Genomic DNA, 52694 nt, shown 5'->3' with positions numbered 1-52694 from the left:
ACCTGGACTCGAATAGAAAAATAAGTACCTGTTTTCCAATAAAATTGTGCTGATCTCCAAAATCTTTACCCCTACTATTATCCTAATTAAGCCCGGATTTTATACAAACTCTTTGGATCCCCATGAGCACGGCAATCCGAACTGTTGAGTTGTGACAGGAAACCAATCGGCCAGAAGGACAGTTGAGATTTACCCCGATAAGAACAATTGTTCAATTTGTGCTCGGTTTCAGCATCGATGGACATGGCGATTGGGTCAGGACCTCTCTCCGCGAGCTCCCTTCGACCACAACGCCGCCACCAGGCAGCCGATGCCAGCCCCACCCATCACCAGCGCCATGCCCTTCGGCGTTCCATCCGCCAACCAGCTGACTAATGCTGCGCTGAAAATGCCGCTGCCGTAGTGCATGGCCCCGACGAGCGACGAAGCAGAACCCGCTCTGTGGGGAAAGAAGGCCAACGCGCCCGCGACGGAATTGGCGACGATAAGCCCGTTCATGGACATGTAGAAAAATATGGGGATGACCAAGCCCCAAATCCCACCCCAACCAAACAACACGCAAACACTGAGCACCACACCGAAAAAAGCCAACGTCCATGCGCCGCGATAGAAAAGCTGCTCGCTACTCATGCGGCTCAGCAATCGGCCATTGATGAAATTGGCGATCATCATGCCGACGATATTTACCCCGAACAGCCACCCGTAGGCCTGAGGTGACACCTGGTAGAAGTCGATGTAGGCGAACGGTGTTCCGACGATAAACGCGTAGGCACCGCCGTAAAAAAATCCGCCCGACAACGCGTAGCCGATCAGCCGAGGATCGCGGATTAGCTGCAGATAAGTGGCAAACGTATGCCGCAGTGGCTCACGCGTTCTGTGCTTGGGAGGGAGACTCTCTGGCAGCCTGCCGAACGAAAAGAGCGTCACCAGCCCGACGATAGCCAGTGCCCAAAAGATTGCCGGCCACGACCACAGCAACAGGATCTGGCCGCCAACCAGCGGGCCGGCAATCGGAGCTACGCCCATGATCAAAATCAGCGTCGACAGCATCTTCGCCGACTGTTCCCTGCCGTACAGGTCGCGCACCATTGCCCGCGAGAGCACCGGCCCCACACAGGCGCCCAGTGCCTGAACCACCCGCCACACCATCATTTCAGTGACTGTCGTCGACAGCGCACAGCCAACCGAGCCGATGATGAAAAGGACCATCCCAATAAGGATCGGAAACTTGCGTCCAAACCGGTCGCTGATTGGCCCCCATATCAACTGGCCAAGGCTGAACCCGATCAGGAAGGCGGAAAACGTCAGCTCAACGCCCGCTGAATCGGTATGCAACGCGCGACTAATGGCGGGCAGGGCAGGCAGATACATATCAGTAGAAATCGAGGCGAACGACATCAACGCACTCAGGTTAAGCATCAACCACACGTTGTTGGTTGTGCGCGGCACGTCCGATGGGCTGCCAGCGTTGCGTTCTGTCTCGGCAGGGCCAAGAGATGACATGGAATTCGCCTATAGCCGGTAAGTAGCTCGCCAGCGTAAGTGTTACTGAATGTTCGATTAACCCCTTAATCCCGCAAGGGGAAATGAGCACTGCTCATGAATGCCCCGGTGCATCAGCGCTTGCAGCGACGGAGCTTCGGATTGATTAGTTCTCTTCATATGTCCTTGCCGTTTTACCCGGGTAGTCCAATCGCAGGTCATCACTTAACGTCCTCCCATCGAGGTCGCAGCCGAGTGACTGAAACCCTCCCCCACCTTGGCTCAAGGGCCAGGCGGGTTTGCTTACGCCGGGAGAGAACGCAATGCAAAAGCGCTATTTGGGCAACAGTTCGTTAGAAGTCTCGGCCCTTGGCCTGGGCTGCATGGGCCTGAGCCACGGCTATGGTCCGGCCACGGACACCCAGGATGCCGTGTCCCTGATCCGCGCCGCCGTGGACCTGGGCGTTACCTTCTTTGACACCGCAGAGGTGTACGGCCCCTACTTGAACGAAGACGTGGTGGGGCAGGCCTTGGCGCCCGTGCGCGATCAAGTGGTGATCGCCACCAAGTTTGGTTTCACCTTTGGCGCGGACAACAAACAGCAGAGTCTCAACAGCCGCCCGGAGCATATTCGCGAGGCCGTTGAGGGCTCGCTGCGGCGGCTCAGGACCGATTACATCGATCTTCTTTACCAGCATCGGGTCGATCCGGATGTGCCCATCGAAGACGTTGCCGGCACCGTCAAAGCCCTGATCGCCGAAGGCAAAGTGAAGCACTTCGGCCTCTCGGAAGCAGGCGCACAGACCATCCGCCGAGCTCACGCCGTGCAACCGGTCACGGCGCTGCAAAGTGAATATTCGATGTGGTGGCGAGAGCCCGAGTTGGAGATTTTCCCAACCCTCTCCGAGCTGGGCATCGGCTTCGTACCGTTTAGCCCGTTGGGCAAAGGTTTTCTCACCGGTGCTATTTCAGCCGACGCATCGTTTGGCAGCGATGACTTTCGCAGCGTCGTTCCACGCTTTGGCCAGGAGGCGCTGCAGGCCAATCAGAACCTGGTCATCCGACTGCGCGAGATCGCCGCGCAAAAAGGGGTAACCCCTGCGCAGATCGCCCTCGCCTGGCTGCTCGCCCAGGCGCCGTGCATCGTACCGATTCCGGGGACGACCAAGCTGCATCGCCTTCAAGAAAACATCGGCAGTGCGTCGGTCAACCTTACCGAAGGGGAGCTGGAAGCCATCGCCTGCGCCTTATCGCAGATCAGCATTCAAGGTGACCGCTACCCCGAGGCGCTTAAAGCGCGTGTCGGACGCTAAGGGAGGCTGAATGAACGACCACGACTCGCTACGCCGCACGGTAGTTTTTGCGTTGGCCAGCTCGCCGTTTCTGGCGCGGGCCAGCACGGACGCCAGCGACGAGCGCTCTGCACCTTCCGGCTCTCGCACCTTGGTGGCGTACTTCTCTCGTTCCGGCAACACGCGGGTCGTGGCCGGGCTTATCCAGCGCGGCCTGGGTGCTGACCTGCACGAAATTCGCCCTGCCACCGCCTACCCTGAGGACTACCTGCAAACGGTGGAACAGGCGCGCCGGGAGCGCGATAGCGGCTTCGAGCCGGCACTGGAAAGCAGGGTCCACAACTTGGACGCGTACGACACCCTGTTTCTCGGCTTTCCCATCTGGGGTGAAACCATGCCCCCAGTGGTGCGCGCGTTTCTTTCGGCACATGACCTTGCGGGCAAGACCATCATTCCATTCAACACCCATGGCGGCTATGGCTTAGGCAACAGCCGTGCCGTGCTCGACCGTCACGCACCCAAGGCCAAGTTGCTGGTGGGGTTCGTGATGGAGGGCGAGCAAGAGCGCAAAACCATGGAGTGCGTGAACGAATGGATAAGCGACAGCAACTTCAAACGTTAAACGTGCGACGCAAGTCATCGACCCGCTGCGCCCCCCCATTTCCAACTAGGAGACACCAATGAAAACCCGCATTTTGGGCAATGGCCTGGAAGTGTCCGCACTCGGTCTTGGCTGCATGAACATGACTCAGGTCTACGGCCCGGCCGCCGACAAGCAGGACATGATCAAACTGATCCGCACCGCCCACGAACGTGGCGTGAACCTGTTCGACACCGCCGAGGCCTACGGACCGTTCAGCAATGAAGAGCTGCTCGGCGAGGCCCTGCAGCCAATCCGCGACCAGGTGGTGATCGCCACCAAATTCGGTTTCGACATCGACTTGATTTCTGGCGCCCGAGGGGCTGGCCTCAACAGTCGACCGGAGCATATCCGCGCAGTGGCTGACGCCGCGTTGAAGCGCCTGCGCACCGACCGTATCGATCTGTTCTACCAGCACCGTGTCGATCCTGCGGTGCCCATCGAAGAGGTCGCGGGCACAATCAAAGACCTGATCGCTGAAGGCAAGGTAAAACACTTTGGCCTCTCTGAAGCCGGTGTCGAGACTATCCGCCGCGCACACGCGGTGCAGCCGCTGTCTGCGGTGCAGAGCGAGTACTCGTTGTTCTGGCGTGGCCCTGAGCAAGAGCTGCTGCCCGTGCTGGAGGAGTTGGGCATCGGCTTCGTGCCGTTCAGCCCACTTGGCGCCGGTTTTCTCACCGGCAAGATCGATGAGAACACCCAGTTTGATGCATCGGACTTCCGTAACTTCGTACCGCGCTTCTCCGTAGAGGCACGCAAGGCCAACCTGGCGTTGGTCGAGGTGGTGAAAGCAGTCGCACAGCGCAAAAATGCCACGCCTGCCCAAGTGGCCTTGGCTTGGCTGCTGGCACAGAAGCCTTGGATCGTGCCAATCCCCGGCACCACGAAACAGCATCGCCTTGATGAAAACCTTGGCGCTATCGAGCTGGAATTGAGCCGCGATGAGCAGCGTGCGATCCGTGAGCAGATCTCGCAGGTCCAGGTCCTCGGCGAACGCCTGCCTGAGGCCGTACTGAAGATGACTGGGCTTTGATCCCTTCCCTGCCAGGAGTTACGGCTATGAACCCCCTGATCGCCCCACTGGTTGCCCTTTCGCTTATGGCTGGCGAAGCCACAGCCGAGGACACCAAGGAAGTTCGCGTCACCCGTGTTGGCACTCAGCCTTCCGTTCAAGGCCCTGCTGACAACTTCACCGGCACCGTGCGGGTTGATGGCCTATTCAAGGGCGATGCTCCCGCACGCATTGGCGGCGGTACAGTGACCTTCGAGCCTGGAGCACGCACGGCTTGGCATACCCATCCGCTGGGTCAAACGCTCATCGTCACCGTTGGCGTGGGCTATGTGCAGCAGGCAGGCGGCCCCCGCCAGGAAATTCGCCCAGGCGACACCGTATGGATTCCGGCCAACGTGCGTCACTGGCATGGGGCTACCGCTACCACAGCTATGACCCATATCGCGTTGGCAGAATCCCTGGATGGCAGCGCCGTGACCTGGGGCGACAAGGTCTCCGATGCCGAGTACGGAGGCGCGCCAAAATGACTGCATCGATCTTGCGTGCCCTGACATATCGCGAAACCCGCTCCATTGCCGCTTTCCTGGCATTGTGCCTTGGCTTGGGGGACGTTCCCGGCGTTGTCGCCCAAGAAAGCGTGGCACCGTCTACCCCAGCCAATACAGCACCGCCCTCCGAAGCATTGTCGAGCAGACAACAGGCCATTCCATTGATCGCTGCGTTTATGGCATCCAGCGACATTCCCCGCCTCAACCAGGCGTTGAATCAAGGATTGGATGCGGGCCTGACCATCAGTGAGGCCAAGGAAATTCTGGTGCAGCTCTATGCGTACGCGGGCTTCCCACGCAGCCTGAATGCGCTGGGCGAACTGATGAAGGTCGTTGATGCGCGCAAAGCGCGAGGTATTCAGGATGTAACAGGACGCGAACCCAGTCGGCCCGCCCCAACGGGCCAGGAATTGGTTGAGGTCGGTACTGTTAACCAGACCCGCATATCCGGTGGAGCGGTGAAAAGTCCGGTGTTCGACTTTGCGCCGGTCATCAACCAGTACCTGCAGGCCCATCTGTTCGGCGACATCTTCGAGCGTGACAACCTGGACTGGCAAAGCCGTGAACTGGCCACCGTCGGCGCTTTGGCTGCAACGCCGGGTGCCGAGCCACAGCTGCGCTCCCATATGCTGGCGAGCATGCGGGTCGGCCTGAGTGCTGGCCAACTGCGCCAGGTGACCGAAATACTCGCCAAACACGCAGACGAAGCAGTCGCCACGCGTGCGAGTGCGGCGCTGACTCAAGCCCTTGCGGCGTCGGGTAGTTGAACATGAAGAGCACAAGGAACGTTCTGACCCTCGCTATCACGTGCCTACTTGCCGCCTGTGCGGCGCCTATCAGCAGCCCTGGCAACACCGCCGCGCCGTTGCAGATTCAGGAGCAAGGCAGCTTCGCCGCCGGCGGCACCCTGATCACTGCACCGGGTACGTTCGACCCGCGCAAACCCATGGCGCCCGATGGCCAGACCTACCATGGCGATCACGCCTATGTGTTTTACCAATTGCCGGTCAACGCGCGAAAACTGCCGATCGTCATGTGGCACGGTGCCGGCCAGTTTTCCAAAACCTGGGAAACCACAGCCGATGGCCGCGAAGGCTTCCAGAACATTTTTCTGCGCCGTCAGTTTAGCGTGTACCTGATCGACCAACCCCGCCGCGGTAACGCCGGTCGCAGCATGGTAGAGGCAACGCTCAAGCCCACGCCGGACGAACAGCTGTGGTTTAACCAGTTCCGCATCGGTTTGTGGCCCAACTACTTTGATGGCGTGCAGGTCGCGCGCGATGAGCAAACACGCGACCAGTTCTTTCGCGCCATGACCCCCAACACAGGTCCGTTCGATATGGACGTGGTTTCCGATGGAGTATCCGCTGCGTTCAACCGGATCGGCCCCGGCATTTTATTCACTCACTCCCAGGGCGGCGGCCCCGGCTGGCTCACCGCGATCAAGAACGACAAGGTGAAAGCCATCGTCGCGTTCGAGCCGGGTAGCAGCTTTGTCTTTCCTTCAGGAGAGGTTCCGGCACCGATACCCAGCGCTTTCGACACGGTGCAAGGCGCTGAGGTGCCGATGAGCCAGTTCATGGCATTGACGCGGATTCCGATCCTGATCCTCTACGGTGACAACATTCCTGATCACGCCATCGACCTACCGGCCCAAGACAGCTGGCGGGCCCGACTCGCGATGGCGCGGCTGTGGCGCGACAGCGTTAACAAACATGGCGGTGACGTGAAGCTAATTCATCTTCCGGAAATTGGCATCAAGGGCAACACGCACTTTCCTATGTCAGACCTGAACAACATTCAGATCGCGGACTTGGTGGCCAAGTTCCTTGCCGAGAAACATCTGAATTGATCTGGAATGCAGGCCTGCCGAATCAGAAAAAAACCTGCTACTTCACACTTTAATCGTTTGGAGAAATCGTATGAGAAACACTGTTCTCAAAGCCACTTTTATGGCCGCGATGATCGGCATTTCGGCCGGCAAGAGCATGGCGGCTGACTACAAGAAGAACCCGTTCACGCTGGTCTATGACGGTGCGATTACCAAGAATGAGCCGGGCAAGGTCAACATCCATCCGGTGACCTACAAGCTCAACGGCCTGGACATCGTCGCCAACGTTTACACCCCGGCCAGCTACGACCCGAAAAAGGCCTACCCCACCGTTGTGGTGGCGCACCCTAACGGCGGTGTGAAAGAGCAAGTCGCGGGGCTGTACGCGCAGCGCCTGGCCGAACAGGGCTACATCACTATTACCGCCGATGCGGCCTATCAAGGTGGCAGCGGCGGCCAACCGCGCAGCGTCGACAAACCAGCCAACCGTATCGAAGATATCCACGGCATGGCGGACTTCATTACCCAGTACGCCGGAGTTGATGCTCAGCGTCTGGGCCTGCTCGGCATCTGCGGCGGGGGCGGTTACTCCCTGGCCGCTGCCGAGACCGACAAGCGCTTCAAATCGATTGCCACAATCAGCATGTTCAACTCAGGCCGTGTGCGCCGTAACGGCTACGTCGACTCCCAACTGGACACCATACAGGATCGCCTCAAGCAAGCGTCTGAGGCACGCGCCCTGGAAGCTGCCGGTGGCGAGGTTCGTTACTCGGGCGATGCCAACCTGACCGATGAGCAGATTGCCAAATTGCCGTTTGATCTCTACCGCCAAGGTTACGAGTACTACTGGAAAACCCACGCGCACCCGAACTCGACCTTCAAGTACACCACCAGCAGCTTGCTCGACCTGATGCGCTTCGACGCTACCAACCAAATCGAACTGATTGGCCAGCCATTGTTGATGATCGCCGGCACCAAGGCCGATAGCCTGTACATGACTGAGGATGCATTCGCCAAAGCCACTGGCACCAAGGACAAAGAGTTCTTCAAGATTGAAGGCGCAACCCATATCGAAACCTACTGGGTACCCAAATACGTCGACGCCGCACTGAGCAAACTCACGCCGTTTTACGCAAGAACCCTCGCGAAGTAATCATTGATACATGTTGAGAGGATTGCAACTGTCTCGAAGCACTCGAGACATGGTTAGATAGGACAATTCAGCGCACCTTTATGAAGGGTCCTCATCAATGTCCCGCGCCAATCTCAACGATCTGCAAGCCTTCGTGATCATCGCTCGCGAAGGCAGCTTTACCCGCGCTGCTGCTCAGCTAGGCGTTTCGCAATCTGCAATTAGCCACACCATGCGCGCCCTTGAATCGCGCCTTGGTGTGCGCCTGCTGACTCGGACAACGCGCAGTGTATCGCCCACTGAAGCGGGTTTGCGCTTGTACAAGTCCATGGCTCCACGGTTCGAAGAGATCGAATTGGAATTGGCGGCAGTCAGCGAGTTTCGCGATACCCCGTCGGGCACCGTACGCATTTCAGCGTCCGAACATGCAGCCAACAACATTCTCTGGCCAAAGCTGTTGAAGGTGCTTCCTGGCTATCCGGATATCCACGTGGAAATCACCGTGGACTACGCCCTCTCCGACATCGTCGCCCAGCGCTACGATGCTGGCGTACGACTGGGCGACCAAGTGGCAAAGGATATGATCGCCGTACCTATCGGCCCTCGGCTGCACATGGCGGTAGTGGCATCACCCGAATACTTCCGCAAGTACACCCCACCTGAAGCCCCTGCAGATTTAGCGGCACACAACTGCATCAACCTGCGCTTGCCAACCCACGGTAGCCTGCTGCAATGGGACTTTGAAAAGGGCGGCCACGAGCTCAAAGCACGTGTCGAAGGTCAATGGACATTCAATAGCAGCGTGCCGATTTTGCGCGCGGCGGTAGCTGGCTGTGGTTTGGCTTTTTTGCCGGAAGACATGGTAGCGAAGGAAATTGCCGAGGGAGCGTTGGTTCGGGTGATGGAGGATTGGTGTCAGCCATTTCCTGGCTACCATCTCTACTACCCCAACCGGCGTGAGCAGTCGTCAGCGTTCGGCGTCGTGGTTGATGCGCTGCGGCATGAACGCTGAGTTTTCCATTCGTATAGCGATCGGCGGCAGATCGAAAATGTCTGCTTTTGGTGATTTATGACCTTCGCCTAGCGGTTGAACTGCCAGGATTTTCCTAGGCGATAAGTGAGTAATTGCATGGTCAGCAAATAGTAATAGAGCGTCGATTCAGTGCGCTGGTTTAGGTGGTGAGTCAAAAACCACGCAAGGTGTTTTCTCTGCCAAGTCCATGGATTGTCGCGTTGCCAGCGCTCAGCGACTGCTGTTTGGATAGTCTTCGCCTGACGCAGGTGGCGTTGGCGTGTGGTATGTGACCCAGTCAAGACGCTCGCCAGGAAGAGTTCCATATCGAATGCCGTGCTCATGCTCGACCACCAATATACGCCGATACCACGCCGATGCGGCCGTGCCCCAGCTCATAGCTGATTTGTAAACGTGCCTCTCGATCAAGGCGCGGATCGAGGTGCCTGCACCTGCCACCGTTGATGGGCGCTAGGTAATGGGTGATCTGCTCATAGCGTTCGCACGCATAGGCCGCCCGTAATTCGTGGAAGCCATTGAGGTTGTGCTGATGGAGGATGTCCCGGGCAGGGCGGACGATTTCCCGTTGAAAATCGAGGTAGCTCTCGTTTTGTGCAAGCAGGTTGTGGCTACCGCCAGGCGAGACCTGTTCGGCAAATCTCAGCGCATCACGAATATGATCATCTACTGTGATCCAGCGGGGTGCCGACGCACCTGAACGGCCACCCTTAGTGCCATTCTGGATGTTGATTTTTCCGTATTGTTCGGCCTCACGTTTGAGGCGCGGAAGGTCGGCCAAGATGGTCTCGCGCAAGCGCATACCGGTTGCTCGCGCCAACTGAGCGATGGCCGCGGCGCGCGGCATTTGGTGTTCGCAGAGCACGTCGACGATCCGCTTCACGTGTTCGCGGTCTTGGCCTTGCGGCACCGAACGACGAACACTGGTGCGCCGCATTCCCAGGGCCTTGCTCGGACTCGGCACCTTCACATACTGATCACCGCGAAGCGCGGCCATGGTTCGGTTCACGCTGGACAACCGATTTTGCGCGGTGGCGATGCAGATAGCCCCTTGTTCAACTTGCTGCCGCAGATGTCCGGCGTAGTTTAGCAAGGTCTGCCGATCAATTTTTCGCGCATCGTTAAACCCGGGACCATCCTCCGACCGACACCAGCGTACAAACGCCTGCCACCGATCACTGTGCGCTTTGACCGTGCCATAATGACCGCCGCCAAAAAGATCACGCAGTGCCTGCGGCCCGGCATAGCTCAGCTGCCGGCCATAGCCGAAATTGCGCCCATCCCGTCTACCGACCAATGCCATGATCAAACTCCTCTCGAAGCCAAACCCTTAAAACCTTCCCCACGTCATCCCGCCACGGAAGTTGAGTGTTATCAGGGATCAAGGCCCCTGCGACCTGTGAGGGTTGTCCACTAACGCGGGACTGGCGGCTCCTTACGACCGGGAGCATGGGCATCTCATGATCTGGCCTCCTGAGCACTTCCGAAGAAGTGGGCGGGTGGAGGCTGCACTGACTGACGAGACCAAGCGCCGCGAGATCCTGAGTCGGGTGAAGGCAGTGATGCGATGACCGGGGCATGCCTGACTGTCAGTCAGGTGCAGTCCATTCCGTGGGCTGCGGCACCATCATCTGCATCGCTGTTGCTGGTGACTTCGGTGTTTGTCACGCCGATTGTCACGAGGGGGAATGCCGCAAAGCCTTGTACGAGTTGGGCTGCAGCAGCGGTAGGAGCGTTCGTCTCTTCCAGGAAGTAAGAGACGAACGCAGGTTGGCGCAGTGAAATGGCCAAGCGGATAGGTTGCTGCAGGGCAGGAATGTAGAGGTATGAGTTGCCGCAGTGGGCACTCTGGTAGAAGTAGGCATCCATCACATCGCTGTGACTGTGCGAGCCGCCGGACGCTAATCGCACTTGGGGGAGAACCACCACTGAGTGGCGTAGCCTCAAAGGTTCTGGCTACCTGGGTTGCTGTCAACGACAGCACTTGTACGATCTTTTCTACGCCCACGGATAGACAGGGTCAAGGCTCGATTTTCCGAGAACTCTGCGGCTGAAAATGGCATTAGCCGTCTATGGAAGTTCGTGGTTTCCAAAAGACGATTGCGGGAGTTTTAAGATTTTTTAAGTGAGGTCCATCCAAAGAGGGCGGCTTTGCAGCCCTCTTTGGATGGACCTGCGTGGACAAGCGGATCACCGAGATATGAAGACCGATCGCTTACTCGGTTGCGCCATGTTTTGCTTTTAGTCGAGTGACGTTCACACCCGTCTGATTGGCGAATTCGCGTGGGCTGACATGCTCCTGCTGATTAGCCTCAAGGTAGCGACTCCACCAGTTCATGATCAGCCTGCGCTCCTCGATGAACTCGGCCTTGTGGATGTAGGCCGCTCGGACGTTGTTGCGCTCCTTGTGGCTCATCTGCCGCTCGATGGCTGTATCCGTCCACAAACCCGACTCGATCAGTGCGCTGCAGGCCATCGAACGAAAGCCATGGCCGCAGATCTCAGTTTTGGTGTCGTAACCCATCTTCCGAAGCGCGCTGTTCACAGTGTTTTCGGACATCGGTTTCCAAGACTTGGTATCGCCTGCGAACACCAAGTCAAATTTGCCTGTGATTGCGTGGATCTGCTCGAGTAGGGCGACCGCTTGCGGTGATAAGGGTACAAGGTGGATGTCCCCGGCCATCTTCGTACCCCTTGTGGAAAAGGGTACGCCTTCCAACGCTGGTCGCGTGTCGGGTATTTCCCAGACGCCACGCTTGAGGTCGAACTCGCTCCAGCGGGCGAAGCGCAGCTCGCTGGAGCGTACAAACACGTGCAGCGAGAGTAAGACCGTCAGCCGGGTAAGTGCGCGGCCTTTATAGGTGTCGATCCGTTCCTGCAATTCAGGCAAGCGCGATAAGGATAAAGCGGGGCGGTGGACGACTCGCGAGGCTTTGATCGAGCCTACGAGGTCATACGCAGGGTTCACGGTGATAAGCCGGAGGCGCTTTGCTTCGCGCATGATGCTCTGCAGGTAGTTTTGTACCCTTAAAGCAATGTCTATCGTTCCGCGCTTCTTGATCGCTTCCAAGGGCTGCATAAGGTCGTGGGTGTCTAGGTCGACAATGGCGCGGGCGCCGATTAGCGGGAAGAGATGGGTTTTGAGGCGGCTCATCACTGTCTTGGAATAGTCTGGTGCCCACTTGGCTGACATTTCCGTGTGCCAGCCGAGGGCAACGCTTTCAAAGGTGCGGCCTTTGATCAGGGCTTGCGTCTTGGCTTGGTTCTTGGCTCCTATGGGATCAATGCCATCCGCCAGCATTCGCTTGACCTCCAAGCGCTTGCGGCGCGCATCTGCGAGGCTAACGATGGGATAGTTGCCGAATGAGGTCAGTCCTTCCCGGCCATCAGGTTTAACGTATCTGAGACGCCAGCCTTTGCGGCCATTGGGTTGGACGAGAAGGTAAAGGCCGTCGCCGTCGAAAAGCTTGTAGGCGCGGTCTGTGGGCTTGGCCGAACGGCAAGCGGAATCGGAGAGTGGAGCAGTGGTGCGCGACATAAGGGTACTCCCTATTATCGAACTGACCTTTATCCCAAACTCTACCCTTAAAACGGCTGGTACCCACCGGAATCCGACGGAACGCCAAAACGAAAAAACCCGCCAGAGGGCGGGTTTTTCGGGTGGTTCAGAGATTTTGAAAGCCTTCTCTGGAACCTTGTCTGGCTCCACGACCTGGACTCGAACCAGGGACCCAATGATTAACAGTCATTTGCTCTACCAACTGAGCTATCGCGGAATTCACCGTATGTTACTGATTAAAAAGGACAAGTCAAGCACTACCTGGCATTGCCGAACGCAATCGGATAACCCGTTCGGCTTTTACCCTGCGTGGGCCATTTCCTTGGCCAGGTCCAGCCAGGCGCGCGCTGCAGGTGGCAGGTGAGCGCTGGCGCGCCAGGCCAGGGCGATGTGCCAGTCGGTGTGGGGTTCGTCCAAGGGGATCAGGGCGATGCCGGCGTGCTGGTGCTTGTGCGCGAGCATGCGTGGCAGGAAGGCGACGCCCAGCCCTGCCGCCACCAGGTCGACGATGAAGTCGATCTGCCCACTACGGGCGGTGACGCGGGGCGTCACGCCCTTGCGTTCGCAGGCGGCGAGGATTAATGCGTTCAGGGCAAAACCGGCTTCGAACAGAATGAACGGTGAATCCGCGAGGTCGGTGAAGTCGATGCGCTTGCGCCGCGCGAGCGCATGGCTCATGGGCAGCACGGCCATCAGCGGCTCATTGCGCACGGGCTGGTAGTCGAAGCCATCGTCTACCGGCAGCAACAGGGCCGCCAGGTCGACCTCCCCGGCTTCCAGACATTCATGCAGTTTTTTGCTGCCGTGCTCGGTGAGTTCGATATCGATGTCCGGGTAGCGGTTGCGGTAGGTGGCGAACATAGACGCGAACAACACGCCGCATCCCACCGGCGGCAGGCCGATGCGCAGCACGCCGCGCTTGAGGTCGCGCAGGTCGTTGATCTCGGCGACCAGATCGCTGCGTTCGGCGAGCAGCACCAGGGCGCGGCGGTAGGCAATTTCGCCTGCGGCGGTAAGTTCGTTCTTATGCCCAAGACGATTAAGCAGCGGCGCGCCCAGTTCTTCTTCCAGGGTCTTGACGGCCTTGCTCACCGTGGACTGGGTCAGCGACACCACCTGCGCCGCCTGGGAAAACCCGCCCTGGCGCACCACCTCGACGAAGACACGCAGTGTTCTCAGGTTCATCGGTATTCCTTTTGCGACTGGGCATTAGCGATAAAAGTTGTTTTTATCATGCCAGAAGTTTGCTTACCGTAACCCCCCTTTGCCCTGTGGAGTCACTGCTCATGATCATTTCGTCGGCATCCGATTACCGTGCCGCCGCCAAGCGCAAGCTGCCGCGCTTCCTGTTCGACTACATCGACGGTGGCGCCTACGCCGAACACACGATGCGTGCCAACAGTTCGGACCTGGCCGAGATCAGCCTGCGCCAACGCATTCTGCGCAACGTGGATAGCCTGAGTTTGAAGACCACGCTGTTCAGTCAGGAACATGCCATGCCGATCATCCTCAGCCCCGTTGGCTTGACCGGTATGTACGCACGGCGCGGCGAGGTGCAGGCGGCCAAGGCGGCGGCCAACAAGGGGATTCCCTTCTGTCTGTCGACGGTGTCGGTGTGTTCGATCGAGGAAGTGGCGTCGCAAAGCGCGCAGTCGATCTGGTTCCAGCTCTATGTGCTCAAGGACCGCGGCTTTATGCGTAACGCGCTGGAACGGGCGCAGGCCGCCGGGGTGACGACGCTGGTGTTCACCGTCGATATGCCGACGCCGGGCGCGCGTTACCGCGACGCACACTCGGGCATGTCCGGGCCGTATGCCTCGGCGCGCCGGATGCTGCAAGCCGTCACCAAGCCACAATGGGCCTGGGATGTCGGCGTGCTGGGCCGCCCGCACGACCTGGGCAATATCTCCAAGTACCTGGGCAAGCCCACCACCCTCGAAGATTACGTCGGTTGGCTGGCCAACAACTTCGACCCGTCGATCAGTTGGAAAGACTTGGAGTGGATACGCGAGTTCTGGAAAGGCCCGATGATCATCAAGGGCATCCTCGACCCGCAGGACGCCAAGGACGCAGTGAGCTTCGGCGCCGATGGTATCGTGGTCTCCAACCATGGCGGCCGCCAGTTGGACGGCGTGCTCTCCACCGCCAAGGCACTGCCGCCCATTGCCCAGGCAGTCGGCGATGACCTGACGGTGCTGGTGGACTCCGGCATCCGCTCCGGGCTCGACGTGGTACGCATGCTCGCCCTGGGCGCCAAGGCATGCCTGTTGGGACGTTCGACCGCCTATGCGTTGGCCGCCGATGGCCAGCACGGGGTGGAAAACCTGTTGGATATCTTCGCCAAGGAAATGCGTGTGGCCATGACGCTGACCGGCGTGACGTCGATCGAGCAGATCGACGCCACCACGCTGGTTCAGTACGGCGGGTAAAACCGCCGTCACCTGCCAAATAACTGACATCCTTTCGCCATGGCTGTTTTTTACCCCATAAACAGCCTTTGATTTATAAGGATTTTATTCAAAATAAAACAAAGTGGCATGAATCTCGCTCTAGCCCTTTCAAGCAGGTTAAGCGATGACAAGACGTGTGGCAGTACCCAAGGGTTATAACCCCTGGCAAAGCGGTTTAAACTGTTTCCAATGTTTTACGGAACTGAAGGAACAGTAAGACGCTTGGCACTCGCCACTCTCATCGAGCCTGTAAGACAGCTAAGTGCTTAGAGGCCGACTGCTTATGAAAAACCCGCCCCAGCTCCACGCAATTGACTTCGACAGTGCCAAATTGCAACGCCTGGGCTTTAGTCAGTCATCCCCTCTCTCGCACCGCCCCACCACGGTTGCTCAACTGCGCCAACAACTGGGCCTGCAACTGCAGACCAGCCTGGAACCGCAACGCATCCTCGGTCTGTTCTTTCGCGAGATCCAGCGCCTGGTGCCCCTGGACGCTCTGCACTACAGCCATCAGGCCAGTGACCTGCGCCTGGAATTCGGCCATCGCGGCCATCATTCGGTGAGCTACGCCTTGAGCCATGAAGGCGAACATCTGGGCGAGCTGGTATTCCGTCGCAACCAACGCTTGATGGAAGAAGAACTGAGTCAACTCGAATCGCTGCTGGCCACCCTGCTCTACCCGATGCGTAACGCCCTGCTCTATCGCGCCGCGACCCGCAGCGCCCTGCGTGACCCGTTGACCGAAACCGGCAACCGCATCGCCATGGACCAGACCCTGCAGCGGGAAATCGACATGGCGCGGCGACACTCGACCCCGTTGTCCCTGCTGATGCTCGACATCGATCACTTCAAACGCATCAACGACACTCACGGCCACGCGGCCGGCGACAAGGTACTGCGCGCCGTGGCTGCGTCGATCAAGGGCCAGTTGCGCAATGTGGACATGGTGTTCCGCTTTGGCGGGGAAGAGTTCCTGATCCTGCTCTCCAACACCGGCCGGGATGCGGCGGCGGTCGTCGGCGAGCGCCTGCGCCAGGCGGCACAGGCCCAGGAATATTGGGCGGATGACATACGCATCGATCTGACGGTGAGCCTGGGCTGCTCGACGTTGTTGCCTGCCGAGTCTGCCGAAAGCCTGTTGCGTCGGGCCGACAGCGCCTTGTATGTGGCCAAGCGCGAAGGTCGCAACCGCTTGGCAATGGCGGGGTAAACCCCCGCCACGCGTTTCACATCACGCTTCGCTGGCGACGCGCACCAGGCGCTCGCGAACAGGCGCGGCCGCCGGTTTGTCTTTCTCCAGGCGCATGCAGTTTTCCAGGAACAGGTACATGTAGTTGTAGCTCTTGCACACGGCCTGGCGCAGCTCTGCCTGCAGTTGTCGGCTGGGGTTCGTACCGGCCAGGGTGCAGACGATTTCCAGCGCTTCCCAAGGGTGGGCGTCGTCGTACTGGGCATGCATCTTCAGCCACTTCATCGCGCGCTTGCGGTCTTCCTCGGGGAAGGCTGCCGCATAAACGCCGGTGGAGCACACCAACGCGGACCACTCCCCCGTCGCGCCCTCGATAGCATAGTTGGTGGCGGCGATCGCAACGATCAACGAATCGGCCGAACTGGTGTGCCAGCACCAATGGCTCAGTGCATGCAATTCCGGGGGTACGTTCTGTGCTTGCAGGTCTTCGAGGCTGACGCCGTGGGCGCGGGCCCAATGCAGCCAGTAATCGGCGTGGTTCAATTCCACCCGAATATTGCGCATCAGCCAACGCCGCGCCATATCCTCGCCAGGATGACGGGCAAACTTGGTCTTGGTGAGGTTCTGTGCCATATATAAGGCAAACTGTTCGACCACCGGCCAGCCACCGATCAGGTATTGGCGCATGGTCTTGGCGCTCAGCGTGTTATCACGCATGCGCTGATACAGTTCGTGTTCGACAACTCGGCGCTTGCTCTCGCTACAGTCCTGGATCAATTGCTGAGCCCAGGCGGGGTAACTCGAGGCTTCCATAAGCGGGCCGGTTCGGTTGAAGGTGTCGATCACTGTAAGGCTCCTTTTTAAGTGTGATTGTACAGACCAGCAAATGTTTCAGCGGAATGTGCCGGGCGCCTTGAATAACAGAGGCTGCGGCCGCACAGGTCGACACTGCAAACTATCAAAGGTAAACAATTGCGGGCGTTCAATCACATAGCCCTGAGCGTAATCCACACCAATCTCAAGCAATGCCTGTTCGATGTGCGGCGTTTCAACAAACTCAGCAATTGTGCGCTTACCCATGACGTGGCCGATGTGGTTGATCACTTCGACCATGGCGCGGTTAATCGGGTCGTCCAGCATATCCTTTACGAAACTTCCATCGATCTTCAGGAAGTCTACAGGTAAATGTTTCAGATAAGCGAATGAGGACATTCCGGCGCAGAAGTCATCCAGTGAGAAATGGCAACCTAAGGCTTTGAGTTCATTAATAAAGCGAATCGCACTGCCCAAATTGGCAATAGCGCAGGTCTCAGTTATTTCAAAACAAATCATTTCTGGCGGAACACTGTAAGCCGCGAACTTCTCGCGCAAAAAACCGAGAAAAGCGTCATCACCAATCGTTATGCCTGACAGATTAATCGCACACATTGCCATGGGCCGGCCCGGGCGCTCATGCATGCAACGGGCAATCAGGTTGAACACGTTGTCCACCACCCAGCGATCCAGGGAACTCATCAACCCGTAACGTTCGGCGGCCGGAATGAAACTGTCGGGCAGAATGATGCGGCCGGCCTCGTCATGCAGGCGCAGGAGGATTTCAATGTGCCCATTGTCGGCGTCGGTGGGCCCCAGGGGCGCGATTTCCTGGGAGTACAGGCAAAAGCGGTTTTCTTCCAGGGCCATGTGCAGGCGCTGCACCCAGGCCATCTCGCCAAAGCGCAAGGACAGCTCGGAGTCGTCCGCGTGGTAGACCTGCACGCGGTTGCGGCCCTTTTCCTTGGCCATATAGCAGGCCATGTCGGCGGCGCGCAGCGATGTTTCCAGGGTGGTCGGCACCTGGGAGATATGCACCAGGCCAATGCTGACGGTGGTCATGAACGGCCGGCCCTTCCACACGAAATGCAGGTTCTGCACCGTGTGGCGCAGGCTTTCGGCGATTTTTTCCGCCACCGACGCCGGGCAGTTCTCCAACAGGATGCCGAACTCGTCGCCCCCCAGTCGCGCCAGGGTGTCACCTTCACGCAGATCCGATTGCAACAGTGCGCAGATATGCCGCAACAGCTCGTCGCCTGCCGCATGGCCGCAGGTGTCGTTGACCAGCTTGAACTGGTCCAGGTCGAGGAACATCAAGGCATGCCGCCCGCTGTGCTCACGCGCGACTTGTTGCAGCACCTGTTCCAGGCGGAACTCGAACTCGCGACGGTTGGCCAGGCCGGTCAACGCGTCATGGGTCGCTTGCCACGACAGGTTGGCGATGTACTGACGTTCCTGGGTCATGTCGTGCAGAACCAGCACCGCGCCGCTGACTTTGCCGGCGCTGCGGATCGGCGCGCCCACCAGGGTCACCGAAACAGTGCTGCCATCCAGACGCTGGATGGTTTTGGAGTGTTCGCTGCCGCCGCTCAAGCGGCCCTTGGTGATGTGCTCGATCAGCGCAAAACCATCGGGCTGAGCATTTTCATCCAGCAGGTTGAACAGTGCCGCCAGGGGCAGGCCCTGGGCATGGGCCGACGTCCAGCGAGTCAGGGCCTCGGCGGCCGGGTTCATGTAGGCAATGGCGCCATCGACATCGGTGGTGATCACCCCATCGCCGATCGACTCCAGGGTGATCTGTGCCCGCTCCTTCTCCACTTGCAGGGCATCGGCGAACGCGTGCCGCTGCGCCAACAACTTGTGGGTACGCAGCAGCGCCAGGGCGATCAGGCACAAGGCCGTGGCCAGGTTGGTGATCAGCAACAGCCGCAGGACGACGCGCGAGCCTTCACCCAAGGCATCGCTGAACGCCTTGGCCGCCGGCGTCACGCCGTCGTTGATGGCAAAGATATGCGCCTTCCATTGCCGCACATCGTCGTCATGGACCTGACCCGCGGTGATCGCCCGGTGCATCGACCGGGCCAAATCATCCAGCTGGACCAGGTAGCCATCGCCCACGGTCCACAGTTCGATGGCTTTTTCCAGGTAGCTGAAATGGCGAAAGTTGAGGTACAGCCAGATCACGCTGGAGACGTCGTCCGGGTGGTTGCCACCCTTGATGATCCCCAGGCGCGCCGCCTTGAGGTCGGGGGCTGGATGGTCCAGGGCGACACGCAGTTCATGCCCGCCCTGGGGCACGGCAATGGCTTGCTGGTATTTGAGGTAGGTGGCTTCGTCGCGATTATCGGCGTACAGCGTCAGATAGTAGATGGCGTCTTTCTGGCCCTTGGACCACAGGCTTTCGCCGCCCACATAGACACGCACCGCTGAAAGCACATACAGACTGACACAGCCTAATAATGCCTGGAACAATACGACGGCAATAAAGGGCCAGACAATGCCCAACAACCTTGGCGTTCCGAGAGTCCGCTTCTGCTTCATGAAGTCCCTTGCACATGCACAGCTGAATACGCACGCGAACATCCGCTCCTAATAGCACAGCGTAGGCTAAATCAACGCACTTGTTGCAAGTGCCCGTAAAGTTTGGCGTACAAGCCACCCTCCGCGATCAGTTGCTGATGGTCGCCGTCCTCGGCGATATGCCCACCGTCGAACACCAGCACCCGATCAGCTTGTTTCACCGCCGAAAGCCGATGGGCAATGATCAGTGTAGTCCGCCCACTGAGAAACCGCGCCAACGCCTGGTGCAGGTTGTACTCGGTGGCGGCGTCCAAGGCCGAGGTTGCCTCATCCAGGATCACCACCTTCGGCTCGGCCAAGACCATGCGCGCAATCGCCAGCCGTTGGCGCTGGCCGCCGGAAAAGCGCACGCCAGAGCGCCCCACCACACTGTCCAGGCCCAGGGGCAACGCCTTGACGGTCGCCTCCAACTGGGCGATTTCCAGGGCCTGCCAACACGCCTGGTCACTGCGGTTGCGGCCCATGGTCAGGTTGGCACGCACGGTATCGTTGAACAGCGCGGGGTGTTGCAGCACCACCGCGACGTGCTCGCGGATGGTCTCCAGGCCGATTTCCTGCTGGGTTGCACCACCGAAACGAATACTGCCGGCCTGCGGTGTGTACAGCCCCAGCAGCAGTTGCACCAGGGTACTTTTACCGCCGCCGCTGGCGCCGACAATCGCGACCTTCTCACCAGGTTCGATGCTGAGGTTCAACTGGTCGAGCACCCGCTCTTCGCCATAGCCGAACGTCAGGCCACGCACGTCGATACCGACCGTTTCGCGCCCAGTGAACGGGTCTGCGCCGCCGACATATTGCGGCTCATCGGCACGGGCGAGCAGCTCGTTGATCCGCGTCAGCGCCCCGCCCGCCGCGTAGTAGGCATATTGCAGGTTCAACAACTGCTCCACCGGGCCGATCATGAACCACAGGTAGCTGAACACGGCGAGCATCTGGCCAATGGACAGGTCGGAAAACAGCACGGTGAGCATGGCCGCCGCGCGAAAAATATCGATGCCGAACTGGAACAGCAAACCGCTGGCGCGGCTGGAGGCGTCGGTTTTCCATTGGGAGTGGATCGCATAGTCACGCACTTCCTGGGCGCGCTGGCCGAGGCGCCCGAGGAAAAAGCCCTGGCGATTGCCGGCACGCACTTCCTGGATGGCGTCGAGGGTTTCGGTCAACGCCTGGGTGAAGCGCGAAGTGCTGTCGTTTTCCAGTTTTTTCAGGTGTTTGACGCGCTTGCCCAACTGCACCGTGGCATAGATCACCAGCGGGTTGAACAGCAGGATCAGCAACGCCAGTTGCCAGTGCATCCACACCAGAATCGCCGAGGTGCCGACCAGGGTCAGCATGGCCACCAGGAAACGGCTGAGGGTTTCGCCGACGAATTTGTCCAGCGTGTCCAGGTCGGTGACCAGGTGCGTGGTGACGGTGCCGCTGCCGAGGCTTTCGTACTCGCCGAGGGAAATACGCTTGAGCCGCTCGATCAGACGCACGCGGATGCGGTAGACGATGTCCTTGGCCAGCCGCGCAAACAAGCGCGCCTGCACCACGTTGAACACCAGCGCACCACAGCGCAGGGCCAGCGTCACCAGCAGCATCAGGCCGATATAACCGGCGGCTTTCTGCCAGCCCAGGGGCAGCGCGTGGTTCATTACCTTGAGCGCGGCATCGCCATGGCCCAGCAGCACTTCGTCGACCAGCAAGGGCAACAACAGGGGGATGGGCACGCTGCAGAGGGTCGCCAGTACGGCGACACCATTGGCGATCCACAGGGATTTCTTATGACGCAAGGCCAGGCGGCGGATTTCCGCCCAGGTCAGTCGATCGACGCGGTGGGAGGGCTCTGTGTCAGGCTGATCAGGCACAGGCGGCTCGCTCCAGCCAGCGGCCGAGCAGCGGTGACAGCTCGGACAGCGGCTGGTAGCCATTGGTCAGCAAGGCCAACTGGCCATTGCGCTCGGCCAGCAACGTCGGAAAACCGGCGATCCCCAAATCCTGCACCCAGGTGAAATCGGCGGCGGTGGCGGCGTGCTGCTCAGCACGGTCAAACGCCCCGGCGAACTCGATACGCGGTATGCCGGCTTTTTCCGCCAGCTCCACCAGAATACTGGCGAGGGTCACGTCGCGCCCCTCGACATAAAACGCATGCTGGATCAGCCCCAGCAGCTTCCACGCGCAATCCGGCGCCAGGCTGCGTGCGGTGACGATGGCGCGGCACGCCGGCTCAGTGTCGTAGACAAAACCGTCGGGCAGCGCGCCTTCATGCTTGAACGTCTGCCCGGTGGCGTCGGTGACCGCCTGCCAGTGTTCCAGGATATAGCGCCGGGTCGACGGGTCCAGCGCCGCGCCGCTGCCGGTGCGCAAGCCGCCCACCACCAGGTGCAGCTCCACGCCGGCCGCCCGGGCCTGCTCGACCAACGCCTCGGCTACCGGAGCAAAGCCCCAGCACCAGGAACACATCGGGTCCATTATGTAGAGCAGGCGCGCGGACATGGTTCAGGCCTCGGAAGGGGTTTGCTTGTAGTTGTAGCCAATCGGGTGCGGCATATTGCGAGCCTTGGCCAGTTCAATCTGCTTTTGCCGGTCGATCGCGCTGCGACGGGTTTTCTCCGGCAGCTTATCCCAGCAATGCGGGCAACTGATGCCCGCCACGTAGTGCTCGGATGCGCGGTCTTCCACACTAACCGGTGTGCGACAGGCATGACATTGATCGTAGTCGCCTTCGCTCAAGTCGTGGCGCACAGTGACGCGGTTGTCGAACACAAAGCAGTCGCCCTGCCATTTGGTCTCGGCCTGCGGCACCTCTTCGAGGTACTTCAGGATGCCGCCCTTGAGGTGGTAGACCTCATCGAAGCCTTCGCTGAGCATATAGCTGGAGGCCTTCTCGCAACGAATGCCGCCGGTGCAGAACATGGCGACTTTCTTGTGCTTGGCCGGATCGAAGTTGGCTTTGATGTAGTCGGGAAATTCGCGAAAACTGGTGGTTTTCGGGTCGATCGCGCCTTCAAAGGTGCCGATGGACACTTCATAGTCGTTACGCGTATCGATCAACAGCACTTGCGGGTCGCTGATCAGCGCGTTCCAGTCCTGCGGCTCGACATAGGTACCGACTTTTTTGTTCGGGTCGACGCCTTCGATGCCCAGGGTCACGATCTCTTTCTTGAGCTTGACCTTGGTGCGATAGAACGGCTGCTCGTCGCAGTACGACTCTTTGTGGTCGATATCGACCATGCGCGGGTCGTTCTTCAGCCAGGCCATCAAGCCATCAATGCCTTCGCGGCTGCCGGAAACGGTGCCGTTGATGCCTTCTTCGGCGATCAGCAAGGTGCCTTTGATGCCGTTGTCGACCATCGCCTGCAGCAAGGGCTCGCGCAGGGCGACGTAATCTTCGAGGGTGACGAACTTATACAGTGCCGCCACGACAATCGGTTGAGTCATGGGTGTTCTCTCCAGGTGGCTACCCTCGTAAGGGGTGAACCGGATGCAAAAAAAACGCGCCGGCTAAGCGGCGCGTTGCGGATTCTATCAGGGATGAACCGTTAACTGTAGGAGCGAGCTTGCTCGCGAAGGTCGTGAACGATGACACGGATAACCTGACGCCCAGCGGCGCTCTGAGTTTTTTCGCGAGCAAGCTCGCTCCTACAGTAGATTCAACATCAACCCGTCAATGGCCGCCAGCGCAGGTCGGCGAGGCCGGGGCTGCGTCGGTTTTCGCCCATTCCTCAGGCGTATAGGTATGCAGCGCCAGCGCATGAAACTCGCTCATCAGGTCACCCAGGCTGGCGTAGACCTTCTGGTGGCGCTTGACGCGGTTAAGCCCTTCGAACTGCTGGCTGACCAGCACGGCCTTGAAGTGGGTCTGCAACCCACGGCTGTGCATGTGGCTTTCGTCCAGCACGCTCAGGTGGTCCGGGCCCAGGGCGGCAAGCGCCGTTTCGATACGCTGTTGCATGGTCATTCCTGCTTACTTCTTCTTGGCCGGTGCGGCGGCTTTAGGTGTCAGCTCGTTGGTCATGTCTTCCAACAACTTGTTCACCACCGGCACGGCGCTTTCCAGCTTGGCCTGGGTCATCTGGGCCGATTGCTGGGTCAGTTGCGGCATTTTTTCCAGGACTTTCTTGCCCAGCGGCGACTGGTAGAAGGCAACCAGATCCTTGAGTTCGGATTCGCTGAAGTTGCTGGTGTAGAGCTTGACCATGTCCGGTTTCAGTTTTGGCCAGCCGATGGCCTGGTCCAGGGCGGCGTTGGCCTTGGCCTGGTAGCTGTCCAGTACGGACTGCTTGGCGGCAGGCGCTTTGGTCTGTTCGAAACGCTGGGCGAACATTTGCTGCACTTGCATGTACACCGGGGTCCCCAGCTTGTCAGCGTGGGCCAGGGTAAGGAAGGCTTCGGCACTGGCGTTGTGGCTGGCGGTATCGGCAAAAACCTGGCCGCTGGCGCAAACCAGAGCAACCGCGGTACAGATGGCACGAAGACGAGTCATCAAGTTTCCTTTTCTAGCAGGCGAGGTAAGACCCCAAGGGCGCCCATTCTGCGCCTAAAAAACGCCATGGCTCAACCCCACCGCTTGTCAGGCATGGATTTGCGGTGGATGAATCCGATGAAACGGCTTTTATGGAACCCCAAGGGCCGATCACGGCCTAAACTGCGCAAACGAACCTGAAGGAGTGTGCCCGATGAGCCGTATCGAAACCGACAGCCTGGGAGAAGTCCAAGTCCCGGATGACGCTTACTGGGGCGCGCAGACCCAACGCTCGCTGGTGAACTTCGCCATCGGTGAGCAGCGCATGCCCCTGGCGGTGTTGCACGCCCTGGCCCTGATCAAGAAAGCCGCCGCCCGGGTCAACAGCCGCAACGGCGACCTGCCCGCCGACATTGCGCGCCTGATCGAACAGGCCGCCGACGAAGTACTCGACGGCCAGCATGACGACCAGTTCCCGCTGGTGGTGTGGCAGACCGGCAGCGGCACCCAGAGCAACATGAACGCCAACGAAGTGATCGCCGGGCGTGCCAACGAGCTGTCGGGCAAGACGCGCGGCGGCAAGAGCCCGGTGCATCCGAACGACCATGTGAACCGCTCCCAGAGTTCCAACGACTGCTTCCCCACCGCGATGAACATCGCGGCGGTGCAGGCGGTCAACCAGCGACTGTTGCCAGCGATCACGCACCTGTCCGGCGGGCTGGCGGAATTGTCGGCGCGGCATATGAAGCTGGTGAAGACCGGTCGCACCCACATGATGGATGCCACGCCGATCACCTTTGGCCAGGAACTCTCGGCGTTCATCGCCCAGCTCGATTACGCCGAACGCGCGATCCGCAGCGCCCTGCCCCAGGTGTGCGAGCTGGCCCAGGGCGGCACCGCCGTCGGCACCGGGCTCAATTCGCCCCACGGCTTTGGCGAGGCGATTGCCGCCGAGCTGGCAGCCTTGTCGGGTTTGCCGTTCGTGACCGCACCCAACAAATTCGCCGCCCTCTCCGGCCACGAACCGCTGGTGACGCTGCACGGCGCCCTGAAAACCCTGGCCGTGGCCCTGATGAAAATCGCCAACGACCTGCGCCTGCTCGGCTCCGGCCCGCGCGCCGGGCTGGCGGAAGTCAAACTGCCGGCCAACGAACCGGGCAGCTCGATCATGCCCGGCAAGGTCAACCCGACCCAGTGCGAAGCGCTGTCGATGCTCGCCTGCCAGGTCCTGGGCAACGACGTGACCATCGGCATTGCCGCCAGCCAGGGGCATTTGCAGTTGAACGTGTACAAACCGGTGATCATCCACAACCTGCTGGAATCGATCCGCTTGCTGGCCGACGGCTGCAACAACTTCCAGGAACACTGCATCACCGGCCTCGAGCCCGACGCCGAACAAATGGCCGCGCACCTGGAGCGCGGGCTGATGCTGGTGACCGCGCTCAACCCGCACATCGGCTACGACAAATCGGCGCAGATCGCCAAAAAGGCTTACGCCGAAGGCCTGACCCTGAGGGAAGCCGCACTGGCCCTGGGCTACCTCACCGACGAACAGTTCGACCAATGGGTACGCCCGGAAAACATGCTGGAGGCCGGACAATAAGCGCATAGCACGTGCTTTTGCTTTGCTCTTGCTCTTGCTCTGCTTTTGATCTTAGGCGCCCCGTTAAACCACGCTGGCCGAACGCAGGTTTGAATCCGTGGGTAACCCGGCAGGACGCCGGGTTAGCCGTCCTGGGCCAGGGATGGCCCATGACGGCGGCCCACGGATTCAAGCCTGCGTTCGGGCACACCGAGCCTAGGCGAGGTGCCGAGTGGTGGGGCAAGAGCCCTTTTGGTTACTTTTGGGGCTCTTTTCCAAAAGTGACCCGCTGTAAGAGCGGAACCCATAGCAGCCGTTACCAAAGAAACGGATATGTACTCAACCCAAAAAAATGGTCGGCCCAGAGGCCGCCATCGGGGGCAAGCCCCCTCCCACATTTGGAGCTAGGTGAGCCCAATTTCGAGCGAGGTGAGCCCATTGGATATCTACCCGCTGTAAGACCGCCAGCAAACCAGCTCCCACAGATGGAGCCATGCACACCCGAAGAACGCCCACACGGAGAACAATAAAAAATGATCTTCACCCAGGAACACCAGGCACTGCGCCGCACCGTCCGCGCCTTCGTCGACCGCGAGATCAACCCCCACGTCGACGAATGGGAAAAAGCCGGCCGCTTCCCCATCCACGATATCTTGCGCAAGGCCGGCGACCTCGGCCTGCTGGGCATCTCCAAACCCAAGCAATTCGGCGGCATGGGCCTGGACTACAGCTACTCCATCGTCGCCGCCGAAGAATTCGGCAGCATCCGCTGCGGCGGCATCCCCATGTCCATCGGCGTACAGACCGACATGTGTACCCCCGCCCTCGCCCGCTTCGGCTGCGACGCACTGCGCGAAGAATTCCTGCGCCCGGCCATCAGCGGCGCGCAAGTCGGTTGCATCGGCGTCTCGGAAGCCGGCGCCGGTTCCGATGTGGCCGGGCTGAAGACCCAGGCACGCAAGGACGGCGACGACTACGTGATCGACGGCAGCAAAATGTGGATCACCAACTCGCCGAGCGCCGACTTCATGTGCCTGCTGGCCAACACCTCCGACGACAAGCCGCACCTCAACAAGTCGCTGATCATGGTGCCGATGAACACACCGGGGATCAGCGTCAGCCCGCCCTTGGAAAAACTCGGCATGCACAGCTCCGAGACCGCCCAGGTGTTCTTCGACGGCGTGCGTGTGCCGCAACGCAACCGCATCGGCCATGAAGGTGCGGGGTTCATGATGCAGATGCTGCAATTCCAGGAAGAACGCCTGTTTGGCGCGGCCAATATGATCAAGAGCCTGGAGTCCTGCATCGACAGCACGATCGAATACTGCAAGGAGCGCCAGACCTTCGGCAAAGCGCTGATCGACAATCAGGTGATTCACTTTCGCCTGGCCGAACTGGCCACCGAAATCGAATGCCTGCGCGCCCTGGTCTACCAGGCCACCGAGCAGTACATCAAAGGCCAGGATGTGACGCGCCTGGCCTCCATGGCCAAGCTCAAGGCCGGGCGGCTGGGCCGCGAAGTCAGCGACAGTTGCCTGCAATACTGGGGCGGCATGGGCTTTATGTGGGACAACCCGGTGGCCCGCGCCTATCGCGATATGCGCCTGGTGTCGATTGGCGGCGGCGCCGACGAAATCATGCTGGGCATCATCTGCAAACTGATGGGCACCCTGCCGGGGAAAAAACCATGAACACCCTGCTGCTCGAACCCCATAACGGTGTGCTGCACATCACCCTCAACCGTCCGCAAAGCCGCAACGCGATGAGCCTGGAGATGGTCAATGAACTGCGCGCGGTGCTGGCGCAGTTGGACGATCAGGTGCGCGCGCTGGTGATCAGCGGCGCGGCCGGGCATTTCTGTGCCGGGGCGGACGTGAAAGACCTGCTCGGCGCCAGCGACAAGGCGCAATTGCAGGCGCTGAACCGCGCGTTCGGCACCTTGCTGCAGGAAGTTGAAGCCGCGCCCCAGGTGGTGATCGTGGTGCTGCAAGGCGCGGTGCTGGGCGGTGGCTTTGGTTTGGCGTGCGTCAGTGATATTGCGCTGGCCGATCACCAGGCGCAGTTCGGCTTGCCCGAGACCAGCCTGGGCTTGCTGCCGGCGCAGATCGCGCCGTTTGTGGTCAAGCGCATCGGTCTGACGCACGCGCGCCGGCTGGCGCTGACGGCGGCGCGGTTCGACGGGGTCGAGGCTGAGCGCTTGGGCGTGGTGCATTTTGTCGAGCGCGATCCGCAGGCATTGGCCGAACGCCTGGATGAAGTGCTGGGCCAGGTATTGCGTTGCGCGCCGGGGGCGAATGGGCGGACCAAGGCCTTGCTGCTGGCCAGCGCGGAGCAACCGCTGGGGCCGTTGCTGGATCAGGCCGCCGCGTGGTTCGCCGAGGCGGCGACGGGCGAAGAAGGGATCGAAGGCACCCAGGCCTTTGTGCAACAGCGCAAGCCACGGTGGGCCGAATGAACAAGATCCTGATCGCCAACCGCGGCGAAATCGCCTGCCGCATCCAGCGCACCGCCCAGGCCTTGGGCTACCGCACCGTAGCGGTCTACAGCGACGCCGACGCCCAGGCCGCGCACGTGCAGATGGCCGACGAAGCCGTGAATATCGGCCCGGCACCGGTGCAGCAGTCCTACCTGAATATCCCGGCGATTCTCAGCGCAGCTCAACGCACGGGTGCCGACGCGGTCCACCCCGGTTATGGCTTTCTCTCTGAAAACCCCGATTTCGCCCGCGCCTGCATAAACGCCGGGCTGACCTTCATCGGCCCCAGCGTCGAGGCCATCGAACTGATGGGCAGCAAGCGCCGGTCCAAACTCGCCATGCTCGAGGCCGGTGTCCCGTGCGTCGCCGGCTATCAAGGCAGCGCCCAGGACGACGCCACGTTGCAAATAGAAGCTGAACGCATCGGCTTCCCGCTGATGATCAAGGCCAGTGCCGGCGGCGGCGGCCGAGGTATGCGCCTGGTGCATCAGCGCGAACACCTGCAAGAGCAACTGCGCAGCGCCCGCTCCGAAGCCCTGAATGCGTTCGGCAGCGACGAACTGATCCTGGAACAGGCGCTGATCGAGCCGCGCCACGTCGAAATCCAGCTGTTCGGCGACAGCCACGGCAATCTGATCCACCTCGGCGAACGCGACTGCTCGGTCCAGCGCCGCCATCAGAAAATCATTGAAGAGGCGCCCTGCCCGGTGATGACCCCGGCCCTGCGCCAGGCCATGGGCGAGGCGGCGCTCAAGGCCGGGCGTGCGGTGAATTACGTCGGCGCCGGCACGGTGGAGTTCCTGCTCGACCGCGACGGCCGGTTCTACTTCCTGGAGATGAACACTCGCCTGCAAGTCGAACACCCGGTCACCGAACTGATCAGCGGCCTCGATCTGGTCGACTGGCAACTGCAAATTGCCGCAGGCCAACCGCTGCCGTTACAGCAAGCGCAGGTCAGCCTCAGCGGCCACGCCATGGAAGTGCGCCTGTACGCCGAAGACCCGGCCCAGGGCTTTCTGCCGCAAACCGGTGCGGTGCTGCGCTGGGAACCGGCCGCGGGCGTGCGGGTCGACCACGGCGTTCTCGAAGGTCAGCGCATCAGCCCGTTCTATGACCCGCTGCTCGGCAAGATCGTCGCCCATGGCGCCACCCGCGAGGAGGCGCGGCGCAAGCTGCTGCGCGCCGTGGAGGACACGGTGCTGCTGGGCGTGGCGAGCAACCAGCAGCTGTTGACCGACCTGCTCAAGCACCCGAAGTTTATCCACGGCGACTTCAGCACCGCGTTGATCGCCGAACACTTCAGCGAGATCCACCGCCCCCGCGCATCCGCCGAACAGTTGGCCCTGGCCGCCGCGCTGTTTTATCAACACAGCGCTCAGGCCCATGCCCCGGCCTTATCAGGGTGGCGCAACGGCGCTGACGTGCCGTGGAGCTATCAGTTGGCCGTCGACGATGCGGTCCAGGACATCACGGTCAGCGTCCTCGCCGACCATCACCTGCAGGCCAACGGCATCGACATCCGCCACCTCAGCAGCGACGGCCGCTGGGCCACCGCAGTGATCAACGGCATCCGCCGCCGCAGTGCCTACCACCTCGACGGTGCCCAACTGTGGCTACCGGGCGTGAGCGTGACCAACCGCACCCACCACGTCGCCAACCGCCAGCCCCCGGCCGGCGGCGGCAGGGTCGAGGCGCCGATGGACGGCGCCATCGTCGATGTGCGCGTGCGCGCCGGTGAACGCGTCACCCAGGGGCAACTGCTGCTGGTGCTCGAAGCGATGAAAATGGAGCATCCGCTGAAGGCCGGCATCGACGGTGTGGTCAAGGCCGTGCAGGTCATGGCCGGCGATCAGGTGCGCAATCGCCAGGTGTTGCTGGAGATCGAATAAAGCCTGGGCGGAACTACGCGGCCGGGCTACGCTCTATCCCCATCAGGACGGGAAGAGTACGGGAATCTGCACGATGCCTCATTGGCTGATTATTGACCTTGAAGCCACAACGGATGACGGCGGCTGGCCCGTGACGGAGATGGAAGTCATCGAGATCGGCGCAAGCCTGGTCAACCGCCAGGGCCGCGAGTTGGATCATTTCCAGCGTTTTGTGCGACCGCAGCGGCGTCCATTGCTGACGCCCTTCTGCCGCAAGCTGACCCATATCAGCCAGGCGAACATGGACAGCGCCGCGCCCTTCGGCGATGTGTGGGCGCTGTTCGAGCGCTGGCTGGGCCAGCATCAGGCACACCTGGAAGGTTGGGCCAGCTGGGGCGACTACGATCGCCAGCAGCTCGAGCTGGAGTGGCAGCGCCATGGCCTGAGCAGCGCGCTGGCCCAAACGCCCCATATCAACCTCAAGCAACGCTTCGCCAAGGCCCGGCGCCTGGACAAGCCAACGGGGCTCAATAGCGCCCTGCAATTGGCGGGAATGCAGTTCAATGGCCAGCAACACCGGGCGCTGGAAGATGCGCGCAACACCGCACGCCTGTTACCGCTGATTTTGCCGGTCTAGGCAGCTCCCTTGCCCTTGGGCATACTGGCCGACCTTTCCAGACCCTTTTTCCGAGGATTCGCCCATGTTTAAAGTCAACGAGTACTTCGACGGCACCGTCAAGTCGATCGCTTTCGGCACCGCAGAAGGTCCGGCGACCATCGGCGTCATGGCCCCGGGTGAATACGAATTCGGCACCGCCCAGCGTGAAATCATGCACGTGGTATCCGGCGCCCTGACCGTCAAGCTGCCCGACAGCAGCACCTGGGAAACCTTCGCCGCCGGCAGCCTGTTCCACGTTCCGGCCAACAGCAAGTTCCAGCTGAAGGTCGCCGTGGACACCGCTTACCTGTGCGAATACCGCGGCTAAGCAATTCCCGCGCGAAAAAAATGCCCGTCTCGCAGGAGACGGGCATTTTTTTTGGGGACGCATTATTCGAGGACAGTCACCGGCATGCCCACTTCCAGGCGGCCCACGCCATCGTTGACCAGGTTCTGGCCGAACATCGCGCCGTCTTCGGTCTTGCGATAGGCCTCCAGCGTCACGAAGGGTTCGCGGTCGGCACTGCGCTCGCCGGTCTGCGGGTCGATGGTGGTCAGAATGCAGCGTGAGCACGGCTTGACCACGCGAAACTCGACATCGCCGATGCGCAGGCGTTTCCAGCCGTCTTCGGCGAACGCATCGCCACCGTCGATCACCAGGTTGGGGCGAAAGCGCAGCATTTCCATGGGCCGACCGACGTGCCGGGACAGGTCGTCCAGGGAGGCCTGGCCGATCAGCAGCAACGGGTAACCGTCGGCGAACGCGACCTGATCATCGTCCTTGCCATAACCGGCTTGTGTGGTGCGCGCGCGCTCCAGCGGGATGTGGACCAGCCGCGTTGGCTTGCCGATAAAGTCGCTGACCCAGGCGGCGGCGGCATCGCCCGCATCCGGCACGCGCAAGGTGTCGCGCCAGATGGTCACACCGCGCAGTTCAGCCTCGCTGCCGGGCAACGCCACGTCCAGCGCTGCGTAGCCAGGCGAACTGAGGGTCAGGCCACCGCTGCGGTTCCACAGCGCAGACAGCTGGCTCATCGTCGCCACGGCGCGCTGCGTCAAGAAACGCCCGCTGGCTTCGTCCACCAGCATCCAGCGTCGATCGCCATCCAACCCGAGCTTGTCCAGGCCGATCTGCTGCAACGTTTCGGCCTTGCCGGATTTCAAAGGGTAACGGTACAGCGCGCTGAGACGGAGCATGAGCCTGCATTCCTGAGGGGCAAAACCGTCACCCTAAGGTCAAGCCGACGCTTCGTCCAGCATCAGTCGCTGACGCACCACATCCACCAGCTTGTCCGGCTGGAATTTGGACAGGAAGTTATCGCACCCGACCTTCTTCACCATCGACTCGTTGAAACTGCCCGACAGCGAGGTGTGCAGCACCACGTACAGCTCACGCAGGCGTGGGTCATTGCGGATCTCGGTGGTCAGGCGGTAGCCGTCCATCTCAGGCATTTCGGCGTCGGTGAAGATCATCAGCAATTTGTCGGTCATCACCTGGCCGCTGTCGGCCCAGGCCTTGAGCATGTTCAGCGCCTTGAGGCCGTCACTGGCGATGTGCATCTTCACGCCCAACTGGCCCAGGGTGTCGCGCAACTGCGACAGCGCGACATTGGAGTCGTCCACCAGCAGCACTTCACGGCCACGGGCGCGCTCCAGTATCGGGTCATCGAGTTTATCGCGGGAGACCTTGGCGTTGTATGGCACGATCTCGGCGAGGACTTTTTCCACATCGATGATTTCCACCAACTGGTCATCGACCTTGCTGATGGCCGTGAGGTAGTGCTGGCGCCCGGCGCTGGTCGGCGGCGGCAGGATGGCTTCCCAGTTCATGTTGACGATGCGATCGACGCCGCCCACCAGGAACGCCTGCACCGAGCGGTTGTACTCGGTGACGATGATGGTGCTGTTGGGCCCCGGCACCAGCGGGCGCATGCCGATGGCCTGGGACAGGTCGATCACCGGCAGGGTCTGGCCGCGCAGGTTGACCACGCCGCACACAAACGGGTGGCGCTGAGGCATCAGGGTCAGCTTGGGCAGTTGCAAGACCTCCTGCACCTTGAACACGTTGATCGCGAACAGCTGCCGCCCGGCCAGGCGAAACATGAGAATCTCCAGGCGATTCTCACCCACCAATTGCGTGCGTTGATCTACCGTGTCGAGAATGCCGGCCATTAAAAAGCTCCTGATATGCGCGCAAGTCGCGCTAAGGGATTATGCAGTTCACTAGGCTTGTTATCGGCGGCAAGCGCCAGACCTTGACCCCTGTAAAATGCCACGTAAATCCATTGATGTCACACTGACATCATGCTTTACTTCGCTGGCCTCTTAATTCGGCAGAATAGCGACATTGCGCGACACTCACATCGACGCAAGGTTCCGCTATATAAGGGATTCCCCTAGGCACAATCAGGCCCAACCTGATATTCGCGATATCTAATTGCCATTAATGTGACGCCATTCTCATTGCATGAATGGAGTCAGGCTTTTGTTTGCCATCGCAAGCCCACGGCCCACGGGTCTTCAAGACACTCACCTGTCGGCAATCGAAGTTGCGCAATCGGCCCCGATGACGAGGGCAGTGTGCGCCTCGCATGATCATTCAAATAAACGTCCTACTAAAGTCTCAGAAGCGCCCTACAGATTTCAGTCATCTTTCAGCGGTAGTTTTACGCTATTCACGCAGTGCGACATCTCATCACCCGACCTTATGTTGCGGAGACTTGCATGATGAATAGCGCGAACGAGTGGCAAGCTGCACTTCCCGAATTCTTGCTCGAGGCCGAAAAGCTGCTGAACAAGTCGGAGGAGTGCCTGAGCCATCTGCATTTGATTCGTAACGACAGCGATGCCATCGAATGCATGAACTTCAGCCTCGCGACGCTCGCCGAAAAGGCCGACGATCTGGCGCTGCGGGCGATCAGCGAGTTTTCGCGGCATATCCAGTACCTGATTGCCAACGCGGCGAACCCGCTGCAACTGCACGATCAGGCCCTCGATGCCTTGCACAATTGTCTGACATTACTGGCGTGGCAACTGGAGCTGATCGACACCCGCACCGGTGAACTGAGTTTGGACGAAAGTGAACAAACTTCACTGATTGCGACGGTCACTCTCCAGATCCCGCAAAAGGACTTCGCCAACAAGCCTCAGCAGCGTCTGCACCATGTTTCATGAAAGACTGCGCCGTTAACCGCTAAGGTGTCGCTTTCATCCAGCGTCTTGCCCAAAAACGACAAGAATAACTAATGTGTCCTGCAATAAGTGGCGACAACCAAGTTGCCCGCGCTATAAAGCCAACCCATACAAAACAACCGCCAACATATAACTATTCTTAATAGGCATGCCCCCACTCCGTGCAAATGACGCCTGGCGACCAACGGTAAGCAAAGTGTTACCATGCCGCCCTCGAAGTGACCTAACGTCATGATGCATAAAACGTGAAAAGCATCCGCTATGTACGCCAGCCTCAAGTCACTCCTCGTCAAATCCGCTTCCCGCAGCAATGCCCGTCGACTGGTTCTCGTGTTGTGCCTGTGCTCACTGCTGCTGGGGCTGTGGGCCTACGCTCACTCCGCGCCCTTGCCATTGATGGTGTTGCTGATCAACGTGGCCACCCTGGTGCTGATGGGCCTGCGCCAGTGGAGCTCACGTAAATCGATCAAGTTCCAGCCCCAGGAACTGGCCGATCGCCTGTTGCAAGTCCAGGAAAACGAGCGGCACCGCCTCAGCCGTGAGCTGCACGACGATATCGGCCAATTGCTCACCGCCGCCAAGCTGCAAAGCGAATGGCTCAAGCGCCGCCTGCCGGAAGACCTGCAGGGCCAATGCACAGTGCTGTGCAACACCCTGAACGAGACCTTGGCCAAGGTGCGCGACGTGTCCGCCATTCTCAACCCGCGTCAGTTGGCCAGCCTGGGCCTGGAAGCCAGCCTGCGCGCGCACCTGCTCAAGACCCTGGGAAACACCTCGATTCATTGGAGCCTGGAATGCCAGCAACGGCTGACCGGCATTCCCGAAGAAATGGCCGTGGCCGCTTTTCGCATCACCCAGGAAGCGGTGACCAACATGCTGCGCCATGCCCAGGCGCAAAACCTGCTGGTTCGCCTGCAACGCCTGCCCCAGGGCCTGTCGCTGTTTATCAGTGATGACGGCCAGGGCTTTTCGCCCGCCAGCAACCCAGGCCTGGAAGGCCAACGGGGCATGGCGGGCATGTCCGAGCGGATTGATCAACTGGGAGGCACCTTGTCCGTCAGCAGCCAGCCAGGCAAAGGCACCCGGATCGACGCGCTTTTCCCCTGGGCGCCGCGCGCCCTCGAACGGGCCAGTCCCCTGAAGGTTCTCGAGTGACCCGCACTTTACTCCTGGTGGATGACCACGCACTGATCAGGGCCGGCGTCCGCGCGCTGGTCCTGGACATTCCCGGCTACACGGTGATTGGCGAAGCCAGCGATGGCGCGCAGGTGCTGGAAACATTCAGCGCCCTGCTGCCGGATATCGTGCTGCTGGACCTGTCGATGAAACACACCGGCGGCCTGGATGCGTTGCACCAGCTCAAGACGGCCTACCCCAAAAGCAAGGTGCTGATCCTGTCGATGCACACCGACCCGGAGCTGATCATGCGAGCCCTGGAGGCCGGCGCCCATGGCTACCTGCTCAAGGACACCAGCGCCAACGAACTGGAGCAGGCACTGCTGGCGCTGAGCAATGACGAGCGCTACCTGAGCCCGGCGATTGCCCACACCGTGATCAGCCAGGCGCTGGTACGCAACCAGGCCCCGTCCCCCCCGGTCGTCCACAACCACAACCTCACCGCTCGCCAGTTGGAAATCCTGCGCCTGGTCGTGCGTGGCAAATCCACCCGGGAAATCGCCCACGGCCTCGGGTTGAGCATCAAGACCGTGGAAGCCCATCGCTCGCAAATCATGAAGCGCCTGCAGATTTTCGATGTGGCGGGCCTGGTGTTATTTGCCGTGCGCGAGCAGATCATCAGCCTGGACGACTAAGGGCGAACCCGGCGGCAGGTGGACGCGCAGGGCCTTGGGCACGACCTCGAAATGCAGGTCATCGCCTTGCAGCGGTTCGCCATCCAGGTTGATATACAAACCTTGCGCGACCTTGATCTTGACCCACGGCAGGCGCGCGCGGACAAACATGGTGTCCAGGCCCCAGCCATTGTTCATCAGTTCACGCAGGGTGCCGACCACTTCCTGGGGGGCCGGCAAAATGCTGATGTCCAGCAGCCCATCGTCCGCCAGTGCGTCGGGACACAGCGCATGCCCACCGCCCGCCTGGCGGCCATTGCCGATGCCCAGCGCGAGCAGCTCGCCTTTCCAATGGAAATCCGGGCCTTCCAGCTCGCCATACGCGGCCTTCAACTCACTGAAGCGCGACAAGCCGGTGAACAGATAGGCCGCGCCGCCCAGCACTTTCTTCAGTTCTTCGGAGGTATTGGCGGTGACCTGGCTGCCGAAGCCGCCGGTGGCCATGTTGAGGAATACTTGCCCGCCGACGCGGCCGAGGTCGATCGCCCTGGCCGGCACATCCAGCAACGCCAGGGCCTGGTCGGGCTGCAGCGGCACACCGGCGGCGCGGGCAAAATCATTGGCGGTGCCCAACGGCATCAGCACCAGGCTCGCGTCGGTCCCGGCCTGGGCCATCGCCTCGGCCACATCGCGCAAGGTGCCGTCACCGCCGCCGGCAATGATGTGCGTGTACCCGCCGTCCAGGGCCTCGTTGACCAGCCGCTGCGCGTCGCCGCCCTCCCACGTCACCCGCACCGCCAGCTCCCAGCCCTGCTCACGCCGAGCCAGCACCGCAGCGCGCACGTCCTCGTTGAGGGCTTGCTTGCCGTGGAGGATCAACAGGGCTTTGTGGGTGGTCATGGGGGGAGCTCTCCTGGGGTCAAAGGTGCTTGAAGGATGTTGACCCTTGAGGAGATAAAAAAAGCCATCGGGTTTGCAATTTAATTGGCCAGGGGCGAGGCCAGGCCGCTTTCCTGTAAGCGCGGGCAAGCCAGCGCCTACAGTTGGATCGCTAGATACCCATCAGCGCGCAATCAGCTTTTGTGCAACTTACTCATCAACTGCGCCTCAGCCTGGGTCAAGCCGCACGACTGCGTCAGCTCATCCACGGTCGCGCCCATGCCGACCAGCTTCGCCGCCTGGGCAAAAGACAGGCTGGACGGATCGCGCTGTTCAATCTGCGCCAGCTTGTCCGGCAACGGCCCGAGGATCGCGCGCAGTTCATGCACCTCATCTCCGACCCGCACCGCACTCTGCTGGAAGTGATCGACGCGCTTGGCCAACTCGACCACGCGCCGGTCACGCACGGCATCGCGTTCGGCCTGTTGCACCGCCCACTCGCGTTGCTGGCGCACATAGCGCAGCAAAAACGCCAACGTCCCGGCCCACAACAGGGCCAGGACGATCACCGCTGCTTCAAGGAACAATCAGATGTTCTCCAGATCCGACCATTCTTCTTCGCTCATCATTTTGTCCAGCTCGACCAGAATCAGCAGTTCGCCGTTCTTGTTGCAGACGCCCTGGATGAACTTGGCCGACTCTTCGTTACCCACGTTCGGCGCGGTTTCCACTTCCGATTGGCGCAGGTAAACCACTTCGGCCACGCTGTCGACCATGATCCCGACCACTTGCTTGTCGGCCTCGATGATGACGATGCGGGTGTTGTCGTTGACTTCGGTCGGTATCAGACCGAAACGCTGGCGGGTGTCGATCACCGTCACCACGTTGCCGCGCAGGTTGATGATGCCCAGCACGTAGCTTGGCGCACCCGGAACCGGAGCGATTTCGGTGTAGCGCAGCACTTCCTGCACGCGCATGACGTTGATGCCGTAGGACTCGTTGTCCAGTTTGAAGGTAACCCATTGCAGGATCGGATCATCCAAACCTTGTGCGGACGCTGACTTATTCATACCCCTGACCCCTTCAAATGCCGTTGGACACGGCGTGTGTGCTTCTTTGGCCGCACAACCGTGCGGCCGATCTTGTTCAATTAACTGCGTTGCTGGCCCGGCATCGACTTGACCGCACCGCTGGCGATCAACTCGGCCAGTTCGGCGACGTCGAGCAACGCGCACATGTGTTCGATCACGGTGCCCGCCAACCAAGGGCGCTGGCCCCGTTGGCTGCGCCATTTGATTTCATTCGGGTCCAGGCGCAACGAGCGGCTGACTTGATGCACGGCCAGCCCCCACTCGTAGCCTTGCACCGAAATCACGTATTGCAAGCCCTGGCGGAAATCATCGCGGTAGCGGTCGGGCATCACCCAGCGCGCGGTGTCCAGCACCTTGAGGTTGCCGGCCTGGCTGGGCAGGATGCCGAGGAACCACTCCGGTTGCCCGAACAGCGGTGTCAGCTCCTGGCCTTCCAGGGAATAGATCGAGCCCAGGCACACCAGCGGCACCGCCAGGGTCAACCCGGCGACGTCGAACAGCAGGCATTCGAACGGCTCGGCGGCCCACGCCGGGCGGCCGTCGCCGGTGACCGGCGGCGGCGTGATGCTCGGCGGCAGGTGGACTTCAACCACCGGCTCGACCACCACGGGTGCGACCGGCACAGGCGCAACCACTACAGGCGCAACCACGACCGGTGGACTCGGCACCATCACCTGCGCATCACGCGCCTGTTCTTCCAGCACCGCCAACTGGAACTCATCCAGTGTGCTTTGTGCGTCTACGGCGGGTTCGAGGACCAGCAGCGGTTCCGGCAGTTCTTCCTCGGTCGCGTCCTGCAGCAAGGCATCCAGGTAGGATTCCAGTGCCAGTTGCGGCCGCGTCTTGACCTTGAGTTCGACAGGACGGTTCATCACGCCACCTGCGCCACAAGCTGTTGCGACAGCAGGTGCTTGAGCAGCGCGCGGTACGCCAGCACGCCGCGACTTTTACCGTCGAACTGCGAAGGGGTCAGGCCGGCGCGGCTGGCGTCGCGCAGGCGCGTGTCCACCGGGATATAGCCTTGCCAGATGGTGTCCGGGTAGGCATCGCGCAGTACGCGCAAGGTGCCGAGGGACGCTTGGGTGCGGCGGTCGAACAACGTCGGCACGATGCTGAACGGCAGCGCCTGTTTGCGTGAGCGGTTGATCATCGCCAGGGTGCTGACCATGCGTTCCAGGCCCTTGACCGCGAGGTGCTCGGTCTGCACCGGGATCACCAACTGCTGGCTGGCCGCCAGGGCGTTGACCATCAGCACGCCGAGCAACGGCGGGCTGTCGATGATCGCGTAGTCGAAGTCCTGCCACAGTTGCGCCAGGGTCTTGGCGATCACCAGGCCCAGGCCGCTCTGCCCCGGCGACTGGCGCTCAAGGGTGGCCAGGGCGGTGCTCGACGGCAGCAGGGAAATGCTTTCATTGCTGGTGGGCAGCAGCAGTTGCCCGGGCAGATCGCTCGGCACGCTGCCCTTGTGCAGGAACAGGTCGTAGCAGCTGTGCTCCAGCGCGTCCGGGTCGTAGCCGAAATAGCTGGTCATCGAGCCGTGGGGGTCCAGGTCGACCACGACCACGCGCTTGCCCGCCTCGGCCAGCAAGCCGGCTAAGGCGATGGAGGTGGTGGTCTTGCCGACTCCACCTTTTTGATTGGCAACTGCCCAGACTCTCATTCGGTTGATTCCTCCCGGCGGGCACAGGCGCGACCGAGACAGTGCATAGGTTATTGAGCCGGTGACGGAGAATTGACGGAGCTTTGCCGTACCGGCGGCTTTGCAAGGGCCGGTGCAGTTTGTGTGCCAGCCCGCTTCAATGCCGCGTCCGGGGTTGCATTTGCCGTGCCGGTGCCGGTCAGGCTGCGGCGCACATCCAGGTTGCGCGAGACCACCAGCACCACCCGGCGGTTGCGGGCGCGGCCTTCCGCCGTGGCGTTATTGGCCACCGGCTGGAACTCGCCGTAGCCGACCGACGCCAGGCGACCGGGGTTCACGCCCTGCATCGCGAGCATCCGCACGATGCTGGCCGCCCGGGCCGACGACAGCTCCCAGTTGGTCGGGTACTGCGCGGTACTGATGGGGATATTGTCGGTAAAGCCTTCGACGTGGATCGGGTTTTCAAACGGCTTGAGGATCGCCGCCACCTTGTCGATGATGGTGAACGCCTGGTCGCTGGGCATGGCATCGGCGCTGGCGAACAGCAGGCTCGAATTGAGCTCGATCTCCACCCACAACTCATTGCCGCGCACGGTCATCTGGTTGGAGCTGATCAGGTCGCCGAACGCGGCACTGATATCGTCGGCGATGCTTTTCAGCGGGTCGCCGGTGCCGCCCATGCCGGCGGAGGTCTCATCGCTGTCGTTGACCAGCGGCTTGGCCGGGGTCACGGTCTTGGGCCGCTCTTCGCCGATCGGGATCGGCTTGAGCGAACGATCGGCGTCGTTGAACACGCCGATCAGCGCTTGGGAAATGACTTTGTACTTGCCTTCGTTGATCGACGAGATGGAGTACATCACCACGAAAAACGCGAACAGCAAGGTGATGAAGTCCGCGTAGGACACCAGCCAGCGTTCATGGTTGACGTGTTCTTCAGGCTCGCGACGGCGACGGCTCACAGACGATTACCTCCGCAAAACGAATCACCTGCAGGAGCGGGCTTGCTCGCGAAAAATCCGAGAGCAACGCGTTCATCCAGGATGCCCGCGTCATCGTTGACGATTTTCGCGAACAAGCTCGCTCCTACACGTTTCATGTACATCAATCCATGAAGCCCTGGAGCTTCAATTCGATGGAGCGCGGGTTCTCGCCCTCGGCAATCGACAGGATGCCTTCGAGCAACATTTCACGGTAACGCGACTGGCGCAGGGCAATCGACTTGAGCTTGCTGGCCACCGGCAACAGCACCAGGTTGGCACTCGCCACACCGTAGATGGTGGCGACAAACGCCACGGCAATGCCGCTGCCCAGTTGCGACGGATCGGCGAGGTTGCCCATCACGTGGATCAGGCCCATCACCGCGCCGATGATGCCGATGGTCGGCGCGTAGCCGCCCATGCTTTCAAAGACTTTGGCGGCGTTGATATCGCGGCTTTCCTGGGTGTAGAAATCCACTTCCAGGATGCTGCGGATCGCCTCCGGCTCGGCGCCGTCCACCAGCAATTGCAGGCCTTTGCGCGCGTAGCTGTCGGGCTCGGCATCGGCCACGCCTTCCAGGCCCAGCAGGCCTTCCTTGCGTGCGGTGAGGCTCCAGTTGACCACGCGGTCGATGCCGCCGGCCAGGTCGACGCGCGGCGGGAAAATAATCCAGATCAGGATCTGCATGGCACGCTTGAACGAACTCAAGGGCGACTGCAGCAATGCCGCGCCGACGGTGCCACCGATCACGATCAGCGCCGCCGGGCCGTTGGCCAGGGCGCCGAGGTGCCCGCCTTCGAGGTAGTTGCCGCCGATGATCGCGACAAACGCCATGGTGATACCGATCAGACTCAGTACATCCATCAGAGGCAGGCCTCCACCAAATGCCTGCCGATATCGTCCAGGCTGTAGATCGCGTCGGCCAACTCAGCCTTGACGATGGCCATCGGCATGCCATAAATCACGCAACTGGCTTCGTCCTGGGCCCAGATCGCACTGCCGCCCTGCTTGAGCAGGCGCGCGCCTTCGCGACCGTCGGCGCCCATGCCGGTGAGCACCACCGCCAGAACTTTGTCGCCGTAGGACTTGGCTGCCGAACCGAAGGTGATATCCACGCAGGGCTTGTAGTTGAGGCGCTCATCGCCCGGCAGGATTTTGATCGCGCCACGGCCATCGACCATCATCTGCTTGCCCCCAGGCGCCAGCAGCGCCAGGCCAGGACGCAGGATGTCGCCATCCTCGGCTTCCTTGACGCTGATGCGGCACAGCTTGTCCAGGCGCTCGGCGAAGGCCTTGGTGAACGCGGCGGGCATGTGCTGGATCAGCACGATCGGCGCCGGGAAGTTGGCCGGCAGTTGGGTCAAAACCCGCTGCAGGGCAACCGGGCCGCCGGTCGAAGTACCAATGGCAACCAGCTTGTAGGCCTTGCGTTTCGGCGCCGGCGAATGGGCGCTTGGCGCAGGTGCCCGCGCGGGGGCCGCGGCAGGCCGGGCAACCGCTGCCGGCGCCGGGCGGCCGAACGCCGTGCTGGTGGGCGCCGCCGGAGCCGCGACCGGCGCAGGCGCCGGGGCGCTGAACAGGCTGCGACGGTTGCTGCGCGAAATGCTGTGGACCTTCTCGCACAGCATCTGCTTGACCTTCTCGGGGTTGCGCGAGATGTCTTCGAAATTCTTCGGCAGGAAGTCCACCGCACCGGCGTCCAGCGCATCCAGGGTGACCCGGGCGCCTTCGTGGGTCAGCGAGGAGAACATCAATACCGGGGTCGGACAGCGCTGCATGATGTGTCGGACTGCGGTGATGCCATCCATCATCGGCATCTCGTAGTCCATGGTGATCACGTCCGGCTTCAACGCAATGGCTTGATCAATCGCCTCTTTACCGTTGGTGGCCGTGCCGACCACCTGGATCGTTGGATCGGCGGAAAGAATTTCCGAGACGCGGCGGCGGAAGAAACCCGAATCGTCCACCACCAGGACCTTGACTACCATAAACACTCCGTTAGGCGGGGCAGGCAATACCGCCCTGCCCCACCAGAATCAAATACGCCGTGCGGCGTAACGCTTGAGCATGCTCGGAACATCGAGAATCAATGCGATACGACCGTCACCGGTGATGGTCGCACCCGACATGCCCGGGGTTCCCTGCAGCATTTTGCCCAAAGGCTTGATGACCACTTCTTCCTGGCCGACCAGTTGATCGACGACAAAGCCGATGCGCTGGGTGCCCACGGAGAGAATCACCACATGGCCTTCGCGCTGCTCTTCATGGGCGGCCGAGGCGACCAGCCAGCGCTTGAGGTAGAACAGTGGCAACGCTTTGTCGCGCACGATCACCACTTCCTGGCCGTCCACCACGTTGGTGCGCGACAGGTCGAGGTGGAAGATCTCGTTGACGTTGACCAGCGGGAAGGCGAAGGCCTGGTTGCCCAGCATCACCATCAGGGTCGGCATGATCGCCAGGGTCAACGGCACCTTGATGACGATCTTCGAGCCCAGGCCCTTGGTCGAGTAGATATTGATCGAACCGTTGAGCTGGCTGATCTTGGTTTTCACCACGTCCATGCCCACGCCACGGCCCGACACGTCGGAAATCTCGGTCTTGGTCGAGAAGCCCGGCGCGAAAATCAGGTTGTAGCACTCGGTCTCGGTCAAGCGGTCGGCGGCATCCTTGTCCATCACGCCACGCTTGACGGCGATACCGCGCAGGATCGCCGGGTCCATGCCTTTGCCGTCATCGGTGATCGACAGCAGGATATGGTCACCCTCTTGTTCCGCCGCCAGAATCACCTTGCCGTTACGGGACTTGCCCGCGGCTTCGCGTTCTTCCGGGGTTTCCACGCCGTGGTCGACGGCGTTGCGCACCAAGTGGACCAGCGGGTCGGCCAGGGCCTCGACAAGGTTTTTGTCGAGGTCGGTTTCTTCACCCACCAGTTCCAGGTTGATTTCTTTCTTGAGCTGGCGAGCCAGGTCACGAACCAGGCGCGGGAAGCGACCGAAGACTTTCTTGATCGGCTGCATCCGCGTCTTCATCACCGCGGTCTGCAGGTCGGCAGTGACCACGTCGAGGTTCGACACGGCCTTCTGCATTGCTTCGTCGCCACTGTTCAGGCCCAGGCGCACCAGGCGGTTACGCACCAGCACCAGTTCGCCGACCATGTTCATGATGTCGTCCAGGCGCGCGGTATCCACACGCACCGTGGTTTCGGCTTCGCTGGCAGGCTTGTCGGCCGCGGCGGCGGCCGGGGCACGCGCGGCAGCGGCAGGAGCGGCGGCAGGAGCGGCGGCAGCCGGGGCCGGGGCCGGCTTGGCGGCAGCAGGTGCCGCGGCTTTGGCCGGTGCCGGTTTGGCCGCCACTGGGGCTGCCGTCGCCGCAGCGCCAGCGGCCACTTCGGCGAACTTGCCCTTGCCGTGCAATTCGTCGAGCAGGGCTTCGAATTCGTGATCGGAAATCAGCCCGTCGCCGGCAGGTGCGGCAGCGGCCGCAGCCGGTGCGGCAGCAGTTGCAGCGACTTCCGGCAAGGCATCGGCAGCAAAGGAGCCCTTGCCATGCAACTGGTCGAGCAACGCTTCGAATTCGTCGTCGGTAATGTCGGTGCCAGCGGCGGCGGTGGCTGCCGGAACTTGCGAGGCACTCGCAGGTGCTTGCGCCTCAGCCGCAGGTGCAACGGCGTCGGCAGCGAACTGGCCCTTGCCGTGCAACTGATCGAGCAGGGATTCGAATTCTGCGTCGGTAATGTCTTCGCCGGTCGGCGCGGCGGGCGCGGCGGGCGCGGCAACTGCAGCGACCGCTTGCGGCGCTTCGGCTTCGGCCTTGACCGCATTGAGGGAGTCGAGCAGTTGCTCGAACTCGCTGTCGGTGACATCCGCTTCGGCTTCGACCACAGGCTCCGGAGCCGCTTCCACCACCGGCGCGGCCGCGGTGTCGGCAGGTTCTGCCAGACGCGCCAGGGCGGCCAGCAGTTCCGGGGTGGCTGCGGTGATCGGGGCACGTTCGCGAACTTCGCTGAACATGCCGTTGACCGCATCCAGCGCTTCGAGAATCACGTCCATCAGCTCCGAATCAACGTGACGCTCACCCTTGCGCAGGATGTCGAACACGTTCTCGGCGATGTGGCAGCACTCCACCAGCTCATGGAGCTGGAGGAAGCCGGCGCCCCCTTTTACAGTGTGAAAACCGCGAAAAATTGCATTGAGCAGGTTCGCATCATCCGGTCGGCTTTCCAGCTCGACCAGTTGTTCGGACAGTTGCTCTAAAATTTCGCCGGCCTCTACAAGGAAATCCTGAAGGATTTCTTCATCGGCGCCGAAGCTCATGGGTGTGCTCCTTAGAAGCCTAAACTGGATAACAGGTCATCTACGTCATCCTGACCTGACATAACGTCTTCACGTTTATCGGCATGAATCTGCGGACCTTCACCCTTGGCGAGATGTTTTTGTGGATCTTTTTCCGAGAGGATCGCTTCGCGGTCATGTTCGATGCCGGCGAAACGATCGACTTGGCCTGCCATAAGCACCAATTTGAGCAAGTTGCTTTCCACTTCGGTGACCAATTGGGTCACGCGCTTGATCACCTGACCGGTGAGGTCCTGGTAATCCTGGGCGAGCAGAATGTCATTGAGGTTGCTGGACACCGTGTGGTTGTCCTGTTCGCTGCGCGACAGGAAACCCTCGACCCGACGGGCCAACTCACGAAATTCCTCAGCCCCCACTTCCCGACGCATGAAGCGGCCCCAGTCAACGCTGAGCGCCTGAGCTTCGTTGGCCATGCCGTTGACCAGGGGCGTGGCGTTTTCCACCAGGTCCATGGTGCGGTTGGCCGCCGCTTCAGTCAGCCTGACCACATAGGACAGGCGTTCAGTGGCATCGGTGATTTGCGAAATTTCTTCAGCCTGGGGCATGTGCGGGTCAATCTGAAAATTGACGATCGCACTGTGCAGCTCGCGCGTGAGCTTGCCCACTTCCTGATACAGGCCGCGGTCACGGGTCTGGTTAAGCTCATGGATTAACTGCACCGCGTCGCCGAACTGGCCTTTTTCAAGGCTCTCGACCAGTTGGTGAGCATGCTTTTTCAGGGTCGACTCAAAGTCCCCCTGTGACGTTTCTTTATGCTCCATAGCTCCCCCGCGATGGCATTAGCCGTGGATGCGTTCGAAGATTTTTTCGATCTTCTCTTTCAAGGCCAATGCAGTGAATGGCTTGACCACGTAGCCGTTGACCCCTGCCTGGGCGGCTTCGATGATCTGCTCACGCTTGGCTTCGGCGGTCACCATCAACACGGGAAGGCTGCGCAGTTTTTCATCGGCGCGCACATGGCGCAGCAAGTCGATACCGGTCATGCCGGGCATGTTCCAGTCGGTTACCAGAAAGTCGATGCTCCCGCTGTTGAGGATCGGAATCGCCGTAAGGCCGTCATCCGCCTCGACCGTGTTGGTGAACCCCAGGTCACGCAACAGGTTTTTTATGATCCGCCGCATCGTTGAGAAGTCATCAACGATGAGGATTTTCATGTTCTTGTCCAATTCGACCTCCAAGCAGTCTTAAAACGCGTCCAGCACCTGGACGCGCCATTTCAATCAACAGGCGTTACACAAAAAGGACTGCCCAGGGCACCACGAAACTCACCCGCGAAAACCAAGGGCCTCGCGGTAGTGTCTGCAGTGTCCCCACACTGCCTGTCAGCGCGCGCGCCACTCTCCCAGGCGTCCCCGCAAGCGGGCTGCGCACTGGCTGTGCAGCTGGCTGACACGCGATTCGCTGACCCCCAGGACCTCACCGATTTCCTTGAGGTTCAGCTCTTCGTCGTAGTACAGCGCCAACACCAGTCGCTCACGCTCCGGCAGATTGGCAATCGCGTCCGCCAGCGCCCCCTGAAAGCGTTCATCTTCCAGGTCGCGCGACGGTTCGAGATGAGCACTCGCGCCGTCCTCGTGCAGCCCTTCGTGTTCGCCGTCCTGCAACAGGTCGTCGAAACTGAACAGGCGGCTGCCCAAGGTATCGTTCAAAATCCCGTAATAATCGTCGAGACTCAATTGGAGTTCGGCCGCAACTTCGTGATCTTTAGCGTCGCGACCGGTTTTTGCTTCAATTGCACGAATTGCGTCACTGACCATGCGCGTATTGCGGTGTACCGAACGCGGCGCCCAATCCCCTTTACGCACTTCATCGAGCATCGCGCCACGGATACGGATACCCGCATACGTCTCGAAACTCGCACCCTTGCTCGCGTCGTATTTGGTCGATACTTCGAGCAGGCCGATCATGCCGGCCTGGATCAAGTCTTCGACCTGGACACTGGCGGGCAGGCGTGCCAGCAAGTGATAGGCAATGCGCTTGACCAGCGGCGCATAGCGCTCGATCAATTCGCCCTGGCGGTCACGTGCCGAATTTTTGTAAAGGTTATAGCCGCTGGCTGTCATAGCACCGGTCCTGCGCTCGTCTGATGCACCAATCGCTCGACGAAAAACTCCAGATGCCCCCGAGGGTTGGCGGGCAACGGCCAGGTATCGACCTTCTGAGCAATAGCCTTGAACGCCAACGCGCATTTCGAACGAGGGAACGCTTCGTAGACCGCACGCTGCTTTTGCACGGCCTTGCGTACACACTCGTCATAGGGAACTGCGCCGACGTATTGTAAGGCGACATCAAGAAAGCGATCAGTGACCTTGGTCAACTTGGCGAACAGGTTGCGTCCTTCCTGCGGGCTCTGGGCCATATTGGCCAGCACGCGGAAGCGGTTCATGCCGTAGTCGCGGTTGAGCAGTTTGATCAGGGCGTAGGCGTCGGTGATCGAGGTGGGTTCATCGCAGACCACCAGCAGGACTTCTTGCGCGGCGCGCACGAAGCTGACCACGGACTCGCCAATCCCGGCGGCGGTGTCGATCACCAGCACGTCGAGGTTGTCGCCGATATCGCTGAACGCCTGGATCAGGCCGGCATGCTGCGCAGGGCTCAAGTGGACCATGCTCTGGGTGCCCGAGGCGGCCGGCACGATACGGATGCCTCCAGGGCCCTGCAGCAGCACATCGCGCAGCTCGCAACGACCCTCGATCACATCGGCGAGGGTGTGTTTGGGCGTGAGCCCCAGCAATACGTCAACGTTCGCCAACCCAAGGTCAGCATCCAGCAGCATGACACGACGGCCAAGCTCTGCCAGGGCCAGGGACAAATTCACTGACACGTTAGTTTTCCCGACGCCACCTTTGCCGCCGGTCACCGCGATCACCTGTACGGGATGCATGCTGCCCATTTTAATTCTTTACCTTGTCTTGCTTAGACGCAGGCTACATGGCTTGGCCGCGTGAATCGCTTGCAGACCATCGATGTAGATACATTTCATGGTGTTCATGCTGCCTCAACCCACCCGCTTTGCCGGGTTGTGGTAAAGGTCAGCGAACATATCGGCCATCGCTTCCTCGCTAGGCTCTTCTTGCATTTGCACGCTGACGGCACGGCTGACCAACTGATGACGGCGCGGCAGATGCAAATCATCCGGAATCCGCGGCCCGTCGGTCAGGTAGGCGACCGGAAGTTCATGACTGATAGCCAGGCTCAGCACCTCGCCCAGGCTCGCGGTTTCGTCGAGCTTGGTGAGGATGCATCCGGCCAGGCCGCAGCGCTTGTAGCTATGGTACGCAGCGGTAAGAACTTGTTTTTGGCTGGTGGTTGCAAGCACCAGGTAATTTTTTGCCTTGATGCCACGCCCGGCCAGGCTCTCCAGCTGCATGCGCAACGCCGGATCGCTGGCTTGCAGGCCGGCGGTATCGATCAGCACCACACGCTTGCGCAGCAACGGATCGAGGGCGTTGGCCAGGGACTGGCCCGGGTCGACGTGGGTCACCGACACATTGAGGATGCGGCCCAGGGTCTTGAGTTGCTCCTGGGCACCGATGCGGTAGCTGTCCATGCTTACCAGCGCGATGTTCTGGGCGCCGTACTTGAGCACGTAGCGCGCCGCCAGCTTGGCCAGCGTGGTGGTCTTGCCCATGCCGGCAGGGCCGACCATGGCGATCACGCCGCCCTCTTCCAGGGGTTCGAGTTCCGGGGTGACGATCATCCGCGCCAGGTGGGCCAGCAACATGCGCCAGGCCTGGCGAGGTTCTTCGATTTCGGTGGTCAGCGCCAGCAGGTCGCGGGACAACGGGCCGGACAGGCCGATGCGTTGCAGGCGACGCCACAGGTTGGCCTGTTGCGGCTTGCTGCCTTGCAGTTGGGTCCAGGCCAGCGAACCGAGCTGCACTTCCAGCAGCTCGCGCAGGCCGTTGAGCTCAAAGCGCATCGAGTCGAACACACGCTGGTCGACTGCAGCGGCCGGGGCAGGCGCGGCAGGACGCGGCGGTTCGATGAACGTCGGCTCGACCAGCGGCTCGGCGGCGGTCAGCGGCAGGCCGGCGAACAACTGGCGATTGGTGGTCGCATCGCTGTCGCCACGCATGCTCAGTTCGGCCTGGGCCGAGACAATGCGCGAGGCCGTCTTGCGCAGCTCGTCTTCAAGCTCCATGTTCGGGACACGCGGGGCCAGCGCCGAAGGGGTGTAATCCAGGGCAGCCGTCAGCTCGACACCGCCGGCAATACGACGGTTACCGATAATCGCAGCGTCGGCGCCCAGTTCGTCACGTACCAGTTTCATGGCCTGACGCATATCGGCGGCGAAAAAACGCTTTACTTGCATAACCCACTACCTCAGCCGTTGGGCCCTACTGTCGCGACGATAGTCACTTGCTTGTTGTCAGGGATTTCCTGATAAGCCAAAACGTGCAAATTCGGCACTGCCAGGCGTCCAAACCGCGACAACATCGCCCGGACCGGGCCTGCCACCAGCAGAATCACCGGCTGGCCCTGCATTTCCTGACGCTGCGCTGCTTCGATCAACGAACGCTGCAGTTTTTCAGCCATGCTTGGCTCCAGCAGAACGCCCTCTTCCTGGCCCTGTCCTGCCTTCTGAATACTATTGAGCAATATTTGTTCCAACCTTGGCTCCAAGGTGATCACAGGCAGCTCAGACTCAATCCCTACAATGCTTTGTACGATAGCGCGGGATAATCCAACGCGCACGGCGGCCACCAACGCGGCAGTATCTTGACTCTTGGCGGCATTGTTGGCGATGGCCTCGGCGATGCTGCGAATGTCGCGCACCGGCACCTGTTCGGCCAGCAGCGCCTGCAGCACCTTGAGCAATTGCGACAGCGACAGCACGCCCGGCACCAGCTCTTCGGCGAGCTTGGGCGAGGCTTTGGCCAGCAAACCCATTAGTTGCTGGACTTCTTCGTGACCGATCAGCTCGTGGGAGTGCTTGTACAGAATCTGGTTGAGGTGCGTGGCGACCACGGTGCTGGCGTCCACCACGGTGTAGCCGAGGGACTGCGCCTGGCTGCGCTGGCTGACTTCGATCCAGACCGCTTCCAGACCAAAAGCCGGATCTTTGGCGGTTATACCGTTCAGCGTGCCGAACACCTGGCCCGGGTTGATCGCCAGCTCGCGGTCGGGGTAGATCTCCGCTTCGGCGAGGATCACGCCCATCAGGGTCAGGCGGTAGGCGCTGGGGGCCAGGTCGAGGTTGTCACGGATATGCACAGTGGGCATCAGGAAGCCCAGGTCCTGGGACAGCTTCTTGCGCACGCCCTTGATCCGCGCGAGCAATTGGCCGCCCTGGTTGCGGTCGACCAACGGGATCAGGCGGTAGCCGACTTCCAGGCCGATCATGTCGATCGGGGTCACATCGTCCCAGCCCAACTCCTTGGTTTCCTGGGCGCGGGCCGGCGACGGCAGCAGTTCCTGCTGGCGCGCGATTTCTTGCTGGGCCTTCACCTTGACCAAGTTCTGCTTTTTCCAGAACAGGTAGGCGCCACCGGCGGCCATCGCCGCCATGCTCAAGAACGAGACGTGGGGCATGCCGGGCACAATGCCCATGATCGCCATGATGCCCGCCGCCACGGCCAGCGCCTTGGGCGAGGCGAACATCTGCCGGCTGATCTGCTTGCCCATGTCTTCGGAGCCCGACGCACGGGTCACCATGATCGCCGCAGCTGTGGATAACAACAGTGATGGCAATTGCGCCACTAAACCGTCACCGATGGTCAGCAGGGCGTAGACCTTGCCCGCATCGCCGAAGGTCATGCCGTGCTGGAACATCCCGACCGCTATGCCGCCGATCAGGTTGATGAACAGAATCAACAGGCCGGCGATGGCGTCACCGCGCACGAATTTGCTGGCACCGTCCATGGAACCGTAGAACTCGGCCTCCTGGGCCACTTCCAGGCGGCGCGATTTGGCCTGGTTCTGGTCGATCAGGCCGGCGTTGAGGTCGGCGTCGATGGCCATCTGTTTGCCGGGCATGGCGTCGAGGGTAAAGCGTGCGCTCACCTCGGAAATCCGCCCGGCGCCCTTGGTCACCACCACGAAGTTGATGATCATCAGGATCGCGAACACCACGATACCGACCACGTAGTTACCGCCGATCACCACCTCGCCGAAGGCCTGGATCACCTTACCGGCGGCGGCGTGACCGTCCTGGCCGTGGAGCATGACCACGCGGGTCGACGCCACGTTCAACGCCAGCCGCAACAGCGTGGCGATCAGCAGGATGGTGGGGAATACCGCGAAATCCAGCGGCCGCAACGCGTAGACGCAGACCAGCAGGACCACGACGGACAAGGCGATGTTGAAGGTGAAGAACACGTCGAGCAGGAACGGCGGCATCGGCAACATCATCATTGCCAGCATCACCAGCAACAACAACGGCACACCCAGATTGCCCCGCGAGAGGTCAGTCAGGGTGCTGCGGGCCGTGCTGAGCATTTGAGAGCGATCTACCACCGGTACTCCTCGCGTTCCTTGAAGCAAAGTTTTGACGCCAGAGGGCGCCCTGAAGGCGGTATTGCAAGAAGCCTTCCAACTTTTGCTTGAGGTCACCGGATGAGGGAATTCATTTCAATTAAATATAGGCGTCCCCTTTTCACTTTTCGCCTCCGATCAGCCTCTCTGCCTGGATGGCCGAGTCCTGATGCCGGCCAGAAAAGACATTCGCTTGACTGGCTGGCGTGCGCTCAGTTTGAGGAGACTAGGCGCGGAGAGTGAACACCAGCGTATTAACTTGATAGTTTTCCGCGTACTTAAATATCAGCTTGGCGTTCGGATACACCGAGGGCTCAAGCTCATACGCATCCCACCCCCCTGTTTTTCTGTTTAGAGGGAGTTTTGTCGGACCCTTTGACTCTAAAGGAACACCGAAGGAGGCCTTTACGTCAGCCTGACTCATCGATAAAGCCAGCGGCAGTGGCAGTTTTCCACGATATACAGACTGCCCCTCTACAGCCTTAACAAGAGTGATATATAGAGTTTCCAGGCGTTTGGAGTCAGCTGAAAAACTCAACTCAACTCCATCCTCTGGCTCAATATCCAGCCAGTCCCTTCCCTTATAAAGCTCTTGTAGAGGCATATTGGGGATGACACCCTCTGAGACTAAGGATTCATAGGGGCGCCCCAGGCTTTTGATCCACAGTGCAATCGTTGTGGCGTCCATTAGTACCACCCTTGTTTCTGGTTGAGTTGATGTAATTGCTCTCGGGCCGCCTCAATTTCAGCTTCAGGATAGCCTTCATCCAGTAACCCGCTCTTGATCGCATCGACATTGCTATTAACAGCCGCCCGTAGGTCGGCGACATCTTTGGCTTGCTTGGCCCTGGTACTGCGCCCACCGTAAGTTTCACTATGCTTCTGGTGCACATGTGTCGGAATCGCGATGCCTGGAGCGTTCTTTAGATAATCCAACACCTGTTGACGCGGCATTTTGGCATCCAACTGAAGTAACGTTGCCTCCAGTACCTTTTGTGCAGGTATGTGGTCGATGTCCAGGCCATCTTTTCGGCTCCGGCTCATTAGATCGGCCGCGCGACCAACCTCCAACGGGCTAACCATAGGCTTGGCAAATACCAAGTACAGCGGCGACATACCCGAGTCAGCAGGAAACGTAATGATCGTGTCCTGCCAGGTAATATCCTCTGCATCCCGACCTGGGTAGTGACTGATTGCCGAATCTTGCCCCACCGCAACCGGATGAACGAACAAATTATCCAAGCGTTCCGGTGTACCCGGATACGGGCTCGGCGCACTGACCACCGGCCCATTGTTCGGCGTCCAAGTGATGCTGATGCCATCCAGCACCGCGACCATCGCGCTCTTGTCCGCATTCCAACTGGCTTGCGCGACAGGTACACGATCAGCGCCACTTTCGGGCTTGGTATGTACACCGTAGATGCGCAACTCACCTGACTCGTCCTGGCGAAACTGAAACCGCACTCGCGTACTGGCCGAGCGCATACCTGCCAGTTGCTCCGGGGTGTAGAGCGTCGAATCACCCATATCCCTTGGCCAAAAAGCCAGCAGCACGACGTTGAGTGCTGAACTGGCTCCGACCAGTCCTCGTATGGCCCAGGCGCCAAGGTCGCTGCCGAGTGTTCCGGCGACCCTCCCGACAGCGCCCGCAGTGCCGGTCGAAGCCATGACGGCCGTGGTGCCAAAGTTTGTCGCGTGTTCAGGGCT

The 52694-nt window shown here is 60.7% G+C and carries 51 protein-coding genes, 1 tRNA gene and 1 pseudogene; 20 read left to right on the top strand and 33 right to left on the bottom strand.

The annotated features are described in order from the left end of the window. Positions 1–255: 255 nt before the first annotated feature. Positions 256–1503, bottom strand: coding sequence for a Bcr/CflA family multidrug efflux MFS transporter (locus tag INT12_RS23955; protein WP_193040677.1), 1248 nt, complete (start codon positions 1501–1503; stop codon positions 256–258). A gap of 302 nt (positions 1504–1805) precedes the next feature. Between INT12_RS23955 and INT12_RS23950 the strand changes: the two genes are divergently transcribed. The 8 genes from INT12_RS23950 (at position 1806) to INT12_RS23915 (ending at position 8949) form a co-directional block, all read left to right on the top strand. Continuing rightward, a complete protein-coding gene (locus INT12_RS23950; RefSeq protein WP_193040678.1) occupies positions 1806–2795 on the top strand; it encodes an aldo/keto reductase in 990 nt (329 codons plus the stop codon). Positions 2796–2805: 10 nt separating this feature from the next. Continuing rightward, complete coding sequence (locus tag INT12_RS23945) at positions 2806–3396, top strand: flavodoxin (protein ID WP_193040679.1); 591 nt, start codon at positions 2806–2808, stop codon at positions 3394–3396. Between the two features lie 58 nt (positions 3397–3454). Further along, complete coding sequence (locus tag INT12_RS23940; protein ID WP_193040680.1) at positions 3455–4447, top strand: aldo/keto reductase; 993 nt, start codon at positions 3455–3457, stop codon at positions 4445–4447. Positions 4448–4473: 26 nt separating this feature from the next. Further along, positions 4474–4953, top strand: coding sequence for a cupin domain-containing protein (locus tag INT12_RS23935; RefSeq protein WP_193040681.1), 480 nt, complete (start codon positions 4474–4476; stop codon positions 4951–4953). Further along, complete coding sequence (locus INT12_RS23930) at positions 4950–5741, top strand: carboxymuconolactone decarboxylase family protein (RefSeq protein WP_169878015.1); 792 nt, start codon at positions 4950–4952, stop codon at positions 5739–5741. The genes INT12_RS23935 and INT12_RS23930 overlap by 4 nt, the downstream gene beginning before the upstream one ends. Before the next feature lie 2 nt (positions 5742–5743). Continuing rightward, entirely contained in the window at positions 5744–6826 is a 1083-nt protein-coding gene (locus INT12_RS23925) for an alpha/beta hydrolase (RefSeq protein WP_169878016.1), read from the top strand. Between the two features lie 70 nt (positions 6827–6896). Beyond that, positions 6897–7958 (top strand): alpha/beta hydrolase, encoded by a 1062-nt coding sequence (locus INT12_RS23920; protein ID WP_169878017.1) that lies wholly within the window; start codon positions 6897–6899, stop codon positions 7956–7958. Between the two features lie 97 nt (positions 7959–8055). After that, positions 8056–8949 (top strand): LysR family transcriptional regulator, encoded by an 894-nt coding sequence (locus tag INT12_RS23915; RefSeq protein WP_169878018.1) that lies wholly within the window; start codon positions 8056–8058, stop codon positions 8947–8949. A 68-nt stretch (positions 8950–9017) separates the two neighbouring features. Here the strand turns inward: INT12_RS23915 and INT12_RS23910 are convergent, their stop codons facing one another. The 6 genes from INT12_RS23910 to INT12_RS23885 form a co-directional block, all read right to left on the bottom strand. Further along, positions 9018–9293: a hypothetical protein gene (locus tag INT12_RS23910; protein WP_169878019.1), complete on the bottom strand. Its 276-nt coding sequence runs from the start codon at positions 9291–9293 to the stop codon at positions 9018–9020. Then, a complete protein-coding gene (locus INT12_RS23905) occupies positions 9290–10270 on the bottom strand; it encodes an integrase domain-containing protein (RefSeq protein WP_169878020.1) in 981 nt (326 codons plus the stop codon). The genes INT12_RS23910 and INT12_RS23905 overlap by 4 nt, the downstream gene beginning before the upstream one ends. A gap of 290 nt (positions 10271–10560) precedes the next feature. Further along, entirely contained in the window at positions 10561–10836 is a 276-nt protein-coding gene (locus tag INT12_RS23900; RefSeq protein ID WP_169878021.1) for a hypothetical protein, read from the bottom strand. A 346-nt stretch (positions 10837–11182) separates the two neighbouring features. Next, positions 11183–12505: a tyrosine-type recombinase/integrase gene (locus INT12_RS23895; RefSeq protein WP_169878022.1), complete on the bottom strand. Its 1323-nt coding sequence runs from the start codon at positions 12503–12505 to the stop codon at positions 11183–11185. Between the two features lie 162 nt (positions 12506–12667). Then, positions 12668–12743: transfer RNA gene (locus tag INT12_RS23890), tRNA-Asn, on the bottom strand. 83 nt (positions 12744–12826) lie between these two features. Next, positions 12827–13711 (bottom strand): LysR family transcriptional regulator, encoded by an 885-nt coding sequence (locus tag INT12_RS23885; RefSeq protein WP_046382593.1) that lies wholly within the window; start codon positions 13709–13711, stop codon positions 12827–12829. A gap of 101 nt (positions 13712–13812) precedes the next feature. On the opposite strand from INT12_RS23885, the gene lldD reads away from it, so the two are divergent. Both lldD and INT12_RS23875 read left to right on the top strand, forming a co-directional pair. Then, positions 13813–14955, top strand: a complete 1143-nt coding sequence (gene lldD / locus INT12_RS23880; RefSeq protein WP_193040879.1) for an FMN-dependent L-lactate dehydrogenase LldD — start codon at positions 13813–13815, stop codon at positions 14953–14955. 304 nt (positions 14956–15259) lie between these two features. Next, on the top strand, positions 15260–16186 hold the full coding sequence (locus tag INT12_RS23875; RefSeq protein ID WP_193040880.1) for a GGDEF domain-containing protein: 927 nt from the start codon (positions 15260–15262) through the stop codon (positions 16184–16186). Positions 16187–16207: 21 nt separating this feature from the next. Here INT12_RS23875 and INT12_RS23870 read toward each other — a convergent pair whose 3' ends face one another. The 5 genes from INT12_RS23870 to INT12_RS23850 form a co-directional block, all read right to left on the bottom strand. Further along, positions 16208–16978 carry a TenA family transcriptional regulator gene (locus INT12_RS23870; protein WP_186355089.1) on the bottom strand — a complete coding sequence of 257 codons (771 nt, stop codon included), beginning with the start codon at positions 16976–16978 and terminating at the stop codon, positions 16208–16210. Between the two features lie 78 nt (positions 16979–17056). Then, positions 17057–19519, bottom strand: a complete 2463-nt coding sequence (locus tag INT12_RS23865; protein ID WP_193040881.1) for an EAL domain-containing protein — start codon at positions 19517–19519, stop codon at positions 17057–17059. Positions 19520–19590: 71 nt separating this feature from the next. Beyond that, positions 19591–21408 carry an ABC transporter ATP-binding protein gene (locus INT12_RS23860; RefSeq protein ID WP_046382588.1) on the bottom strand — a complete coding sequence of 606 codons (1818 nt, stop codon included), beginning with the start codon at positions 21406–21408 and terminating at the stop codon, positions 19591–19593. Then, positions 21401–22003, bottom strand: coding sequence for a DsbA family protein (locus tag INT12_RS23855; protein ID WP_169883702.1), 603 nt, complete (start codon positions 22001–22003; stop codon positions 21401–21403). Before INT12_RS23855 ends, INT12_RS23860 begins: the two co-directional genes overlap by 8 nt. A 36-nt stretch (positions 22004–22039) precedes the next feature. Then, positions 22040–22981 carry a rhodanese-related sulfurtransferase gene (locus tag INT12_RS23850; RefSeq protein WP_193040882.1) on the bottom strand — a complete coding sequence of 314 codons (942 nt, stop codon included), beginning with the start codon at positions 22979–22981 and terminating at the stop codon, positions 22040–22042. A gap of 86 nt (positions 22982–23067) precedes the next feature. On the opposite strand from INT12_RS23850, the pseudogene INT12_RS31435 reads away from it, so the two are divergent. Further along, a pseudogene (locus INT12_RS31435) lies at positions 23068–23190 on the top strand (outer membrane lipoprotein carrier protein LolA); the annotation flags it as partial. 17 nt (positions 23191–23207) lie between these two features. On the opposite strand, the gene INT12_RS23845 reads toward INT12_RS31435, so the two are convergent. Both INT12_RS23845 and INT12_RS23840 read right to left on the bottom strand, forming a co-directional pair. Beyond that, positions 23208–23501 carry a BolA family protein gene (locus tag INT12_RS23845; protein ID WP_046483943.1) on the bottom strand — a complete coding sequence of 98 codons (294 nt, stop codon included), beginning with the start codon at positions 23499–23501 and terminating at the stop codon, positions 23208–23210. 6 nt (positions 23502–23507) lie between these two features. Continuing rightward, entirely contained in the window at positions 23508–24026 is a 519-nt protein-coding gene (locus INT12_RS23840) for a DUF2059 domain-containing protein (protein ID WP_010567461.1), read from the bottom strand. Positions 24027–24219: 193 nt separating this feature from the next. On the opposite strand from INT12_RS23840, the gene INT12_RS23835 reads away from it, so the two are divergent. From INT12_RS23835 to INT12_RS23810, 6 genes are all read left to right on the top strand, one after another. Further along, complete coding sequence (locus INT12_RS23835; RefSeq protein ID WP_017845865.1) at positions 24220–25608, top strand: class II fumarate hydratase; 1389 nt, start codon at positions 24220–24222, stop codon at positions 25606–25608. Between the two features lie 512 nt (positions 25609–26120). Then, positions 26121–27278 (top strand): citronellyl-CoA dehydrogenase, encoded by a 1158-nt coding sequence (gene atuD / locus INT12_RS23830; protein WP_193040750.1) that lies wholly within the window; start codon positions 26121–26123, stop codon positions 27276–27278. Next, positions 27275–28042 (top strand): enoyl-CoA hydratase/isomerase family protein, encoded by a 768-nt coding sequence (locus tag INT12_RS23825; protein ID WP_193040751.1) that lies wholly within the window; start codon positions 27275–27277, stop codon positions 28040–28042. Before atuD ends, INT12_RS23825 begins: the two co-directional genes overlap by 4 nt. Then, positions 28039–29952 (top strand): acetyl/propionyl/methylcrotonyl-CoA carboxylase subunit alpha, encoded by a 1914-nt coding sequence (locus INT12_RS23820; RefSeq protein WP_226926291.1) that lies wholly within the window; start codon positions 28039–28041, stop codon positions 29950–29952. Before INT12_RS23825 ends, INT12_RS23820 begins: the two co-directional genes overlap by 4 nt. Before the next feature lie 73 nt (positions 29953–30025). Beyond that, the gene (locus INT12_RS23815) at positions 30026–30568 is read left to right on the top strand and encodes an exonuclease domain-containing protein (protein ID WP_017849401.1); all 543 of its coding nucleotides are present in this window, start codon (positions 30026–30028) and stop codon (positions 30566–30568) included. A 64-nt stretch (positions 30569–30632) separates the two neighbouring features. After that, a complete protein-coding gene (locus tag INT12_RS23810) occupies positions 30633–30917 on the top strand; it encodes a pyrimidine/purine nucleoside phosphorylase (protein ID WP_017849400.1) in 285 nt (94 codons plus the stop codon). 62 nt (positions 30918–30979) lie between these two features. Here INT12_RS23810 and INT12_RS23805 read toward each other — a convergent pair whose 3' ends face one another. Together INT12_RS23805 and INT12_RS23800 are read right to left on the bottom strand one after the other, a co-directional pair. Beyond that, complete coding sequence (locus tag INT12_RS23805; protein WP_046382533.1) at positions 30980–31786, bottom strand: MOSC domain-containing protein; 807 nt, start codon at positions 31784–31786, stop codon at positions 30980–30982. A gap of 39 nt (positions 31787–31825) precedes the next feature. Beyond that, positions 31826–32761, bottom strand: a complete 936-nt coding sequence (locus tag INT12_RS23800; RefSeq protein ID WP_017849398.1) for a chemotaxis protein CheV — start codon at positions 32759–32761, stop codon at positions 31826–31828. Between the two features lie 552 nt (positions 32762–33313). Between INT12_RS23800 and INT12_RS23795 the strand changes: the two genes are divergently transcribed. The 3 genes from INT12_RS23795 (at position 33314) to INT12_RS23785 (ending at position 35592) form a co-directional block, all read left to right on the top strand. Beyond that, on the top strand, positions 33314–33763 hold the full coding sequence (locus tag INT12_RS23795) for a hypothetical protein (protein ID WP_169883684.1): 450 nt from the start codon (positions 33314–33316) through the stop codon (positions 33761–33763). Positions 33764–34042: 279 nt separating this feature from the next. Beyond that, complete coding sequence (locus INT12_RS23790) at positions 34043–34936, top strand: sensor histidine kinase (protein ID WP_017849396.1); 894 nt, start codon at positions 34043–34045, stop codon at positions 34934–34936. Continuing rightward, the gene (locus INT12_RS23785) at positions 34933–35592 is read left to right on the top strand and encodes a response regulator (protein WP_193040753.1); all 660 of its coding nucleotides are present in this window, start codon (positions 34933–34935) and stop codon (positions 35590–35592) included. The genes INT12_RS23790 and INT12_RS23785 overlap by 4 nt, the downstream gene beginning before the upstream one ends. On the opposite strand, the gene yegS is transcribed toward INT12_RS23785, so the two are convergent. The 17 genes from yegS to INT12_RS23700 all read right to left on the bottom strand — a co-directional run. Then, positions 35551–36471 carry a lipid kinase YegS gene (yegS, locus tag INT12_RS23780; RefSeq protein ID WP_017849394.1) on the bottom strand — a complete coding sequence of 307 codons (921 nt, stop codon included), beginning with the start codon at positions 36469–36471 and terminating at the stop codon, positions 35551–35553. The two genes, INT12_RS23785 and yegS, sit on opposite strands and share 42 nt — an antisense overlap. A 173-nt stretch (positions 36472–36644) precedes the next feature. Further along, complete coding sequence (locus INT12_RS23775; RefSeq protein ID WP_046484827.1) at positions 36645–37037, bottom strand: DUF2802 domain-containing protein; 393 nt, start codon at positions 37035–37037, stop codon at positions 36645–36647. After that, positions 37038–37520 (bottom strand): chemotaxis protein CheW, encoded by a 483-nt coding sequence (locus INT12_RS23770; protein WP_017849392.1) that lies wholly within the window; start codon positions 37518–37520, stop codon positions 37038–37040. A gap of 80 nt (positions 37521–37600) precedes the next feature. After that, on the bottom strand, positions 37601–38413 hold the full coding sequence (locus INT12_RS23765) for a CheW domain-containing protein (RefSeq protein WP_017849391.1): 813 nt from the start codon (positions 38411–38413) through the stop codon (positions 37601–37603). Beyond that, on the bottom strand, positions 38413–39201 hold the full coding sequence (locus INT12_RS23760; RefSeq protein ID WP_017849390.1) for a ParA family protein: 789 nt from the start codon (positions 39199–39201) through the stop codon (positions 38413–38415). Before INT12_RS23760 ends, INT12_RS23765 begins: the two co-directional genes overlap by 1 nt. A gap of 50 nt (positions 39202–39251) precedes the next feature. After that, on the bottom strand, positions 39252–40139 hold the full coding sequence (gene motD / locus INT12_RS23755; protein WP_017849389.1) for a flagellar motor protein MotD: 888 nt from the start codon (positions 40137–40139) through the stop codon (positions 39252–39254). A 142-nt stretch (positions 40140–40281) separates the two neighbouring features. Further along, complete coding sequence (locus tag INT12_RS23750; protein ID WP_017849387.1) at positions 40282–41022, bottom strand: flagellar motor protein; 741 nt, start codon at positions 41020–41022, stop codon at positions 40282–40284. Beyond that, the gene (locus tag INT12_RS23745) at positions 41022–42146 is read right to left on the bottom strand and encodes a protein-glutamate methylesterase/protein-glutamine glutaminase (protein WP_017849386.1); all 1125 of its coding nucleotides are present in this window, start codon (positions 42144–42146) and stop codon (positions 41022–41024) included. The genes INT12_RS23750 and INT12_RS23745 overlap by 1 nt, the downstream gene beginning before the upstream one ends. 48 nt (positions 42147–42194) lie before the next feature. Beyond that, positions 42195–44471 carry a chemotaxis protein CheA gene (locus tag INT12_RS23740; protein WP_193059045.1) on the bottom strand — a complete coding sequence of 759 codons (2277 nt, stop codon included), beginning with the start codon at positions 44469–44471 and terminating at the stop codon, positions 42195–42197. An 11-nt stretch (positions 44472–44482) separates the two neighbouring features. Next, a complete protein-coding gene (locus INT12_RS23735; RefSeq protein WP_017845401.1) occupies positions 44483–45271 on the bottom strand; it encodes a protein phosphatase CheZ in 789 nt (262 codons plus the stop codon). Between the two features lie 18 nt (positions 45272–45289). Then, entirely contained in the window at positions 45290–45664 is a 375-nt protein-coding gene (locus INT12_RS23730) for a chemotaxis response regulator CheY (RefSeq protein WP_003192908.1), read from the bottom strand. 168 nt (positions 45665–45832) lie between these two features. Then, positions 45833–46573 (bottom strand): RNA polymerase sigma factor FliA, encoded by a 741-nt coding sequence (gene fliA, locus INT12_RS23725; RefSeq protein ID WP_017845400.1) that lies wholly within the window; start codon positions 46571–46573, stop codon positions 45833–45835. Further along, positions 46570–47403, bottom strand: coding sequence for a flagellar synthesis regulator FleN (gene fleN / locus INT12_RS23720; protein ID WP_003192912.1), 834 nt, complete (start codon positions 47401–47403; stop codon positions 46570–46572). Before fleN ends, fliA begins: the two co-directional genes overlap by 4 nt. Positions 47404–47508: 105 nt before the next feature. Next, positions 47509–48825: a flagellar biosynthesis protein FlhF gene (gene flhF / locus INT12_RS23715; protein WP_017845399.1), complete on the bottom strand. Its 1317-nt coding sequence runs from the start codon at positions 48823–48825 to the stop codon at positions 47509–47511. 11 nt (positions 48826–48836) lie between these two features. Then, positions 48837–50951, bottom strand: coding sequence for a flagellar biosynthesis protein FlhA (gene flhA / locus INT12_RS23710; protein ID WP_017845398.1), 2115 nt, complete (start codon positions 50949–50951; stop codon positions 48837–48839). Positions 50952–51213: 262 nt separating this feature from the next. Then, entirely contained in the window at positions 51214–51675 is a 462-nt protein-coding gene (locus INT12_RS23705; protein WP_017845397.1) for a DUF6392 family protein, read from the bottom strand. Then, positions 51675–52694: S-type pyocin domain-containing protein (locus INT12_RS23700; protein WP_193041024.1), on the bottom strand; the 1020-nt coding region annotated here is incomplete at its 5' end. The genes INT12_RS23700 and INT12_RS23705, both read right to left, overlap by 1 nt.

This window comes from Pseudomonas sp. K8 (assembly GCF_014889455.1).
GTDB classification, from domain to species: Bacteria; Pseudomonadota; Gammaproteobacteria; order Pseudomonadales; family Pseudomonadaceae; genus Aquipseudomonas; species Aquipseudomonas veronii.
Note: the sequence above shows the minus strand (reverse complement) of the source record. Positions and strands in the feature narration are given on the sequence as shown.

Excerpts from the sequence above, each read along its gene's own strand:
- INT12_RS23955 (WP_193040677.1), bottom strand. The coding sequence starts at position 1,503 with ATGTCATCTCTTGGCCCTGCCGAGACAGAACGCAACGCTGGCAGCCCA.
- INT12_RS23950 (WP_193040678.1), top strand. The coding sequence starts at position 1,806 with ATGCAAAAGCGCTATTTGGGCAACAGTTCGTTAGAAGTCTCGGCCCTT.
- INT12_RS23945 (WP_193040679.1), top strand. The coding sequence starts at position 2,806 with ATGAACGACCACGACTCGCTACGCCGCACGGTAGTTTTTGCGTTGGCC.
- INT12_RS23940 (WP_193040680.1), top strand. The coding sequence starts at position 3,455 with ATGAAAACCCGCATTTTGGGCAATGGCCTGGAAGTGTCCGCACTCGGT.
- INT12_RS23935 (WP_193040681.1), top strand. The coding sequence starts at position 4,474 with ATGAACCCCCTGATCGCCCCACTGGTTGCCCTTTCGCTTATGGCTGGC.
- INT12_RS23930 (WP_169878015.1), top strand. The coding sequence starts at position 4,950 with ATGACTGCATCGATCTTGCGTGCCCTGACATATCGCGAAACCCGCTCC.
- INT12_RS23925 (WP_169878016.1), top strand. The coding sequence starts at position 5,744 with ATGAAGAGCACAAGGAACGTTCTGACCCTCGCTATCACGTGCCTACTT.
- INT12_RS23920 (WP_169878017.1), top strand. The coding sequence starts at position 6,897 with ATGAGAAACACTGTTCTCAAAGCCACTTTTATGGCCGCGATGATCGGC.
- INT12_RS23915 (WP_169878018.1), top strand. The coding sequence starts at position 8,056 with ATGTCCCGCGCCAATCTCAACGATCTGCAAGCCTTCGTGATCATCGCT.
- INT12_RS23910 (WP_169878019.1), bottom strand. The coding sequence starts at position 9,293 with ATGAGCACGGCATTCGATATGGAACTCTTCCTGGCGAGCGTCTTGACT.
- INT12_RS23905 (WP_169878020.1), bottom strand. The coding sequence starts at position 10,270 with ATGGCATTGGTCGGTAGACGGGATGGGCGCAATTTCGGCTATGGCCGG.
- INT12_RS23900 (WP_169878021.1), bottom strand. The coding sequence starts at position 10,836 with ATGGATGCCTACTTCTACCAGAGTGCCCACTGCGGCAACTCATACCTC.
- INT12_RS23895 (WP_169878022.1), bottom strand. The coding sequence starts at position 12,505 with ATGTCGCGCACCACTGCTCCACTCTCCGATTCCGCTTGCCGTTCGGCC.
- INT12_RS23885 (WP_046382593.1), bottom strand. The coding sequence starts at position 13,711 with ATGAACCTGAGAACACTGCGTGTCTTCGTCGAGGTGGTGCGCCAGGGC.
- lldD (WP_193040879.1), top strand. The coding sequence starts at position 13,813 with ATGATCATTTCGTCGGCATCCGATTACCGTGCCGCCGCCAAGCGCAAG.
- INT12_RS23875 (WP_193040880.1), top strand. The coding sequence starts at position 15,260 with ATGAAAAACCCGCCCCAGCTCCACGCAATTGACTTCGACAGTGCCAAA.
- INT12_RS23870 (WP_186355089.1), bottom strand. The coding sequence starts at position 16,978 with ATGGAAGCCTCGAGTTACCCCGCCTGGGCTCAGCAATTGATCCAGGAC.
- INT12_RS23865 (WP_193040881.1), bottom strand. The coding sequence starts at position 19,519 with ATGAAGCAGAAGCGGACTCTCGGAACGCCAAGGTTGTTGGGCATTGTC.
- INT12_RS23855 (WP_169883702.1), bottom strand. The coding sequence starts at position 22,003 with ATGTGTTCCTGGTGCTGGGGCTTTGCTCCGGTAGCCGAGGCGTTGGTC.
- INT12_RS23850 (WP_193040882.1), bottom strand. The coding sequence starts at position 22,981 with ATGACTCAACCGATTGTCGTGGCGGCACTGTATAAGTTCGTCACCCTC.
- INT12_RS23845 (WP_046483943.1), bottom strand. The coding sequence starts at position 23,501 with ATGACCATGCAACAGCGTATCGAAACGGCGCTTGCCGCCCTGGGCCCG.
- INT12_RS23840 (WP_010567461.1), bottom strand. The coding sequence starts at position 24,026 with ATGACTCGTCTTCGTGCCATCTGTACCGCGGTTGCTCTGGTTTGCGCC.
- INT12_RS23835 (WP_017845865.1), top strand. The coding sequence starts at position 24,220 with ATGAGCCGTATCGAAACCGACAGCCTGGGAGAAGTCCAAGTCCCGGAT.
- atuD (WP_193040750.1), top strand. The coding sequence starts at position 26,121 with ATGATCTTCACCCAGGAACACCAGGCACTGCGCCGCACCGTCCGCGCC.
- INT12_RS23825 (WP_193040751.1), top strand. The coding sequence starts at position 27,275 with ATGAACACCCTGCTGCTCGAACCCCATAACGGTGTGCTGCACATCACC.
- INT12_RS23820 (WP_226926291.1), top strand. The coding sequence starts at position 28,039 with ATGAACAAGATCCTGATCGCCAACCGCGGCGAAATCGCCTGCCGCATC.
- INT12_RS23815 (WP_017849401.1), top strand. The coding sequence starts at position 30,026 with ATGCCTCATTGGCTGATTATTGACCTTGAAGCCACAACGGATGACGGC.
- INT12_RS23810 (WP_017849400.1), top strand. The coding sequence starts at position 30,633 with ATGTTTAAAGTCAACGAGTACTTCGACGGCACCGTCAAGTCGATCGCT.
- INT12_RS23805 (WP_046382533.1), bottom strand. The coding sequence starts at position 31,786 with ATGCTCCGTCTCAGCGCGCTGTACCGTTACCCTTTGAAATCCGGCAAG.
- INT12_RS23800 (WP_017849398.1), bottom strand. The coding sequence starts at position 32,761 with ATGGCCGGCATTCTCGACACGGTAGATCAACGCACGCAATTGGTGGGT.
- INT12_RS23795 (WP_169883684.1), top strand. The coding sequence starts at position 33,314 with ATGATGAATAGCGCGAACGAGTGGCAAGCTGCACTTCCCGAATTCTTG.
- INT12_RS23790 (WP_017849396.1), top strand. The coding sequence starts at position 34,043 with ATGTACGCCAGCCTCAAGTCACTCCTCGTCAAATCCGCTTCCCGCAGC.
- yegS (WP_017849394.1), bottom strand. The coding sequence starts at position 36,471 with ATGACCACCCACAAAGCCCTGTTGATCCTCCACGGCAAGCAAGCCCTC.
- INT12_RS23770 (WP_017849392.1), bottom strand. The coding sequence starts at position 37,520 with ATGAATAAGTCAGCGTCCGCACAAGGTTTGGATGATCCGATCCTGCAA.
- INT12_RS23765 (WP_017849391.1), bottom strand. The coding sequence starts at position 38,413 with ATGAACCGTCCTGTCGAACTCAAGGTCAAGACGCGGCCGCAACTGGCA.
- INT12_RS23760 (WP_017849390.1), bottom strand. The coding sequence starts at position 39,201 with ATGAGAGTCTGGGCAGTTGCCAATCAAAAAGGTGGAGTCGGCAAGACC.
- INT12_RS23750 (WP_017849387.1), bottom strand. The coding sequence starts at position 41,022 with ATGGATGTACTGAGTCTGATCGGTATCACCATGGCGTTTGTCGCGATC.
- INT12_RS23745 (WP_017849386.1), bottom strand. The coding sequence starts at position 42,146 with ATGGTAGTCAAGGTCCTGGTGGTGGACGATTCGGGTTTCTTCCGCCGC.
- INT12_RS23740 (WP_193059045.1), bottom strand. The coding sequence starts at position 44,471 with ATGAGCTTCGGCGCCGATGAAGAAATCCTTCAGGATTTCCTTGTAGAG.
- INT12_RS23735 (WP_017845401.1), bottom strand. The coding sequence starts at position 45,271 with ATGGAGCATAAAGAAACGTCACAGGGGGACTTTGAGTCGACCCTGAAA.
- INT12_RS23730 (WP_003192908.1), bottom strand. The coding sequence starts at position 45,664 with ATGAAAATCCTCATCGTTGATGACTTCTCAACGATGCGGCGGATCATA.
- fliA (WP_017845400.1), bottom strand. The coding sequence starts at position 46,573 with ATGACAGCCAGCGGCTATAACCTTTACAAAAATTCGGCACGTGACCGC.
- fleN (WP_003192912.1), bottom strand. The coding sequence starts at position 47,403 with ATGGGCAGCATGCATCCCGTACAGGTGATCGCGGTGACCGGCGGCAAA.
- flhF (WP_017845399.1), bottom strand. The coding sequence starts at position 48,825 with ATGCAAGTAAAGCGTTTTTTCGCCGCCGATATGCGTCAGGCCATGAAA.
- flhA (WP_017845398.1), bottom strand. The coding sequence starts at position 50,951 with ATGCTCAGCACGGCCCGCAGCACCCTGACTGACCTCTCGCGGGGCAAT.
- INT12_RS23705 (WP_017845397.1), bottom strand. The coding sequence starts at position 51,675 with ATGGACGCCACAACGATTGCACTGTGGATCAAAAGCCTGGGGCGCCCC.